The following is a 57,671-nucleotide window of genomic DNA, read 5'->3' as shown; positions in this document are numbered from 1 at the left end:
GTCGGCATCACGGGTGGCGCATCTTCCAATGACTACATCATGAGCTATGCCGTAAGTTATGATATTTTGAATAGCAAAAACCAAGTTATCCTAAAAGATCAAAGTAACTCTGCACAGCAAACGTATACAACGAATGCAACACAACAGCTAAGCAACAACTCACAACAGCAACAAATTTACAATAGCCTACAATCGCAAGTGGCAAGTAATATTATTGTGCAGATGCAGAGTATTACTCTGGAAAAATATAACGCTTCTTCTAATGACAAACCTGACACACAATCATCATCTAATAATCAAACAGTCGAAGTTGCTAAAATGTAAGCGTCTTCAAACCAATAGTGATTGCGCATTGACAAAATATTTACCCAAAAGGGCTCACCGTACCCTGAGCGTAAGTCGAAGGGTAATCACACTTCAATAAAGGCTTCGACTTACGCTCAGCCAGCGTTTACATAATCGAAGTGGGCGGGCACATGGTTTATAGCCAATGATTTGTGCAGTGGGCATATAATTAAAACGAATACGCAATCGTTGTTGATGTCACGGTATTAACGCGTTTCTTATTGGAACTTGCCCAACTGCTACCATTGATTTGGAAGCCTAATTGCAAAATAAGATTCTTGTAAATTTCTGTCGATAAGGTACTGTTCGTCTGATAAGTCGTTGCATCATCCGCTGTCCAGTTGACTAAAATGCTTTGTTTAAAGCTTGAGGTATCTGTAAAGTTCCACACATAATCAAGTCCACCTTGCGCACCGGGTGCATTGGAAAACTCGCCAGTATCCTTAACTTTCTGTTGCGTTAAACTCGGACCGATCGATGATGTAAGGCTCATCGTATCATTACTATACAACTGGCGCTGATAACCGATAGATTCTGACAAAATATAACTGTATGTATCAAGCTGATCATTTAAGTAGTTAATCCTGCCATAAATACCATTGTTCTTATCAAAATTCCATGAAGTCGTTCCTGTTGCTTGGAACTTATTGGTTTTAACGCCTTTGCCATCGGGCATATCATCGCGATTATACAAGTAACTCATCACCAATGTGTTTTTCCATGGGATAATCGGGTTATAACTAATATTGGCATTACCATTATAGTTAGTTGCTGCAGAGTTCCCTGTGACAATGCTACCACCCAACCCAAAGCTCGTACCTTTCCAAGGGTCTGCAATGGCTATGTTTGGCTTTTTCTGTGATACTGCATCATCATTAGCAATGCCTTCTGGCAGATTTAAACTACTAAGTGACGACGTAGATTGCGCCTGTGATGTTGCCGCAGTATCTGCACTTGATTTAGATGCTTGCACTGACTGAGCTACTGGTTTTTTCTGCTCTTGCAGTGAATCACTCCAAGGACTAAGAACTGCGGCACTGGCAACGGGTACTTTAGCATTTGCTGCTGCGCTATCTGTCGCTTGTGTAGCCGTAGTAGCTGTTTTTGTGTTTTGTGCTGTATCATTTTGCTTAATTTTAACGCTACCAGCATCGGCAATTGCCTGATAGTGTTTGGCTAAATCTTCATAGCTTTGCGCTAAGGCACGATATTTTTGTGCCATGGTTTGTGCGTCATCAGGACTCATTGCATAAACTGCTGTTACATTAAGTGTTCCTATCAATACAGCTAAAGCAGTTAGCCTCTTTGTCATTACTCACTCCAATTGTTTTGTTTTTATTTTTTTAGTTGTTTTTTTATCTTTTATTCACTTTGATTTTGCAGACTATTTGAACCCTGCGGATCTTGCTGATTTTCGGTGTTTTGTATATCCTGCTTAGCTTCTGCATCATCATGAGTCGTCTGCTCATTAGACGATGGTAATGTTGTATTGCTTTGGACACTTTGCTTATCTTTATCATCATTGTTTGTTGCATCAACTGATTTATTCGATGGCTTATCATTATTGCTAGTATCTGCCGACTGCGCTGCTGTAGCGCTTGTCTTTGTTGCATTAGAGGTTTCGGTGGACTTTGCGACAGTCGCAGTATCATCCTTTGGCAAATATAAAGGGCCCATTTGTCCACAACCAACTAATAAGGTTATAGGAATAAGTAATGTAAATAATTTTATAGATCTTTTTGTCATAATCCGCTTGGCGCTATGTAAATATTCGTTAAAATAATTCCCAACATAATAAAAAACATTATGCGCGAAGCCAAATAGAATTATGGTCTTTCTGCAATGAATTTGACATCTTTTACTTTTACGAAGGAATATGTGTGTGATTAAAAAACTTTTACTTAGTATTCTCGGCATTATTGCACTGTTGATTATTTTAATGTTTATCTGGTTGATATTTATTTTCAACCCTAATGATTATAAAGCTTGGATCAATAGCAAAATAAACAATGACAGCAACATCCACATTATGCTTAATGGAGTGTTGGATTTCTCGCTAAAATCAATGCAGCTTAATGCTAAAGAAGTCACTATTAACGCACAAAATGGCACCTTCACAAGCCATTGGCAAAATGCCACGATTAAAATCAATCCACTTGATTTTTTTATCCACCCGAGCAATCCTTTTGAGTCGTTAACGCTACAAAACGGTGACATTAGTGCCGCACATCAACAGTTTAAAGCGCCTCTTTTGAATATCGTCGAAAAACATCAACGCTATAGCGTGAGCACTGAGTTAACCAACGATGTCAAGCAGTTAAATATTCAATTAACGTTAACGCCACACCCTAACAGCACTGAAATTACGGATTTAAGCATACAAACAACGCTTAATAACTTGCCCGTTTGCCTTAAAGTGCCCAGTATTTACCTAAGCAATAACAGTGTGCTCAACAATATTGATAATATTCGCCTAAAAATCAATGATCAGCTACTTATAGGTAATATGAGTCAAATCATACTTAAACCTAAGCTTTCGTTTAAGGGACAATTCACAGCACCTCATCTTGCATTAGCACAAATAATTAATCTTAACGGCTTCAAAGTCGACTTAGATTCGTTTGCACTTGATTTTGCATTCTCACACAATGACTCAGCAGCTAAAGCTGACATTAGCATCAACGCTCAAAGTGCCAACCTTATCGGTATTGATCTTAATGCGATTGCTTCTTCAACACACAATCTATTAAGCGCGATTGATCAAGGCAATGGTATTGGTAGCGCCTTTCAAACATTGAAATCTCAGCTACTACCGCTTCTTACCAAAGACAAACTCATTGCTGATCCAAACAAAAGCACGCAATTAAAAAAACTTAGCATTCAAAGCAATGTTGATAATAATCAACTTAAGACAACTTCGATCAATTGGCAAGCCCCAGAATTTACGGTCACAGGCTATGGACAAGCGAACTTAAGCACGCACGAATTAAACTATCCACTTTCGATTCATATCAAAGGCACCCCAAGCTTAATTATTCCATATAACCTCAGCTATCAAAATAAGCAATTTACTGCTGAGATTAATCAAGCTCAACTGCAAAAAAACTTACAGCCCATTATTGAAAAGGCGCTTACAAATGCCTTAAATAATAAACTTGGTTCGTTCTTTAGGTAAATGCATGTCCGAAGATCTCTCAAGCTTAAAAGGCATTGGTAAATCGACATTAGCAAAGCTTAATAAAGCCAACATTCACACGCTATGGGATTTGTTACTTCATTTACCCAAAGACTATCAAGATCGACGCACCATTACACCGATTGGACACACTATCTCAGGGCAAAAGCAGCAAATATCTGGCGTTATTCGCCAAGTGAATATCAACAACTTTGGCAAAAAGCATCTTAATTGCTATTTCTCTGATGACAGTGGCATGTGTAAAATGCATTTATTTAAGTTTTATCCCAATCAAACTAAGCTACTGCAAAAGGGTAAAATCATTCGCTGCTTTGGGGAAATTAATCACACCCATCACGGTATTGAGGTCATTCACCCTGAGTGGCAAATCATCAATGATCAAAATGAAGCCTTAAGCGGTGAAATTACTGCGATTTACCCAACGATTGAAGGTATAAGCTCGACAGTTATCCATAAACTAATAAAGCAGATTAAATCATCAGTTTCTTTTAAAGAACTACTGCCTACTGAGATCTTGCAAGCTCATGGCTTTATGGATATTAATAGTGCTTTCATGGAGATTCATTTTCCACAAGACAGTGACTTTGAGCAGTCCATTAAGCGCGTCACGCACGCTCGTTATCGCTTAGCGATTGAAGAAATGCTGGCACATAACCTTAATGCGAAAAAAGTGCGCCTAACCAATCAATCAACACCGTTTGCAAAGATAAAAATCAAGCCTAAATTACTTGATAAGTTTATCAGTCAGTTGCCTTTTGCTCCAACCAAAGCCCAAGAGCGTGTTATTGCTGAGATTTTTGCTGATTTGACCAAACCCAAACCATGCTCACGCCTTGTGCAAGGTGATGTCGGTTCAGGTAAAACCGTTGTTGCCAGCGCTTGTTTGATTCAAGCTGCTGCTAATCACCTACAATCAGTGATGATGGCACCCACAGAGATTTTGGCAGAGCAACATTATCATAATCTAAGTAACTGGCTTAGTCCTTTTGATATTCCTGTTGTCTTTATCGCTCAAAAACTGACTGCAAAAGAGCGTAAAAGCGCACTTGAGATAATACAGACACAGCATAATTGCGTTATTGTTGGCACCCATGCGGTGTTTCAGCAAAGTATTGATTATCCTAAGCTTGGACTAGTGATTATTGATGAGCAACATCGTTTTGGCGTTGAACAACGTCTGGCATTAATCGATAAATCAAGAAGTAACAATTGGCAGCCCCATCAAATTGTGATGACAGCAACCCCTATTCCACGCACATTGGCAATGACCGTATATGGTGATCTTGATCTATCAATCATTGATGAGCTGCCACCTAATCGCAAACCAATCACCACCAGTGTGTTAAATCAAAATAAAAAGCAAACACTAATCAATAAACTTGAATCACACATCAATGCCAATGGTCAAGCCTATTGGGTGTGTCCACTCATTGAGTCATCCGAAGTATTAGTGACACTGCAAGATGCTGAATCACTCTTTGAAACCATCAAGGAAATGTTGCCAAGCGCACGCATTGGTCTTATTCACGGCAAAATGAAGACTCAAGAAAAAATACTCATCATGCAGCAGTTTAAAGCGCATGAGCTAGATATCTTAGTTGCGACCACTGTGATTGAAGTCGGTGTTGATGTGCCTAATGCCAATATTATGATTATCGATAATGCTGAGCGGCTTGGTTTGTCACAACTGCATCAATTGCGTGGTCGTGTTGGACGTGGACACAAGGAAAGTAACTGCATTTTGCTTTATCAGTCGCCCTTATCACTCACTGCCAGAAAGCGCTTAGAGCTTATGCGCCAAACCCAAGATGGTTTTATCATTGCTGAGGAAGATCTTAAACTGAGAGGTCCCGGAGATATTTTTGGTAAAAACCAAACCGGTGATATCCAGTTTAAAGTCGCAGATTTAAGTCAACATCAAAATCTATTTGATGAAGTTGCTACTATCGCGGATGCCCTCCTACAGAACCACCCTCAAACCATTGAGCCAATTATAGGACGCTGGCTAACGAAGGCCGATGAGTATATCAAAGCGTAATTAACGAAACGCATGCCATATATGATCAGCAAGCTTAGGGCTAATGCCTTTGACCTTTGCAATCTCATCAATTGAAGCGCGTGATAACTCTTGCCAACCACCAAAGTGCCTCAAAAGCGCTTGTCGGCGTTTACTACCGACCCCTTCAATTGACTCAAGTACGGATTCAGTTTGGCGTTTTGCCAGTTTTTTACGCTGCGCTTTGATGGCAAAGTCATGTGCTGCATCACGAATTTGTCTTAATAACAAAAAGGCTAAATCATGCTCTGGCAAATGATACACTTCATCATTAAAACCTTGAAAAATATCCTCTTTACCACTGATTCGCTCAATCCCCTTGCCAAGACTCAATAGTTTAATATTATGCTGCTGATTATATTGCATCAGTACATCTTCAGCTTTTTTGATCTGTCCCTTACCACCATCGATAATCATAACATCTGGCAGGTTATTTGCCTCTATTCCTGACTCAACGCGTCTTGTGACTGCTTGCGCAATGGCTGCATAATCATCCCCTGGCGTAACACCCTCAATATTATAACGTCGATATGCAGATTTTAATGCGCCACCTTGGTCAAAGACAACACATGAAGCCACTGTTGCTTCACCTTGGTGATGACTAATATCAAAGCATTCAATACGTTTAATCTCAGGGATATCAAGCCACTTTGCTAAAGCCTCAAACCGTTTGACAAAATGCTGCTTAGATTGCAAATTCATCTGTAATTTTTGGCGCGCATTGATTAAGGCGAGCTTCTGCCATTTGGCATTATCAGCAATTGCCTCTTTAATCCATTTAATCTGTCGCTCAGCCTTTTGTGCAATACTTATAAGCAGCGATTCTGACACCTTAACTTCCTTCGGCAAAATAACTTCTTCAGGCCAAATTGTTCGCAGTTCTGCCAAATAGTAATGTGATAAAAAAGCCTCTAAAATGTCGGTTAACGTACTGCCATTTTGACTAATAAACCAATGTTTATCATCGGCTACTTTACCTTGTTCGATACTGACCAATGTTATACAAACCTTATCGGCTTCCTGTAAAACACCCAACACATGCAAACGTTTATTATTCAATTTATCCAAAAATTGCTGTTGTTGTAGCTTGGTGAGTAGCGCCAATTGATCACGTAACTGTGCGGCAAGCTCAAATTTTTCCTCATTGGCAGCATCTTGCATTTTCTGTGAAATTTCTTCCAATACTGAAGTGAGCTTACCATTCATAAATTTTGCCAGAAGGTCAACTTGCATTTTATAGTCTTCAATACTGATTTTATTCACACAAGGACCACTGCAACGCTTAATCTGGTATTGCAAACAAGGGCGTGAGCGATGATTAAAATAACTATCCTCACATTGCCTAATGGGAAAAAGTTTTTGCAGTAAAATCAATGTTTCTTTCATTGATGATAATGAGACAAAGGGACCAAAAAACTGTCCTGCCTTGCGCGGCTTACCACGAAAACCAGACAACCTTGGAAACACATGATCGCTTAAATGCAAATAAGGATAACTTTTATCATCTTTGAATAGAATATTATATTTAGGTTTATGTTTCTTAATTAGCGCACTCTCTAACAAGAAGGCATCATAATCACTGGGTGTCACCGTGACATCAATAAACACGACTTGTTCAACTAACGTCTGTGTTTTGATGTCTTTAGCATCCTTTTTAAAGTAACTATTAACACGTTTATAGAGATTTTTGGCCTTACCAATATATAAAATCGTATGCGCTTTATCATACATACGATAAACACCTGGATGCGTTGTTAAATGCTTTAAAAAAGAATCTAGATCAAATGCCTGCTTGGCATTTTCAGAGCTGTCTGAGTGAAACATAGTTTTTTATAGAGAGAAGTAAATTAAAAAATATTATTCTTTGTTGCTCTCAAGATCAATTAGTTTATGTCTAATCGCCATATGCGTTAACTCAACATCACTATCAATACCTAATTTTTCAAATAAACGGTAGCGATAACTATTAACCGTCTTTGGACTTAAACATAGCTGATCTGCCACTTCATTGACCTTTTGACCGCTTGTGATCATGATTAACACCTGCATTTCCCGCTCTGATAATACATCAAATGGTGACTCATCATCATGCGTTAAGTGTTTTAAAGCAAGTTGCTGCGCAACCTCAGGTGACAAATAACGTCTTCCGGCATACACTGTTTTGATCGCTTGAATCATCTCATCAATGCTAACCCCTTTGGTCATATAACCAGAAGCACCTGCTTGTAATACGCGTGTTGGATAAGGTTCCTCACCATAAACAGTCACAACCAAAATTTTAATCTGCGGATAAGTCTTGGCAATGCGTTTTGTCGCTTCCAAACCACCCATACCAGGCATTTTAACATCCATTAAAATGACATCAGGTAACAGTTTAGAGGTTAGCGTAATCGCCTCCTCGCCACTGGCTGCTTCACCGACGATCTCAATATTATTGACATCACTTAACAGCTTCTTAATCCCTAGTCTTACCAAATCATGATCATCAACCAAAAGCACTCTTATCATTACCTTGCTCCCATGTTTTAGGTCACCTCTTAAGGAAATATGCCTATCTACTTTGTGCTTTAGCCTAAACCTTTTACGTCAAAAGCTCAAAGACCACACTGATCAATACGCATACTCACTTGTGAGATTTTGACCATAGTATAGCGTAAAACTTCCAATGTTGCTGTAGCAATTTGAGCTTATTTTACTTGTATTTCTAACTTTTGTTTGTAAGATAAAGCATTTGTAAGATGACAGTCACCCTCAATGATTACAAATAGCAATGATTTACAACGCATTATGCCGCTATTGATGGCAGAATCAATGATCGCACTAGATACTGAATTTTATTGGCGTAATACCTATTATCCTGAGTTATGCCTTATCCAAATCGCAACAACCGATCATATCTATCTGATTGATGCTTTATCAGCTGAAATTAACTTACAACTACTTAACCCACTCTTTACAAGTAAGCACACACTTAAAATCATGCATGCAGCCGAGAATGATATCAAAATCTTGAGACATTATTTAGATTGTGAGTTTAATAGTATATTCGATACGCAAATTGCTATGGCATTTCTAGGACATGATCATCAATTGTCACTTAGTAACACGCTAAATCATTTAGGGTTTGATGATTTAAATAAAGATGAGAAGATGTCTGACTGGCGTAAGCGTCCTTTATCTAGCTCGCAAATAGCCTATGCCACATCTGATGTTATCTCTTTAATTCAATGTCAAAAATTACTAACAGATAAGCTTAAACAAACACCATGGGCGAAGGCTTTTGAAGAAGAAATGCAATTTATCCAAAAGATGCATTTTAATAACACACAAGATGCTCCCTTAAAATTCAAGCATCATCTTGCACGCCTAAGTGTATCTGCTCGCACGCATTTAATCCAATTATCAATTTGGCGCGAAGCGTATGCACAAAGTAGGAATTGGGTAACGCGTTATGTACTTTCAGATCAAGAGCTCGTCAACCTAGCTAAGTTAAATCCTATAGATCTGCAAACTATTGCCGAAAAACATATTCTATCACATAAGAAAGTACAGCGTTTTGGCGCTGAGCTTATCCAGTTATTACATGTGGCAAATACTCAATATGATATGAGTTTGATTGAGCGCACACGAATTAAAATCAACAAAGAGCTCTTACGGTTGTGCTTTGAATACCTAGCTGAAATCGCTGAGAAACAGCAATTGCCAATGGCATTAGTTTCATCAAAGCAGGAGCTAAAGCACTTTCTCTATCAAAAGCTTATTAACCCTAAACACATGGGTAGCAATAAACTAAATAGTGGTTGGCGTTTGCAATTTTTTGGTCAGCTGATTACTGATTATGCATATCAGCAATGTTCAATATTGGGACTTCCTTACAATAAAATCTTGACGAATTAAAATGATATTCTACGCTTAAGAGTGCCTCGCATAATTTATCAACTAAGGAGAATACTTATGAAGAAATCGTCTTTTTTGTTACTTATTCCAACGAGCTTGCTCTTTATTGGCACTGACGCCTATGCTGCAACTGCGAGCAAAGCATCCACACCCACTCCAACCATTCAACTAAACTGTAATGGGAGCGTATTGAACTTAGGACAAACTCAAGCTGAAGTCACTAAAGCCTGTGGTGAGGCTAGTTATACCAGAAGCTCTAAGAAACATAACAGTACATCGCTATATTATAAAACACCTGAAGCAACTGCTTCCATCGAGAATAAAACCAAACTTAAATTTGTTAATGACAAGTTAGTTGAAATTTCTTATGAGCGTGAAAATAAAAAATTTGATGATTAATAGGCTTATAAAACCAAGCCAATACGTTTAGCAACCGTTTTATAGTGACCAATCACATCACCGAGATCTTGGCGAAAACGATCTTTATCAAACACTTCTTTTGTTTCTTTATCCCACAATCTACAGCCATCTGGACTAAACTCATCCCCTAATAGGATCTCATTTTTAAAACGTCCAAACTCTAGCTTATAGTCAACCAATAACAATCCAGCTTCATCAAAAACGCTCGATAAAATATCATTGACTTTGAAAGTGGCTTCGCGCATAAACTTAATTTCTGATGCGGTTGCCCAGTTAAAGCTTAAAATATGAGATGTATTAATCATTGGATCACCCAACGCATCATCCTTTAAAAAGAATTCAAACACCGGTTTATCAAATTTCATGCCTTTTTCAAGACCTAAGCGTTTACAAATCCCACCTGCTGCATAATTGCGTACCACACACTCAACAGGAATCATTTCAAGGCGTTTCATCAAACTTTCATTATCATTTAGCGTTTTGATAAAATGTGTTTTCACACCCTCTTGTTCAAGCTTTTGCATAATATAAGCATTAAAAAGATTATTAACACGTCCTTTATCTCTCAACGCCTCTTTTTTAACGCCATTAAACGCTGTGGCATCATCACGGTATTCAATAATAACATGATCGGCATCATCACTCTGATAAACGGACTTAGCTTTTCCTTGGTATATTAATTCTTTAACCATCTTCATTATCCTTTTATTACTTTCTAGTTATTTAAGTGGGATATGTGATGCAATCGCAGATAAAATCGGCTTTGCCTTATCCACTGGAATTAATACTTGTTTGGTATCAAACAATGAAACTCTTAATTGTTTTTGCTCTTCTCTAAAGAAGTTACGCCAATTACTCATATCACTAAATATCGAACCATTTTGTGTATATGGATACAAATACAATAAGTAACTTTGATCTTTGTTATCTTCAAATAGAATCGTCTGCTCCTTAGCATCATAGGCAACGTATTTATAGCCTGCTGCTTTTAATGCACTTTCCAAGGTCTTTCTTGCTAGCGCTTCATCACCAACAAAGACAATAGAGACAACTTTATCCTTGGTATAAAGCTGGAACTTTAAGCCATTCTCACTATTGATAAAACCAAACTGTGCATTGACTAAAGTTTCTTCAGTGACTCTTTGACCTTCTATTGATTTTTGGATTTGCTCAACGATGCTACTTGCTTCCTTAGTGACCGCAGGTTTTTCATCCATATTAAACAAGGATAACTCAGCGCGTCTAAATTCATTTTTAACCTGCGCGATAAATACATAGTAAGACTCGCCAGAAGCTTTGTCTTTAACCACAAAGCGATTATTATCTTTGTCTGCTTTTTCAAGTGCCACATTAGGCAGTTTATCTTTTAACGCCGACTCCACAATCATCCATGTCACCGCGTGTGGTTCATAAATAACTAATTTAGCTTGGTTATCTTTATCATAGTTTAATTTCGTCGTAACAACATAAAGCTGCTTTTGCTCAACCGCACTCACATCATAATTCGATGCGAAATTAGGTGGTAACATCGCATTTTGCGCCTGAGATAATTGATTCTTAGTAAAGCTTGTTTGCCCTTCAGGAATCACAAGTGCTGGGTGAATATTAGGATCCGTTGAAACTGATTTTGGTACTTCCAATGGCTTGTTTTGTTCAACGGGTTGACGTGCATAATCAAAATCACGGTTACGAAAGAAATTACTGGTTGATGCGCACCCTGCCAAGGTACTGATACTTAAAATTGCAAGTGTACATGCAGTGATTTTATTAAATTTCATGACTACTTTACTTGGAAAAAGGTAAATGCATTATACACAAGCAAAGCCTAAATACGCACAGGATTTTAGCGCAAAAGTCCTAGTTATTTAAAAAACTAATATCCCTATTAGGAATACTAATTTCCATAGCTGATCAAAAAACGGTAAATTTCTCCCCGCAACACAAACACACGGAGAAGAAAATGAAAAAATTAAGCTTAATAATTGCTAGCGGCTTTATGTTATCAACAACAGCTTTTGCAACAAAAAATGTCATATCTAATGATGTTGCGAAAGCAGTTACACACGTCAATGATGTCAGCTTTTCAGATCAAGAGGGCACTGAAAACATCCAACAACTTAAAAAATTAGTGCAAAATGCCAAAGCAAACAACTATATTGCTGCTGTTGTCAATACTGCCAATTTAGTTTCAATAACAGCACCACAATACAATGCTTTTAACACATCTCAAGATCTACTTAACATGTCAGATAATCTTGCTGGCTTTACCAACGCGTTAAAAGCAGTTGTTAATAATTATCCGATGCTTGACAAGATGGATCAGGCGCTAACACAAGCATACACTGAGCTACAGGCAGCTTGGGACCATCGTGTTACCTTCCTAAATGGTGAATCAGGAGAGCACAAAGCCTATGAGTTTAATTACTTATTAAATTACCTGACTGTTAACGGCGTTAATGTTTTGCAAAAAGGCAAAAGCATTGATGAAACCAAAGACTTTTATGTCAAGCTAAACACTCTAGCTTATAGCATTCCAACAGATGCTTTTAATAGCTATTATCAAGCTCGTGATATGGCAGTTGAAGCAGTTTATTCTATCAATAAAAACATGGTTGTTTCTGCTTTGCAGAACGTACAAAGTAACGCAAAAGTTCAAAAGCTATCTGAAGCAACTAACGATATTGATATTGCTATTAATGATTTCCTAAATTTAAGCTACAGCTTTAAGTTTTTGGGCAAGACCATTGAGATTAAATTAATTCCTGATCAAGTAAAAGATATGGTACACAATGCCCTGCAAAAATCTGGCTTTAATGACACTAAAAATGCGCTGAACTTTCTTTTAATCTCAACAGCCGAAGGTCAAAAAAATATTCCATTAGCATCAGATTACAATAACATTAAAGACACTCAGGACAATAACGTGTTTGCACGCTTAATGGTTACCTTATCAACGATGCTTGCACAAAACATTAATAACAATATGCAAGATCCCCAGTTCCATATCACCGACGAGCAAGCTTACTATGTAATCACCTATCAACTTGCCGAACTAGTTAATAAGAATCTCGTGTAAGCAACAACATTTAATGAAAACTTAAAACACTCTTCGACATTTGATCTGTTTTTCAGTATAAAAGGCACATTAAAAAAATGAAAAAAATGCGCTAGCGATAAACTTATGATCAGACAACGAAATATACTTGCCGCTTGGATTTGCTTTCTTGGCGGCTTTTTTGTGCTCTATCAATTCCTGCTGCAAGGCTCAACCAGTTTAATGGTGCCAACATTAATGCGTGATTTATGCATTAACCTCACTGAAATCGGCTTTTTATCTTCTGCTTTTTTTTACCCTTATATTCTTTTGCAAATTCCCTCTGGCTTTATCATTGATAAAATTGGACCTAAGAAAACCTTATTTATTGGCGCACTTATCTTAGGTCTAAGCACATTAGGTTTTGCTTTTTCTGAAGGCTTTGCCACTGCGAATATCTCGCGGATTATCATGGGTATTGCAAGCGCACCAGGCGTTGCATGTGCGATGTATCTTGCTGCACGCTGGTTTCCCAAGAGATTCACTATTGTCGCAGGTCTGATTGAAATGATGGGCATGCTAGGCGGTGCTGCTGGCGATTACTTTCTAGAACATGCGATAAATGGTTATGGTTGGCGAACCGCGATGATTATCTGCGCTGTTATTGGTTTAGTGCTTGCTGCCTTGATTTTAATTTTCGTCAAGGGAAATGCGCATGAATACTGTAAATCACAAAAACAAGACAACTGTCAAACACATACCTTAAAGCATTTTGTGGCATTATTGAAGAATAGTGACGTATGGCGTTATAGCTTATTTGGTGGTTTAATTTTTACCATTATCAGCGCCTTCGCCTCTCTTTGGAGTATTGGCTTTATCCAAGTGCTTTATCCTGAACAAAGCAGTCATGCATCACATGCTACGGCATTGATTTTTATTGGGGCAGCATTAGGAGCTGCATCCAGTGGTTGGCTTGCTAATAAAATTCGCTGTATTCATGTTATGCAACTATTTAGCGTGCTCGCACTGATTAGCTTTATCATCCTTTTATATATCGCAATTCCTTTTTATCTTGGCAATATTTTGCTTTTTCTACTTGGCTTTGGTTCTGGCGCCTATATTCTGCCCTTTGCCTCGATTGAGAAACTATCTCATCCTAATGCTCAAGGTATGGCAATGGGCTTTACCAACATGGTTATTATTGGACTAGGTGGTCCGATACTGCAACCTTTAATCGGTTGGATTTTAAGCTGGTATCAATCAGCTTATCAGTGTAACGCTAACACCTTAGGTGGATTTCAAACGGCACTATTGCCTATCTTAATTGGGCTAATTATTGCCGTTATCTTAAGCTTTATTCCTGCAAAGTCGGCAAACGTTTGCAATACGTCTCTTTAATTGTTAATAATCCAATAACAAACGCAATCGCAAAAAATAAAGTGCAACCAATGGTAAGTGCTACTTGGTAACCATGAACACTGATATTCTCGCCACCCTTAGAAAATTGATTTAACACAATACCGGTGACGTTCTGCGCAGCCCAAGCCCCTAATAGCACAAACATATTATTAAACCCCACAGCAGTTGCCGTTAATGAGGCGGGAACATTCTCGATCATAATGGCAAAAGATAAGGTTTGCGCACCTGCTGCGACACCAAGCAAAAACATTAAAATTGAAAATATCACATAGCTATCAATCGCTAGCCAATTAAGTAGTAAACTAATGATCACACCAAATACAGCACATGCTAATAACACTTGTTTACGCCTACCTAATCTATCTGATAGTAAGCCAACGAGTGGGCTACCTAGACCTAGCCCAAGCCAGACGAATGATACTGCACTTGCAGATATCGTTTGGCTAAAATAATGCTCCAAATAACCAACACCACTCATTGAACCAATTACTTCAACCGCCGGATAAACAAAAAAAGCAAAAATCGCGATTAACCACACCTGTTTAATTTTAATCAACATCACAAGTTTTTGTTTAACCGTTAATGCGCTCTTGTTATTTACTTCTGTCTTATCTACTTGACGTTTAGACTTATCTCTAACAAATAAAAAGAAAAAGAACGCCAAAACACATCCGGCAATAAATACGCCATGAAAGATTAGTCGCCAATCATTATCCGTTATAACAAGCATTAGCACAAAAGGGGCACCTGCTAAAATAGGTCCAATCATTCCAAGTATTTGCGTCATACCACCCATAACACCTAAGTGCTGATGCGGAAACCAATCAAGAATGATCTTAAACATCATCGCAAAAGCAAATGCAGATCCCAAGCCAATGGCAAAACGCCCAACCCAAGCTACAGCTACCGTTGTTGCAAAGCTAAATAATAAAGCGCCAAGTGCGGTAACAATAATGGCAAAAGTACCTACCTTGCGCACACCAAAGTGATCAATGAGTATTCCCACAGGCAATTGCATTAAAGAATATGCCAAAAAATACGCCGATGAAATACTGCTGACGGTTAATGCATCTAAATGAAGGTCGTGGGCAAAAACAGTATTCATCGAGCCAAATGAAGCACGACAAAAAAACTCATACAAAAAGAAAATGCCCGCTAACGAGAAAAAGAACCAGCCCTTAAAAAGCTTACGTGAGAAAAGATTGGGTTGAACTAATGACGACATGTGGTGATTTTTTAGATTTAAGGTGTCTTTAAATTACCACAGCTAACGATATAAAAAAATAAAATTAAATGAATTTAGGCTTCGACCAATGCTCAGCCAACGTCTATCGCACCCTGAGCCAAGTCGAAGGGAAGATATTAGACAAAAGGAATATATGTCTTCGACTAACGCTCAGCCAATGTTTGTTTTAGATCAACTCTTTTGGCCAATCATCAACGATAGTACCTAATGAGTAACCATAAGAAGAAAGCTTTTCTTTGATTTCATTTAACGATTTACGTCCAAAGTTAGGTGTTTTCATCAGTTCAGACTCAGTGCGCTGCACTAATTCACCAATATAACGAATGTTCTCTGATTTTAAGCAATTTGCTGAACGCACTGTTAAATCCAACTCTTCGACTGTTTTCAATAAGAATGGATCGATTTGTGGTTCTTCCTCAACATATAGACGCTCTGCCAACTCTGCTTCATCAACGATATTTGACATTTGTGTTTGAATTTTTTGTGCTGCCAGACTCAATGCTTCAGACGGTGTTAAACTACCATCTGTTTTGATCTCAAGGATTAATTTATCTAAGTCAGTTTTTTGGGCAACACGCGCATTTTCAACATTATATGTGCAACTTACAATCGGTGAATAAGACGCATCTAACATAAACCAGCCATCAGCAAACGCTTGCTCTGCAGCAACATAACCGACACCTAAATTAATTTGCCCGTCGATTGATAGTTTTTCTTTACCTTCATATTGGCAAATATAAACATCAGGATTTAAGATCTCTAAGCCTTCAGAAACCGTTAAATCTGCTGCATAAATATCTTTTGCCTTACCTGAAAGTTTAATCGCAATCTCAGCTGATTTATGCTCAGGTGAAAGCTTAAACTCAATTGCTTGCAAATTAAGTAAAATCTCTTCAATTGTTTCAGCCGTTGGCAGTTTAACAGATAGATCATCACCATCATTGAACTTAACACGTGTTAATGCAGCTCCTGCCAATGCATTAGCTAAAATCTGCTTTAATGAGAATCCAAGCGTGTAGCCAAAACCACGCTCTAAAGGCTCCAAAATAATCTTTGCTTCTTTATCATTTTTCTCGAGATTATTCACTGTTGTCGGATGCAGCAAATGTTCTAATGCCATCGTTTTATATACCCTTTTGTTTATATATCTTACATCTCAATACCTTTTGATTACCTGATCAGTTCAGGCATCAATCAGCACGATTTGATAAATACAGATGTCGAAATTTTGCAGCATTCTATCAAATTTTTTCTAAAAAACCTAAAAGAAATTGACATTTGATCAAAACTTATTGACATCTGCCAAGTATAACGGCTTCTCTCCTTGACAGACTTCGCATTGCAATCTAGCATGCCAACGTCATATTAAATCAATAAAGCAGGTATTTTTAATGGAAATTTTAAGTGTTGATTACTACGCAGATAATGCACCAAAGCGCTTTACCGACTCGTTGAAACAAACAGGTTTTGGGGTATTGGAAATACACCCTATCGACTGGCAGCTTATCGAAGATGTTTATAGTGAGTGGCGTGAGTTTATTAACTCAAAAGCCGCGCATAATTACTATTACGATAAGAGAACCCAAGATGGCTACTTCCCGATGGATATCTCAGAAACAGCCAAGGGTGAGACCGCACGTGATATCAAACACTATTTCCATTTATATTTTCCAAATGGTCGCTATCCTAAAGAAGTCTCTAACAAAGCACGTGAGCTTTTTGACAAACTTTTTGAACTAGGTAAAACATTACTGCAATGGATCGATGATCATATGGATCCAGAGACTTCTAAGAAACTGCATATGCCATTAGTCGAAGCTTTGTCATTTGATCGCACGTTATTTCGCGTATTGCATTACCCTGCGATCAAAGGTGATGAGGAACCAGGCGCCATCCGTGCTGCAGCGCATGAGGATATCAATTTAATCACCCTTTTACCCGTTGCCTCTTCACCTGGATTGGAAGTGTACTCACATAAAGAAGATAAATGGTATGAAGTGCCCTGCAAGCCGCAATCTATCATCATTAATATTGGTGATATGCTGCAAGAGATGACCAACTTTGAATATATTGCTACCAAGCATCGCGTGGTCAAACCTGAAGGTGAGGCACAAGGCGTAGATCGCATGTCAACACCTTGCTTTATGCATGCCAAAGCTGATGTTTATTTATCTGAGAAATATAAAACAGCTGATGTCTTCTTGGATGAGCGCTTGATTGAACTTGGGGTTAAATAGCTTCATAAGGAATTAACTCAACATGACCAATAACTTCAAAAAACTTATAAAAATCACCCTAATCTATGGCGTTATCACGTTTGTCATATGCGCAATAAGTTATATCTATTTTGATCGTTTACTCGTGATATCAATTAGTGAACAGCTGCAGCATAATATCTTAATTAAACTCTCGAATATTCTCTCTTTTATTTTTGACCCTAATAACTGGTTTGTTCTTTTCATCATTCTTGTGATTATCTGTATATGGCAAAAAATACGCGGCAAACTCAATCCACGTTTATTGGTATGGACCATGAGTTTGTTTATCTCGATTGCTGTTGCAACTGTGCTAAAACTAACGCTGGCACGCTATCGTCCCGAGCTATTCTTACAAGATGGTTTATATGGCTTTCACTGGTTGTCACACAAGCGCTTATTCAATAGCTTCCCATCAGGGCATGCCACGCTTGGATTTGCAGGATTACTAGGCTTGGCTTATTTAGTACAAAATAAGAAATTTACGGTGCTATGCATCATCATCGCACTTATTATCACCATTAGCCGAATTTTAAGCTCAGAGCATTATCTAAGTGATGTGTTGGCTGGCGTTTATATCGGGGTCTTTAGCTATCTTTGGGCAAAAGCACTTTGCTATAGGAAATCATCATCATAGCCACAAAAATACAAAATATATGGATAAACGAATAATCAGGGAATGGTTTAGAAATGGTGTCAATATTGCTGATCGAAATATGAAAACAGTTGAGGAGAGGAAAAACATCTTCGACCAGCTGTTTTGTAGTATAGGCGTTTAAACTTAACTCAAACTTAATGGTTTTATTTTTTTCCTTTTTTATGATGGGCGTACACAATACGCCCCTACATTACCTAAATGATTATGGATTTATAAAATGGACGTATGCAATACGCCATTACGAATTGCTTTCTCTTGCTTTTAAAACAGTGATCACATCCTGCAAAGACAGCTCTTTTTCTCTTAGTAATACCAGCAAATGAAAGATCAAATCAGCACTTTCATTTTTAAGCTCATCTAGATCATTCTTCATTGCGGCAATCACAGTTTCAACACCTTCTTCACCAACCTTTTGCGCAATGCGCGCAATACCACTAGCAAAAAGGCTCGTGACATAACTATTTTGCGGTTTATCTTTTTTGCGTTGTTTGATGGTGTTTTCCAATCGAGTCAATACGCCATATGGATGATCATAGGTTTTATCAAAGCAGCTCTCGGTACCCTTATGGCACGTTGGTCCCACAGCATCAACTAGCGCAACAAGGCTATCTCCATCACAATCTACAGCGATATCAATGAGCTTCAAAACATTGCCACTTGTTTCACCTTTTTGCCACAGCCTTTGTTTACTGCGACTGTAAAAAGTTACAAAGCCAGTAATCATCGTCTGTGATAAGGCCTCTTCATTCATGAATCCTAACATCAGCACCTTGCCAGAGGTGCGACATTGCACAACAACAGGCACCAAGTGATTCATTTTCTGCCAGTCAATTTTGTTTAAAATAAGATTATCCACATTTATCCTTAATTCGACATTCTAATGGTTTGACCATTTGTTTTGAGATAGGCTTTAAGCTCACAAATATCAATGCTGCCACTGTGAAAAACACTCGCAGCAAGTGCACCTGATACCCGTGTTTTTTGAAATACTTCATTAAAATGCATCATTTCTCCAGCACCCCCTGATGCGATCACAGGGATATTAACCATTTGTGAAATTGCTGCTAAATGAGTAATATCATAGCCATTTTTGACCCCATCTTGTTGCATGCAGTTCACAACAATCTCACCGGCACCTCGCTTGGCGACTTCCGTTACCCAATCTTTTGTTCTACGTGTGGTTTTTAGCGTTTTTTCAACATCACCGGTATATTGACAGACAACATATTCACCATCCATATCATTGCTATCAACACCAACAACAACACATTGCTGACCAAAGGCATCGACTAATTCATCAATGAGCTCTGGACGCTCTAACGCAGGCGAGTTAATCGATATCTTATCCGCCCCAGCATTTAAGATAGTACGCGCTTGATCAACACTACGAATACCTCCTGCGACACAAAATGGAATATTGATCGCTTTGGCAATATCTGTTACCCATTTAGGTGACACACCTTGCTTACGCGTACTTGCGGCAATATCATAAAACACTAACTCATCGGCACCTTGCTCACTATAGTGCGTGGCTAGCGTAACAATGTCACCGACAACCCGATGATTCTGAAATTTCACACCCTTTACCACTTGATCATTTAATACATCCAAGCATGGAATAATGCGTTTTGTTAGCATGCTAGCGCCTCATTTAAGCTAAATTTATTTTCATAAAGCGCGCGTCCGACGATCACATTCTGCACCTTGGTCTTTTTGAGATTGTGCAAATCAGCCAAGGCACCAACACCACCAGATGCTTGAAAGGAAATATTTGGATATTTAGCAACTAAGTCTTGATAAAGTTGTGTGTTAGCCCCTTGTAACATGCCATCTTTGCTAATATCGGTACATAACACATGCGCTAAACCATATGCTAGATAATAGTCAATAACATTATATAGACTTTGATCACTGGTATTAAGCCAGCCATGTGTTGCCACCATCGGTGTGTCATTAACGATATTAACATCAAGTGCTAATACAATTTTATCTGCACCAAAGCGCTCAATAAAGCGCACCGTTTGGTCATAATCTTTTACAGCAATACTGCCTAATACCACACGATCAACACCAATTGACAATAGGTTATCGATCGTTTCCTCATCCTTAATGCCGCCGCCAACCTGCATGATTGATGTCGTACTATTGCGAATACGGTTGATCACATCAAGCTGCTTGAGTTTACCTTGTTTCGCACCATCCAAATCAACAACATGCAAATAGCTAGCACCACTTTGTTGATAATTCATTGCCATATCTTCAGGTGTAACCGTATATTGGGTAATGGCATTAAAATCACCTTTTTGTAAACGCACACACTGTCCATTGATTAAGTCTATTGCGGGGATAATATTCATTTATTTCCTCTTTTAATAACCTGCTTCTTTCTGATGTTTAAATGACAAAATATGACAAATATCAGTCATCGCTTCATATCTGTATAAAACCGCATAGCCAGAATCACCAAATGGAATAATCAACTCTCGAAGATGGTCAGATAATGGTCTACCCATTTCTGGCGTCTCTTTAAGTAATTGAATATACTTGGCGATTTCATGTGCTGCGCGTTGACTTGCCAGAGTATTTCTGGACTCAAGAAAAGATTGGCAACGCTGAATCCCTTGTAAAGCACCTTCTGTAATTTTTATTTGTGACATTTAGGTGCAGGCTCCTCACTATCAGTTCCCCAAGTTTGCAACCAGCGAATGGCCTCATCTCCAGTAATATGTAAGCCTGTTTCTTGAAAAGACTGCCATGAAGCCAATGCTTCCTGCTTAAATTGTTCTTTCTTTTCTTCTTTTAAAACATACTCATTAATTGCCCGCATCATAATCCAATGTGGCGTTCTGTCTTGTAATCGTGCAAGCTGCTGAATCCGTCCTTTTAAATCATCTGAAATTTTTAGTGATGTTGACATAATATGCTCCTTATAACACTAGGTAATACCTAGTATCATTCTAGACTACTAATAACTAATATCCAAAACTTTTTAGTTTTTCAACTTTTTAACCTTTAGATTTTCGGGCTATGACCATATTCCTACCCACTTTAATTGTGTAAGCTTTGGCTGAGCGTAAGTCGAAGCCTCTATGAAGTGTTATACCCACTTCGACTAATGCTCAATGCACCGCTTCGACTTACGCTCAGGGTACAGTGATCACTTGTGGGTAAATATTTAGTCTTAACCAATTTTCGTAATAAAATTTTTCAACAGTTGCTCACCCACTTTACCTGATTTCTCTGGATGAAACTGCATACCATAGAAATTATCTTTATTAACCATCGCACTAAAGTAATTAATATAGTCATTATATGCCACGGTAAACGCTGTAGACTCAGCATAGAAGCTATGCACATAATAGACATAATCATCAGGGTTAGTCCCCAAAAGCAAGGGATGCGTGCTACGCAATGCATCATCAATCAATAACCGATTCCAGCCCATATGTGGAATCAAGGCATCACTTGATTGAAACCTTTTAACGCTACCGGGGATGATTTTCAAACACTCAACCATGCCCTCTTCTGAGAACTCATGCATCAACTGCATTCCTAAACAAATACCTAATACGGGTTGTGTAAGTCTTGGAATCAGCTGATCTAATTGATGTGACTTTAATGCCGCCATCGCTGTTTTGGCATGACCCACACCTGGCAAGATCACATAATCCGCTGTTTGAATAACCTCATGATCATGTGTTAATACGATCCTTTGCCCCAAGCGCTCTAACGCATATTGGATTGAGGCAAAGTTACTGCCACAACAATCAATAATTGCAATCATAGTACCCCCTTGGTACTTGGCATATCTAATGAGGTCTTTGCCACTGCTTGCTTTAAGACTTTACCTAAGGCTTTAAAGGCTGCCTCAATCATATGATGTGTGTTGTGCCCTTTAAGTTTAATATGCAAGGTTGCCTTAAGACTCTCTGCCAGTGAGTAAAAGAAATGACTAACGAGCTCAACCGATAGGTCACCGACTTTATCACGCTTAAAATCCGCTTCAAATAAACAATAAAATCGCCCACTTAAATCTAAAGCAATCTCAGCACTTGCCTCATCCATCGGCAGCAAAAACCCGTAACGCTGTATACCTAATTTATCAGCCAAAGCTTGAGATAATGCTTGTCCCAAAGTAATGGCAATATCCTCAACCGTATGATGATCATCAATATGCAAATCCCCTTGCGCTTGAATATCCATGCTAATACCTGAATGTTTTGCCACTTGCTCAAGCATATGATCTAGAAAATCAATACCACTATGGATATTTATTTTGCCTGCTTGATCCAAGTTGACTGACACAGAGATGTCGGTTTCTTGTGTTTTACGCGTAATCGTTGCCACTCTTGGCGTGTGAAGAATATGATTTTTAATCGTTAACCAATCAGGATATTGCTCATTTGCAATTTGAATGCCTTTAATCCCTAAATTATCTGCTAACTGAAGATCAGTTAACCTGTCCCCTATGACATAACTGTGATCGCGATTGATACGCTGATCACGCAAATAGGACATGAGTAACCCCACTTTTGGCTTGCGACAATCGCAATGATCATTATCAAAATGCGGACAGATTAGAATGTCTTCAAAGATAATCCCTTGTGATTTAAGGACTCTCAACATCAACTCATGTGGTGCATTAAAATCATTCTCTGGAAAAGAAGACGTACCTAAACCATCTTGATTACTGACCATAACGAGCTTAAACCCCGCCTGTTGTAAAGTAATGAGCGCATCAAATACACCCGGTAAAAAATCAAGCTTATCAATATGATCAATTTGTTTATCTTCTGGCTCGATAATAATTGTGCCATCGCGATCTATAAATAAATATTTATGCTGTTTCATTGTTAGCACCGATAGTTCCTGTGTTTATATTTTCTAATGCCTTAATAAGCTTATTTACTTCTTCAACAGTCCCTATGCTAATACGCAACATCGTTTCATCATTAAATACCTTTGCCATTGATCTGACGATAATGCCTGCCTGACATAGTTGGTTAAATATATCCACTTTAAACTGTACTAATAAAAAGTTGGCTTGTGAGGGATACACTTTATTAACCAAGCTTGATGCTTGCAGATATTGAAATAAACGTGTCCGTTCTCTAACTGCTTCAAACATTTTACTTTTAACTAATGCTAAACGCTCAGGTTGCAATGCAGCGACTGCATTTTGTGCCACCGACATTGCGATTGGATAAGGCGCAATCACCTTTTTGATCAAGCTCACCAAACGGGCATTAGTAACAACAGATCCAACGCGCTCTGCCGCCAAACCATACGCTTTGGATAAGGTTCTAAGAATGACTAAATTGTCATATTGCTTAATTAAGCTTGCTGCACTTTGCTCGCCACTAAATTCAATATAGGCCTCATCAACAACAATCATTGTTTTATCGGCTAATGTAAGACATAAGCTTTCGATATCTTCTAGCGAGATTAAATTTCCGGTAGGATTATTCGGTGAACAGATAAACACAAGCTTAATATTTGGCTTTTTATTTATCTCTTTTAATAAATCATCAATACCTAGTGCAAATTCATTTGTAGCATCAAGTGCATATTCAAAATACTCCACCCCTTGTAACCTTGCACTGACCTGATACATACCAAAGGTTGGTTTAAACGCCATAATGTCATCTTGTTGATAGGTGCAAAATAATCGCACTAACAAATCAATGCCCTCATCACTGCCGCGTGTTACCAATATTTCATCTTGATTAACATGGTAAAGTGCTGCCAAAGCACGCACCAATTCTTGTGGTTGCGGTTCAGGGTAGCGATTAAAACCTTGTTCAGATAAATCATAAGCTAGTTCATTGGCATTAAGCCAAATATCACCTTTAAGGTTTAAAGACCGTGCGGAAGAATAGGCACTAAACTCAACTAAATCTTGACGAATCAACTTCTCAAACATGTCGCCTCCGCTTTATTTTCAAGCGCTTTAAGACGCAGATCAACTGCTAGTTTATGTGCTGTTAAGCCCTCAATATCAGCTAATTGTGCTGCTAAGTCACCAATAGCTAATAATCCTTTCTCATCGACATATTGCACACTCATTGCTTTCATAAAATCAATCGTTGATAAACCACTAAATGACTTAGCATAACCATACGTTGGCAATACATGATTTGATCCGGTGACATAATCACCTAATGCTTCAGCCGCCCATTGCCCTACAAATACCGCACCGGTATTATGGATTTGATCAATATACTTTTCAGGATCTCCCACCTGCAAAATCAAATGCTCAGGCGCGTAGTTATTAGCAAGTACAAAAGCATCTTCTAAGGTCTTAACCACCAAAATACGACTATGCACTAATGCTTCTTTGATGATGTCGTGACGTGTTAATGTATATAATTGTTGGTTAATAACGGCTATTACCTCATTGGCTAATACATTACTGGTTGTTATAAGTATTGCTTGAGAATCAGCACCATGCTCAGCTTGTGCCAGTAAATCTGCCGCAACAAATTGAGCGTTTGCCTCATCATCAGCAATGACCAAGACTTCAGAGGGACCCGCTGGCATATCAATTGCAGCTCCATCAATATCATCAGCAACAAGCATCTTAGCTTTGGTCACCCAACTATTACCTGGACCATAGATCTTATTGACTTTAGTGACTGATTCCGTGCCATACGCCATCGCTGCAATCGCTTGAGCACCACCTATTTTATAAATTACATCAACACCACATAAATCAGCGGCGACTAATAATAGTGGATGAATTTTGCCTGCCACATTGACTGGTGTGCAAACATTAACCTTCTTGCATCCAGCTACTTTTGCTGGAATTGCTAGCATAATAAGGGTTGAGATCAATGGTGCACTTCCCCCTGGCACATATAAACCAACGCTCTCAATCGCGCTAAAAACTTTATGACAACAAACACCATCCTTACTATCAACTATGGTATTTTTAGGTTTATTGATTTCATGGTAATTTTGCACTCTAGCAATAATACTTTTAATTAAATCAATATCTTTATTGCTAACTAGCTTATACGCTTCTTTTATTTCAGCTTCTGTTACAGATAAATCATCAAGCACACAGCGATCAAAGCGCGCAGTGTAGTCAAATAGTGCTTGGTCTTTGTTACATTTTACTTCATTAATAATCGCTTCAACTTGTTGATTTAAGTCATTACTATTAACTTGTGGCGCACGCTTAAGAAGAGATTGCCAAGCAGGTTTATCATCGATATTGACTTGATAGGTTCTAATCATCTTTCATTCTCACATTCTCACGCTAACATTTTTTCAATTGGCAACACTAAAATCGCACTGGCACCTGCCTGCTTTAAACGTTCCAACGTATTCCAAAATACACCTTCCGTCGTTACAATATGCACAGCAACCTTATCATGAACTCCTGCGATAGGGATAATCGTCTGCCCTTCATGGCCTGGCAGAATATCATTGATGGCATTAAGTGATGACTTAGGCGCATGAAACATCACATATTTACTTTCTTTGGCTTGCATCACCCCATTCATTCGATCAATCAAACGCTGATAGAATACTTCAAGCTCTGGTGCAAGTGTATGGCTATTACGAATCAATAATGCCTGTGACTGCATTATTTCAACGACTTCTTTGAGATTATTCTCCTCCAATGTGCGCCCCGTTGACACCAAATCACATATCGCATCAGCCATACCAAGGTTTGGTGCGATCTCCACTGAACCTGAAATATTTAAAATCGATAAATCCAAATTATTTTGACGTGAAAATTCCATTAATAGCTCAGGATATGAGGTCGCAACTTTCATTGCTTTTAAGCTATTGATATCGTTATATGCTTTGCTATTGGCAATAGCAATTGATAAGCGACAAGCCCCAAAGCCAAGCGCTTTATCTATGGTAATATTATTGCTTTGCTTTTTCTCATTTAATGTCAAACAAAACTCATCCAACACATTCTGCCCAATAATACCAACATCGCAAAAGCCATCATTAACTAAAGTAGGGATATCGTCATCACGCACAAATAAAAAATCAACCGGCACATCAATTGCATGACAATAAAGTCCACTTTTTGACAATTGCACTTTAATGCCGATTTTATCAAACAGCGCCATTGACTCTGTGTTTAGTCGCCCTTTTTTCTGTACTGCAATGCGTAATCGCTTATTTTGTCTATCTCTCATTCAACTGACCTTTTTACTTTGTCATACATCAAATTATACCCACCAGCGCCATGCGTGATACAACGCGCAATTCTTGCCACTGTGGTCACACTTACACCGGTTTCAGCATAAATCTGTCGATAAGATTTATCATTTTTGATCTCCTGAACCGCGCGCCAACGATCTGCCATCGCTGAAATCTCCGCAGGCGTGCATAAATCCTCGAAAAGTTTCGCAACCTCCTCGCTACTTTCTAGCAATGATAACGCATGAAAAAGCGCATCAATATCAGATTGCTGTGCTTGTTTAATATTCACCATAAAAATACCATTTACACCTCACAATGTATTAATACGTTATAACATAATCATTAACAGTAAAATGCTCAAGAAGTTTTTGCAGAAAAAATAAAAATGGTGCCGACAAGCAGAATCGAACTGCTGACCTATTGGTTACGAATCAATTGCTCTACCAACTGAGCTATGTCGGCATAATAAATAATGGCTCTAACCATATTCCATCCCACTTTGATTGTCCAAACGTTGGCTGAGCGTGAGTCGAAGCCTTTATGAAATGTGATTTCCCAAGCTTACCCTTCGACTTACGCTCAGGGTACGGTGAGTACTTGTAAGTGAACACCCAGCCTTAGCTTGAATAATAAACAATGAATAAAAATTACTGGTTATTTTTCTCAACTTTATTAAGCACAATCCCGACAATAATAAAGATCGCACCGATAATTAAACTGGCACAACCCAACATCCCTGTTATGACAGACTCACTTAAATCGTAAAGACTATGCGCCGGTGGAAACCAACTGAAAGCCCCAATTATCAACACGATACTTAAGACAACCAATATTATCCCTATGATTAAACAGCCAATAATCGAACCTGATTGCTTACAACATTTCATCACTATTCTCCTTGTTTTCATATATGCGAACCTGCACAAGTAAGAATAGTTGGTTTTTTAAAAAATGCGAGAAAGAAAATTATGTGTAAATAACTGAAATTAGGCACTTGCCAAAGCAATTTCAATCATTTTAGTAAATGAATTTTGACGCTCTTCACTCGTCGTAACCTCTTTTGTAACCAATGAATCTGATACGGTCAAAAGACAAGCTGCTTTTTTACCATAGGCTTTGGCATTAGCAAAAATCGCGACAGTTTCCATTTCCACGGCTTTACAACCATGTTGACTATGAATCTTGATATAATCATCAAAATTTTTGCGATAAAACACATCGGTACAGTGCACTTTTGCCTGTGTCACAGACAAGCTTAAACTCTCTGCTGTTTTTGCAATATGTGCTGTTAAATTAGCATCTGGCTTTGCCACTCTTGTTTTTTCATCGGTCACGATTTCGATATAATCCGACTCACAATAGCTTTCGGTAACTAATAGCACATCATATACCTTAATCTCAGGCACATAAGAGCCACACGAACCAATGCGAATAATCTGATCAACATCATAATTATTAAATAATTCTGCCGTATAAATTCCCGCACTTGGAATGCCCATGCCATGCGCCATAATCGTTAATTTTTTGCCCTTATAAGTTCCAGTAAAGCCCAACATATTACGCACACTATTGACTTGTTTAATATCCTTAAGATACGTTTCAGCAATCAGCTTAGCGCGTAATGGGTCTCCTGGCATAATGACCGTTTTAGCAAAGTCATCTTTGTTTTTTGCTTCAATATGAGGTGTTGGAATCATTTTTTACCCTTTTTTATCCTTTTTTATTCTTGTTTTTAATTGATCAAATTTTTCAAGTCTCCAGTGTACTGTTTTTATTACAAATGAACAAATGATAAGAGCATACACGTTAAGTCATAAATCAAATGAAAAGTCACTCAAGTAACGCTACCTCAGATACAAAGCGGTGCAATAAATACTGTCAAATGCATTGCTGTGCGTATATACTTTAGCGCAGTCGCAATAAATCTAGCATTAATTACCAATGAATAGTTTCCAGCAGCAACTTAAGCATTTACGTGAACAACAACAATTAACCGTCGATGGTGTCGCGAGCAGAATGAGTTTCACCGCACAAACCATTCAAATGCTAGAAGATACAGATGATCTATTCTCACTAGAGTTACCCACGCAATCGCTTAAAAACTATTATCGTAAATATGGCGAGTGTCTTGGTATGCCTGAGCGAAAAATTGTGAGCATGTTAAATAGAATTGATTATTTGGATTATAAACGCTCACGCAAAGGCAAAATGAAACCCTTTGATTATCTTAATCGCTTAGTTATTTTGGTTTTGATTGCTCTCTTGGGTCATACGGTTTACACACTTTATCAGCAGCAAAAAGCCAATGCGCTAAAGCAAAGTGTCGTTACTTTAAGTGCGCCAGTTGTTTCTCAATCAACTGAACAAGAGAACCCAACAACTTCACCTTCAGCTAATGACCAAACAAGTAATGCTACTGCAACACCAAACGCAGCAACATCTAACACAACTACTAATAGTGTAACGACATCTAATACTACAGGCGCGTCAGCAGCAGTAAATACTGTAGCACCGACAACATTGCAACAAAATGACGTTACACAACAGCAATCTGCTGAGCAACAAAATGCATAGTAACTCAATCACGGCTCGTTTTATTATTGGTGTTGAGTCGACTGAATTAAGCACTTACGACATCAACCGCTTACAAAATAAACATGTGATTGGCGTGATTTTATTTAGTCGTAATTTCATAAATTCTAAGCAGCTAAAGCAATTAACCGCAGCCATTAAATCATGCCGCCATGATCTTATTATTTGTGTCGACCAAGAAGGTGGATGCGTTCAGCGCTTTAAAAGCTATCAATTCACACCACTGCCATCACTCTATGAAATTGCACAAACAAATGATAAAACACAACTTAAACAACATGTTGCCACACTTGCCAATGAGCTAAAACATCATGGTGTTGACTTTAGCTTCACCCCCGTGGTTGACTTATATTCAAAAGACAGTCGCGTGATTAACACACGCGCTTTTGCTGATAGTGCAGATGCAGTCATACATTATGCCAGACAGTATATTGACACTATGCATCAATACAACTTACCGAGCGTTTTAAAGCACTTCCCAGGGCATGGCAGCTTAGCTGCTGACTCTCATACTGAAAGCGTTATTGATAATCGCAGTCTGAAAGAAATTGAACAAACTGATTTACTGCCATTTTTCACGCTCATTAATGAAAATAAAGCCGATAGCATTATGGTTGCTCATCTATCTTATCCGCAAATAGATACTGAGATTGCCTCACAATCGAAGTTTTGGCTTACAACTTACTTACGCCAAAAGACTGGTTTCAATGGTATTATTTTTAGTGATGACTTTGGCATGGCTGCGGCAACTCAAACTGCTAAACATCCACTAGAGAATTGTCAGAGGTTCTTTGATGCAGGAGGAGACATCGCTTTATTGTGCAATGAGTTTACTGTTATGGATGAAATATTCGATATTTTTAATAATGATAATTATGGTGATAACAACACCTTCAATAACCGCTGGCAGCACTTTCAGCAGACTTTTTAACATTTGCACTCGCTGCCTTGAACTTCTGAAGAATTCCCCTAGAATAATCCCTATTACAAAATATTATCAGTTATTTTATGGATCCTATTACACAATATTTAGATCTTAGTAAAAATTATGCTGAATATGTTCATGCTGCAATTGTGATTGTCGCTATTTTGCTAATCAATGTAGTTATTCGCATTGTGCTTGCGGTCTTTGATAAGAGTCTTGCCAAAAAATCACCATATTTACGCATATTTTATCAAGCGGTTAATCGCCCAGTACGTTATATCACATGGATCATAGGATTATGGATTATTTTAACGCAACTGATTGACTGGCAAGGCAAACAAGTTCAAGCCATGCTAAATATTGCCAACATGGCAGTCAAGGTTTTAGTTGTCCTTTGCGTTGCCTGGATTTTAATGCGCTTTGCCCGCGGCATGCGTAAATTGTTTATTGAAAAAAACACACGTACTGATGGTGGCTACAATGACTTTAGCATGATTGAAACGGTTTATAAGGCTTCTCAAGCAATCATTATCATTTTACTGTTTTTTAGCATTCTCGGTGCGCTTGATATCCCGATTGTCGCCTTAGCCGGCATGGCTACTGTGGTCACAGGTTTTTTTGCAATTACGCAACAAGAACTTATTAAGAATCTCTTTGGTGGCACCGTTCTTTATCTTGATCGACCTTTTGCCGTAGGTGATTGGATTTACACTGTTGGCGGCGGGATAGAAGGAACTGTTGAGAAGATAAGCTTTCGCCTTACGATTATTCGTGGCTTTGATAAGCGCCCTATTTACGTACCCAATGCAACTTTTCTAACCACGGCTGTTGTCAATGCGTCACGCATGACAAATCGCCGGATTTTGCAATATATTGGTGTGCGTTATCAGGACTTCACCAAGGTACATCAGATCTTACAAGATGCTCGTGATATGCTAAAAAAGCACCCCGCAATCGACCAAAAGTGCATAACATTAGTGTGTATTGTCAATGGCAATACTAATATGGGCTCAAATACTGAAGGCGTCTTTGGTTCATATTCAATTAATTTTATGGTTTACACCTTTACCAAAACCACTAATTGGGTCAAGTTTCAAGCTGCACAAGATGACGTTATGCTAAAAATCGGAGAAATTATTGAACAAAATGGCGCGCAAATTGCTTTCCCAACAACCACTTTGGATATTCCTGAAGGTGCATTACATCAAGTGACTGCTGCTAGCAGTAAAGCATAGCCATTAATTGCTTGAAACTACTTAATGAATTTTGAAAACACTCCGGTTAACTGTGCTTGAACTTGTTCAATGGTATTATTAGCATTAATCAAAACACTTGTTTGCGGATTTTCTTTAACAAGCTTTAAAAATATCTCACGCGCACGATTGAAAAACTCTATCTTTTCCTGTTCAATACGATCGAGTGCATTTCTTGATTTAGCACGCTGAAGTCCAAGTTCAGGTTCAATATCCAAGTAAATCGTTAAATCTGGGCGAAAAAATGATAGCAATAAATCATTTAGCTGTTTTACTTTATCAAACCCAAGCTCTCTACCTCCTCCTTGGTAAGCTAAACTTGACCAGTTAAAGCGATCACTCACCACCCATTTACCACTATTAAGTGTCGGTTTTATCAACCTTTCAACATGCTGCATACGTGTTGCGTACATAAGGAGTAATTCAGCGTCAGGACACAGTGCTTCTTCCTCATATGGCGTAATCAGAAGCTTACGTATCTTTTCAGCTAGAAAAGTACCACCTGGCTCACGCGTAAAAACGGACTCAATTTTTTTTTGTGCTAATATTTCACGAATAAACTCAATAGCAGTACTTTTACCAGCTCCTTCTAAGCCTTCAATGACAATAAACTGTGCTCTTTCATTACTTTGTTTTTTTTGATTATTCTGTCTATTTTCTTTCATCTCTAATAACTGCTTGTGCTTGGCTCAAGGTTTAATAATTTATCTAATAAACCGCTAACGCCAAAGCGAAAATGCTGTTTATTAATATAATGATCACCACATAGTGAACGCACTAATTGAATGTACTCAAGCGTTTCAGTATAACTTCTAATACCACCTGATGCTTTAAAGCCAACCGTACGATCTGATAAGGCAATTTCCTGCAGAATAATCTTAGCCGCTTCTAGCGTTGCACCAATGGCTGTCTTACCTGTTGAGGTTTTAATAAAGTCTGCTTGGGCATTAATCATATCGCGACTGATGATCTGGATAAGCTCAGGTGATAATTCACCAGACTCTATAATCACCTTTAACCTACGATCATGGCATAGCTCTTTTGCCGCTTTTACCATATTTATCGCATCTAGCGATGAACCATTTTCAAGATACTCCGTATAGGGAATGACTAGATCAATTTCATCAGCACCGAGCTTAATCGCATTTTTAACTTCCATGACAACAGAATCAACAGAAGCCTTACCTTCAGGGAAATTAACCACCGTTGCAATCGCAATATCTGAGTGCACTTTAGATTTAATATATGAAATAAATTCAGGATAAACGCAAACTGCAGCGACTGTACCTAGATGATTAACGCTCTTTTGTAACAATTGATCCATACTCTCCTGAGTATCTGACTTATTCAGTGATGTCAGATCGATAAGAGAAACAATGTCTGCTAACTGATCGTGATCAATCGACATGTGCCATATCCGCTGATTTGAAAATCGATTGCCCAAAGCTTAAGGGTGCTAATCCCATATAATCAGCGATACTCTGACCAATATCGGCAAAGCTCATACGCTCGCCAATGCATTCAGTCGTGATATTATTGCTCCACACCAAAAAAGGAATATGCTCACGCGTGTGATCTGTTCCCTGCCAGCTTGGATCACAACCATGATCCGCTGCAATAATAACTATCGTGTCATCATCTAGTAGTTGATCAAGCTCGGGTAGGCGTGAGTCAAAATACTCCAATGCTTTGGCATAGCCCTCAATATCACGGCGATGACCAAAACTTGAATCAAAATCGACAAAATTAGTAAAAATAAGCGAATTAGGTTTAGCACTTTGATAAGTTGACAGTGTCACATCGAACAACTCTGTCAGCCCCGTGCCTTTAATGCTTTGTGTTATTCCTTGATTAGCATAAATATCGGCAATTTTACCAATTGAAATCACTTCACCACCGGCTTCTTTTAATTTATCCAACAAGGTAGCCTCAGGCGGCAACACCGAATAGTCTTTGCGATTTCCAGTGCGCGCATACTCATTTGCTGATTCGCCAATAAAGGGACGTGCGATCACGCGTCCTACTACCAATCCCATTTCATCCAGAAGCTCACGTGCAATCTTGCATATCTTAAGCAAACGCTCTAAACCAAAATACTCCTCATGCGCTGCAACCTGAAACACACTATCCGCTGAGGTGTAAATAATTGGCTTTTCCGTCAAACAATGCTCAACGCCATGTGTTTTAAGCACTTCAGTACCTGATGCATGACCTGCATCAATCACACCTTGCGTTAACTCACTGCGCTTTAACCATTCATCAATAAATGCTTTAGGAAATACTGATTCATCTTCACCATCGGCATGGTGACTTTGTGTGAAATAATGCCAATCAAACATCACCGGCACACCTGCAATCTCCCAGTGACCACTTGGCGTATCTTTGCCTTTGCTATTTTCAACACAATAACCATATTTGGCTTCAACAACAGGCTCTTCTTCAGATAAGTCAATCGTAAGCTTACGTGCACGACTTAACTCTGCGGCTTTTTGCAAACCACGTTTGGCAAGATTTGGTAAATCTAACGATCTTTTATACTGCGCACGATAATCAACAATATGACCCAAGGTATCGGCACCTTGATCACCAAATAGTTTGGCATCTTTAGCTTCACCAATACCAAAAGAATCCATTAATAATATAATTACTTTCTTATTATTTAACACGAATGTTTTCCTCAAGATATATTTATGAATACAAGCGTTTAAGCCCAAACTCGCTATGGATCAGAAGTACCGCAACCTTCGTATATTCAACTAACTCCATATAGGCTCTTTCTTCATCCTCTTGCCCTGTGACTTCATCATCATATTGCAAGCGCGACATATCGATTAAATCAGTAATCGCCTCTTGAACCTCAACAGAGCCTTTGGTGTAATCGATCTCCATCAAGCCCAATCCTGATAAAAAACCTTGGCACCACATTGCTAACGCATCAATGCGCATATAGAATTTCTCGTCATCATCAGGTAACAATAAATCAAAATGCATATCCTGCGCCAAAAACTGGGCTTTTGTTACCTGATACATTTCGGCTAATACTTTTAATGCACCTTGTGCGACAACATCACCTGCCTCAATTGGCTCAGCCATCAGCGAGTCCATCCACGCTTCAATACGCACCTCAGCACCCCCTGTAAAAAGCGCACACAATAAAGCATGCGCTTCAGAAGCTTCAGATAAAGCATTGATTTTACGAAGTGCAGCAGTAACCTCCTGATAATCAGGTAAAACTTGTTTTTCCGTTATTTGCATAAGTGTTTTTATCATTATAATCAAGATGCCTCTATCGTATCATTTTTTTTACAACAAATCACTTGCACTTAGTAACATATGCTTCTATGATTTCAAGTGTAAGTTTAGTGTTGCCTGTGCTGTTAGCCAGTCCTTACATTCTTGAGCCGATGTATTTATATCGGGAGCGTAGATACTTGTTTTAGCGTGCATGCTCAGCCTGACTGAGAAGCCCAACGAACAGCAAACGCACCCACTTGGTTCTTGAGGGTTCAAGAGCCATGTAAGCAGCGGCAGATATGGGCGGCACTATAAAATTTTCCTTCTCTTTTTTTTCATTTTTTCCAATGCTGTACTTTTAGCCAATAGCATCTAACTCAGCTTTTGACTTATGGAATTCCTGCTCTTGATAACCATTTGAGTTATTTTGAGCATCATTATTATCAGTTGCTGGCTTGCCTTCATCACTGTTTTTGTCATTTGGATTATATTTGTAGATACTGTTGTTATGTATTTTCTGATGGACATCCTCTGGTAATTTATGATCAACCCAAACCGCGCCTTTAACCAGCCATGGCACCAGTAATGAGTCCTGCCAAGCTTTCTGCTCAGTGAGCGCCTTATTATAACTAAGCACACCAACAATTAAGCTAACCACAAGCGTTGATTTAACAATGCCAAATAAAAAGCCCAATAAGCGATCCGTAACCGTCTGATTATCTTTGCGAAAAACACCAAAAATAATATGCACAATACCACCTAAGATCCAAACGATCACGACAATGGCAAAAAACGACATCCAAAATGCCACTTCAGGTGAGTTAAACCATTTTGCAGCAAAATTCATATCAAGAGAGTCTGCAAAGAAATACGCCGACACCGCAGCAATCAACCAAGTAAGCAATGAGATTAACCCACGCACAAAACCTTGCGAAAAACCAATAATCGCAAAGCCAAACACGATAATAATAAAAATCCAATCAAGCCAATTTAGCAGTGACATTATTTTTCCTTATAAGCCTAAAACAGCTTTTATTGTAGCGTGCTTTTGATACTTGGCAATCATTGCGCTGAAACAATGCTTAAAAAGTTCCACACGGCGATATTCCATATGCTACAATTTGCAGCAAATTTCCAGAAAGGCGTAAACACCATGCAATTCGATTCTTTTGACTCTTTCGATTCTTTTCACTACGACGTCATTGTCATTGGCAGTGGACCTGGTGGTGAAGGTGCAGCAATTAAAGCCGCAAAATCAGGTCTTAAAGTAGCAATTGTTGAATCCGAACTTATCGGCGGCAACTGTACACATCAAGGCACAATCCCAAGCAAAGCACTGCGACATGCGGTATCTCAATTTTCTTTTCATGCAAAATACCATGACTATAGCTACCCTCAGATGCTGGAAAATGCATCACATGTCATCAATGCCCAAACTGAACTAAAAACTGGGTTTTACAAACGCAACAATGTTGACATGTTGCATGGCTTTGCACGATTTATAGACCCTCATACTATTTGTATTTGCTCAGCACACGAAGAAGAGCAAACCAAAGAGCAGTTCAAAGCAAAATATTTTGTCATTGCCACCGGCTCAAGACCTTATCACCCCAAAGATATTGATTTTAATCATCCGCGTATTTTGGACAGCGATAGCATTTTACACCTTAATGACAACCCCAAAACCATCTCTATTTATGGTGCAGGTGTTATTGGCTGCGAATATGCCTCTATTTTCCGCACATTAAAAATCCGTGTCAATTTGATTAATAATCGAGAGCGCTTATTATCCTTTCTTGATAATGAAATTATTGATGCCTTAAGTTACCACTTTCGCGAGCAAGGTATTCGCACCCATCACAACGAGCATTATGACAGCATTGATGCCAATGATAATGAGGTAATCTTAAAGTTAAAATCAAATAAAATTATCAAATCAGACTACCTATTATTTGCCCAAGGACGCACAGGAAATACCGATCAACTGGGGCTAGATGCGATTGATATTGAGGCGAATATCCGTGGATCAATCGAGGTTAATCAAAACTATCAAACCATTAAGCATCCTCATATTTATGCCGTAGGCGATGTCGTTGGTTACCCATCACTTGCTTCTGCCGCCTTTGACCAAGGGCGCTTTGCTGCAACGCATATTGCCGAAGGCAAGTGTACCAATCATTTAATCAAGGATATTCCAACGGGAATTTATACCTTGCCTGAGATCAGCTCGGTTGGCAAAACTGAGCAAGAACTCACCGAAGAAAAAATTCCTTACGAGGTGGGACATGCATTTTTTAAGGATCTTGCGCGCGCGCAAATCTCAGGTAAAACCGCGGGCATGCTTAAGCTTATTTTTCATCGTGAAACACTACAGTTATTAGGGATTCACTGCTTTGGTAGTCAAGCTTCTGAGATTATTCACATCGGACAGGCGATCATGTCACAAAAAGGCAAAGCCAATACATTGATGTATTTTATCAATACAACATTTAACTACCCGACCATGGCGGAAGCTTATCGCGTCGCAGCTTTAAATGGATTAAACAGGCTGTAAACTTATTGCCAAACTTCCTTTAAGCGCGCATCACGCCCACATTGCCAACGGTAAAACGCATAACTAATAGGATTTTTTAAATAGTACTTTTGGTGATATTCTTCCGCAGGAGTAAAGGTAGTACTTGGACGCAACTCTGTATATATTGGTTTATTTAAATAATTTTTTATGTTATCAAGCACTGCTTGAGCCACTGCCTTTTGTCCATCATTTTCGTATAAAATAGCGCTTTGATATTGTTCTCCCAAATCACAAAATTGTCCATTTTTAACGGTGGGATCAATATGCTTAAAGAAATAATTTAAAAACTGCGCATACCCCAAAACTTCATCCTCATACCAGACTTTAACGACTTCCAAGTGGTCTGTTTTTCCTTGGGATACCTGCTTATAGTTTGGATACAAAGTCGTACCACCATCATAGCCCACTTCAGTTTTTACTACACCTTTAAGCTTATCAAAATCAGCCTGCATACACCAAAAACAACCTCCTGCGACAATCGCCGTACTCATCTTGGCATAACCCAATTGGACTAAAAACACGCACCCTAGCACGCTTAAAAATTTTATATTTTTCAACATTTTATCACTCCGAATTAATCCTTCAGATGCTTAAGGTATAGATCACAAAGAAGACAAACTCAATTAAGGGGAAATTACATAAAATACTAAAAGCATAAACGATCTGTTTTTTACTATTTTTTATCTGCTCGATACAATAATTATGAATATTACATCACTTTTTAAGCAGTTATGCTGTAAACAACATGGAAAGTCAGAAATATTTTAAATATAATTACGCACAATGTGACTATGTGTTATTTAGTTTAAGCTTTTATTCACAATAGTCTGGGAGATTTTTAACCAAATGATGATGAGAGACCCTATGAAAGACGACAGTAGCATATTATTGGTTAGTACCAATAAAGAAAATACCAAAGATTTACAAACATTACTTCAACGTTATTTACATCAGACGAACGTTGCCCACTCAGGACAGGAAGCCTTGGATCTACTGGCTGCCAATAAAAACACCAAAGTAGTACTCCTTGATTTATTACTGCCGGATATGTACGGCATTGAACTGTGCAAAAATATTCGTGAACGCCACCCAAGCATGGCAATTATTTTTGTCTCAAAAAGTACTGATGCAACCGAAATCGTCTTATGTTTTGAAGCAGGTGCTGATGACTATGTCGAAATTCCTTATAATCAGCACGTATTAATGGCTCGCATCAAAGCAAAATTACGTGATCGCAATACCTCGCAATCACCGTATGCCATTACTGGATCAGTCAATATTGAAGATATAAACATTAGTGACTACAGTCAGATTCAATTTGGCAAATGGGTATATCATCCGCGCAAATCATTAGTGACACACCCTGATCATTCCGACATTTACTTAACGGATAAAGAAGGCGCTTTACTAAAAATGCTACTATCAGATCCAAGCAAAACCTTTATGCGTGAAGAAATTGCCAAATATCTTAATTTAAATGTTAAAGAAAGCATGATACGTGATGTCAACATTCATGTGCATCGCTTACGTAATAAGCTTACCCAAGGGCATAACTCAAGCTCACCAATCAAAGCTGTACGCTCACAAGGTTATACCTTGGATTCCTATTTAAACTATGTTTATGATGGCAAAGAAGTATCTTTTTTATAATTTCTCTTAACTGAATCACTCTAAATCCGCTAAATTTCCTTTCTGCTCCAACCAATGTTTGCGATCCAGTGAGCGTTTCTTAGCAAGCATTTCATCCATTTCCTCTAGATCAAAACGCTCATCACTTGATAATGTTAATTGCACAAGACGTCTGGTATCCATTGCCATTGTAGACTCTCTTAATTGCATCGGGTTCATCTCACCCAACCCTTTAAAGCGCAACACATTAGCCTTAGCTGATTTTTTATTTTGGGCAATTTTATGCAAAATGACATTCTTCTCTGCCTCATCTAATGCGTAATACACTTCTTTGCCGACATCAATTCTAAATAATGGCGGCATTGCCACATAGATATGCCCCTTCTCAACCAATGGTTTAAAATGACGCAAGAATAAAGCGCATAGTAATGTCGCAATATGTAGCCCATCCGAATCAGCATCCGCGAGAATACAAATTTTGCCATAACGTAACCCTTCTAGATTATCACTGCCTGGATCCACACCAACTGCCACGGCAATATCGTGAATCTCTTGCGATGATAATACTTCTGACGAATCAACTTCCCATGAGTTTAATATCTTGCCTCTTAATGGCATGACTGCCTGGAACTCACGATCTCGCGCCTGCTTTGCCGAGCCACCTGCTGAATCCCCTTCAACTAAAAAGAGCTCACTATATTGGGTATCTTGTGTCACACAATCGGTCAATTTACCGGGCAATTGTGGACCTTGAGTTACCTTTTTGCGCACTACTTTTTTCTCAGCTTTAAGGCGTTTTTGCGCACGCGAAATAATCGCTTCAGCAATTTGATTTGCCGTCTCAATATTTTGATTCAACCACAAACTAAAGGCATCTTTAACATGTGTCGCAATAAAGTTCACACAGTCGCGTGATGATAGTCGCTCTTTGGTTTGCCCTGAGAATTGCGGCTCAGGCATTTTAAGTGACAACACATAACAAAGACCTGCGAAAATGTCATCTGGCATGATTTTGACACCACGCGGCAGAATATTATGAAGCTCACAATACTCACGTATCGCATCTAACAGCCCAGATCTTAAACCATTAACATGCGTGCCACCTAAAGGCGTTGGGATCAAGTTAACATAACTTTCTGTGATTAAATTATCGCTTTCTTGCGGCCAGCATAATGCCCAGTCAACAACATATTGTCCATCACTAAAAGAGCCTGAAAATGGAACTTCTGGCAATATTTCAAGACCGTCAATTTTCTCTTGTAAATAAGCCAATAACCCGCCATCGTATTGCCAAGTCATACGATCGTTTTGCTCATCATTTTGATATTCAACGATAAGACCTGGACACAATACCGCTTTAGCTTTTAATAAATTCTTTAATTTACGCGTTGCGTATTTTGGGGTATCGAAATATTTAGGATCCGGCCAAAAGCGTACCGTAGTCCCTGTATTTTTTTTGCCAACTTCGGATACTACCTTTAGCTCTTCAACCTTATCACCATGCTCAAAGGCAATAAAATAGCGCTTACCATCACGCTTGATAAACACCTCGACACGCAAACTTAATGCGTTAACCACGGAAACACCGACACCGTGAAGTCCGCCTGAATAAAGATAATTTTCTTTGGAGAATTTACCTCCGGCATGCAAGCGCGTCATAATGAGCTCAACACCAGATATCCCCTCCTCTGGATGGATATCAACCGGCATACCTCGACCATTATCCTCAACCTCAAAACTGCCATCATCATAGACTCTGATATTAAGTTTATTGGCATGTCCTGCTAATGCCTCATCCACTGCATTATCAATCACCTCTTGTGCGACATGATTAGGGGTTTGTGTATCGGTATACATCCCAGGACGTCGCTTAACAGGGTCAAGACCCGATAGAACTTCAATGGATTGAGCAGTGTATTGATTCATAACAAAAGGGTGCTTATTATTTTATGTCTAATTTTATCGTTTATTCTGGCACAAAATCGAGTAATCTTAAATCTAAATGCTGCCTTGAATGGAAAATTATGAATATCCGTGACTTAGAATATATTATTGCTGTTGCCAAACATAAGAACTTCAATAAAGCAGCACAAGATTGCTTTGTCAGTCAACCGGCACTTAGTATGCAAATCAAAAAGCTTGAGGATGAGTTAGGCGTTGCCATTTTTGAACGCTTCCAAAAAAGTGTGCTTGTTACAGCTATTGGGCAGCAGATTATTGACAAGGCACAATCTTTATTAACCATTGTTCAAGACATCAAAGATTTGGCAGCAACGCATAATAAAACAGAAGATTTGCTGTTTAGAATTGGCTTGTTTCCAACCCTTGCTCACTATCTGTTACCACAACTTATTCACACAACCTTAGCGGATAAGAGTCCTATTAAGATATACCCTATTGAGGAAAAAAGCCCCATTCTCATTCAAATGCTGCAATCAGGTAAAATTGATGCCGCTCTTTTAGCATATGACTCACTACCACAAGGGCTTGAGTTTTTGCCACTATTTAAAGACACCTTTAAACTCGCTGTGTATGATGGGCATCCATTAAGTCAACTGCCTGAGATTGATATATCGAAACTTGACGATGAAGCCATGCTTTTCTTAGAAAAAGGGCACTGCCTACGCGAACAGGTATTATCTTTAAACATCAATCCCGCGCAAAGTATTCAGTGCAATGCCACAGGTCTTGAGACTTTAAGGCAAATGGTTATTGCTAAACTTGGCATCACCATTATTCCTGAGATTGCCACACTTACCTCACACAATGGTATTCATTATATTGACTTTAAGGCACCTGCTCCTTTTCGTGAGATTGGTCTGGTTTATCGCCGTGGTTCAGCAATTACTAAATGGCTAAAAGCGATTGAATTACTTGTAAAAAAAAGCGTGCCAAGTTTGGCTTCTCATTAAATTTCAAACCCGCTATAATCCACTTTGTTAACTAATAAGCTTGCTCCTTAATAATCTTGGGACTCGCACTAAAAACAAATATAAAAATAGGAAAAACATGTCAAACCTGAGTCATTTCATCTCTCAAAACTTAATACTATGTATTATCTTTGTACTTGCCATTTTGATCTATCTTGGCTACGAAATTCGCCAAGCTAAATCAGGTCGTTTTCAATTATCTATACAAGATGCCATTAACCTCACAAACCGTGATAAGGGCATATTCTTAGATATTCGCGACAGCAAACTTTTTAATGAAAGCCATATTGTTGGTGCGATCAATAGTAGTGCTGCTGAGCTTAAAGAAAACACGAAAACACTTAACAAATACAAGAACAATCCAATTGTTGTTTATTGTGCAACAGGTGCGCAAAGTGCTAGTGTTTGTGATTTGTTAAAAAAGGCAGGTTTTGATAAGCTTTACACGCTAAAGGGTGGCTTCAAACAATGGTTACAAGATAAATTACCAACTGACAATAAAGCCGTAGCACATAATGAAATGAATACTGACAAGAAAGATCTAAAAAATAGAAAAGATAAAAACGATAAAGGCACAGCTAAATGATTGAAATCTACACTAAACCAACTTGCCCTTATTGTATCAATGCCAAAGCATTGCTTAGCAAAAAAGGCGTGACCTTTGCTGAATATAATATCAGTGATAAACCTCAGTTACGCGAAGAAATGATTAAGCGTGCCGCAGGACGCACAACGGTGCCACAAATATTCATCAATAATCAGCACATCGGTGGCTGTGATGACTTGTATGCTCTTGAAGATGCCAATAAACTTAACCCATTACTTGGAAAATAACACTTAACTTAACTATATAAGGAAAGATAATGACAACTGAAACAAATACCCCTGATATTCAATTCCAAATCCAAAAACTCTACACCAAAGATATTTCATTTGAAATTCCTAAGGGTGCTGATGCGTTTAAACAAGAGTGGAAGCCTGAATTAAACGTCGCTTTGAATACTAAAGTGACAGGCTTACCTGAAGAAAATATGTATGAAGTTGTGTTAACGGTTGAAGCTGATGTTAAATGCGGCACTAATGATGCTTTCAAAGCAGAAGTGCAACAAGCTGGTATTTTTCTTATTTCCAATATGGAAGAAGGTCAACTTGATCATGCGCAATATGCATTTTGCCCTAACATTTTATATCCATATGCACGCGAGGCAATCTCTGATTTGGTTGCTAAAGGCGGCTTTCCACAATTATGCTTAGCACCTGTAAACTTTGATATGATTTATCAACAAAAGCAGCAAGAGCAAAAAGCAAACTAACTGTCTCAGCAATATTTTTAATATCCATATTCGGGTCAAGCCCGAATATGGCGATCATTACTTCCTATCAGGATTGACTCAAGAATCCGAAAAACAACTCATACCTACTTAACTGAAGTTACACACTTTTGCTCAGTTACCTCTTCTTTTTGCAAAAACTCAGCAAACAAGGCTATCGTTTTATCAATATCTTGATCACTATGCGCAATTGACATAAAACCTGCTTCAAATGCGGATGGCGCGAAATAAACACCATGCTCAAGCATAAAATGGAAAAAACGATTAAAGCGCGCTAAATCGCAAGCCTTAACATCATCAAAACTTAGAATATCTTGTGCCTCAGTGAAAAACACCCCAAACATACTACCCAAAGATTTCGCTAAAAATGGAAAGCCTTGTGCTTGAGCAGCATGATTTAGCCCCTCAACAAGTTTTTGTGTTTTGGTTATTAATACCTCATAGAATCCCTGTTGTGAGATTTTATCTAACGTGACTAATCCCGCGATCATTGCCACTGGATTGCCTGATAATGTACCTGCTTGATAAACGCCACCTACAGGTGCGATAAGCTCCATAATTTCCTTCTTGCCACCAAAGGCACCCACGGGCATGCCGCCACCAATGACTTTACCAAATGTTGTTAAATCAGGGGTGATCTGATATAAGCCTTGCGCACCCGCTAGACCAACACGAAAACCTGTCATCACTTCATCAAAAATCAATAAAGCCCCATGCTCATCACATAGTTGACGCAAGCCTTGCAAAAATGCTTTGGTTGGTTCAATCAAGTTCATATTGCCAGCGATCGGTTCTAAAATAATACAAGCAATTTGCTCGGGATAGGTTTTAAATAAATTAGCAACACTCTCTAAATCATTAAATGACGCTGTCAGTGTATCTTTGACCGTATCTTTTGGCACACCTGGTGAGTTTGGCACGCCAAGCGTTAATGCGCCTGATCCTGCCGCTACTAAAAACTGATCAGCATGACCATGATAACATCCAGCAAATTTAATCACCTTATCGCGCTTAGTGTAGCCTCGTGCCAAACGCACAGCACTCATCGTTGCCTCAGTTCCTGAGCTAACAAACCGCACCATATCAATGCTATCAATCAAATCACAAATCTTCTTGGCAAGTTTTACCTCAAGCTCGCATGGCGCACCATAACTTAAACCAAGTATTGCTTGATCCTGCACCGCCTTGATCACATCATCATCAGCGTGTCCCAAGATCATTGGTCCCCAAGAGCCAACATAATCAACATATTTATTCGCATCGACATCATAAACATAAGCACCCTTTGCCTTGGCAATAAACTTAGGTGTGCCACCGACACCTTTGAACGCGCGCACTGGCGAGTTAACACCGCCTGGAATATATTGCTTTGCTCTATTAAACAGACTTTCTGATTTTGTCATCTTACTTATTCCTATCTATTTCTTCTTATTTACTTTCGATTCATTACTCGATCTTCAACGACATCCATTAGTATATCTGTTGCATTGACACCACTTTCATTAAAAATTTGTTGTGTCATCGTAGGACTGGTTATATTAATCTCAGTCAAACAATCACCAATAACATCAATGCCAGCAAATAACACGCCACTTTGTTTAAGATCCCTGCCAACAATACTGGCTATCTCATACTCTTCAGCCGTAAGCTTTCTTACCACCGTTGATGCGCCGCGCGCTAAATTGCCACGACTATCATCACCACTTGGAATACGTGCTACCAGATACTCCAATGGCTCACCATCTACGATTAAGATACGTTTGTCACCATCTTTAATCGCGGGTTGATATTGCTGTACCATAATAAATTGTGACTCATATTTTGTGATTGTCTCTAGAATGACATTTTTATTGGGATCATTTGGTTGAATACGAAAAATTGACTCACCGCCCATGCCATCAAGCGGCTTGACCACCACATCCTGATAATCATCAATAAAACGCTTAATATGTTTAAATGAACGACTCACCATTGTTTTTGGTGCTAAATCAGGATAACGCGTAATTGAAAACTTCTCATTGGCATCCCTTAAGGTTTGCGGCTTATTAATAATCAATGCACCCTGCTTTTCAGCCAACTCCAAAATATACGTTGCATAGACGAATTCCATATTAAACGGTGGGTCTTTACGCATAAAGATCACATCGAAATCACCTAGCTTCACTTTGTCCATTGGGTTTAGATGATACCATTTGTTATGCTCTTTACTCGGAGTAAGTGTTAGCTCATAACCCTCACCATAAGCAACACCCTCTTCAACAAAAATATCCTCAAGCTCAAAGACGTACTGCTGCCAGTCTTTCTTAGCAACTGATAGCATCATCATATAAGCGGTATCTTTTTTGATATTAAAAGTGTGTAATGGGTCAATAATAAAGGCGACTTTCATAGGTTTCCTTAAGTCAACACGATAAACTTATGCTAATTCTAACACCATTAAATATTGATCATAGAACTGATTGTGCACTTTTATTGATTTTAGTTCTGTACCATAAGTCTCAAAATCAAACTGCTGGTATAACGCCAATGCCACAGTATTTTCAGTCACGCAATGTAAATGTAGTTGCGTCACATAATCAGCGGCATGCTTGATCACTTGATGCATCAATTGCTTAGCAACACCCTTACCACGAGCAGCTAAGGATGTATACATACCCCAAATCATCCCTCGATGCGCGGTTTTGGCATTTTTCAAAGCTGAAAAACCAACGCAACCAATAATCTCATTACCATCAAAAGCTGCAAAAATATCATTTTCCTCAAGCATCTCTTTGAAATATTGATCATTACAAAGCAAGGCCTCCTCATAAGATGAACCAAAGCTATGAGGGGAATCTTTTAGCGCTTGTAAGCGTATTGTTTTCCATAATTGCCAATCAGCAGATGTAAGCAATCTAATACAAATATCAGCCACCTATTAAACTCCCTGATCAAATAAACCGTAGGGGCGTATTGTATACGCCCTACATTTAAAATAGCTAGTAAAATCACCCCTCACCCGTGCAGCCCAAGCTACACGACCTCTCCCGCAAGGGGAGAGGTGACAAATGGTGCAACTTGTTTATTGAAGAATATTAAGGCAAAGAAATTTAAACAGAAAAAGAAGAGCCACAACCACAGGTGGTTTTAGCATTTGGGTTACGAATAATAAAATGGGCACCTTCAACATCTTCTTTATAGTCGATATCAGCACCGACAAGATACTGGAAACTCATCGCATCTACCAATAAATAAACACCATGATTTTCAAAGATCATATCATCTTCTTTTTGTTCTTCATCAAAGGTAAAGCCATATTGAAAACCCGAACAACCACCACCGGTGATATATACGCGTAGTTTCAAATCATTGTTGTCTTCTTCTGAGATCAGCTCTTTTACTTTCAAAGCAGCTGCATCAGTAAAATTAAGCGGTTGTGCCTGTTGGACGCTCATTTTTCTTTCTTTTGCTCCCTTATTTTACCTGTTACTAATAAAAATTAAGTTGCGTTTAAATTACCCCCTCACCCGTGCAGCCTAAGCTGCACGACCTCTCCCGCAAGGGGAGAGGTAATAGGGGGAATGCAAGTTAAATTTCAATCATCCCTCACCATTCAGCTGACACTACGCAAGCTACCCCACAGTAGGAGATAATGGGAAATGCAACTCATTTTCTATTATTACTAGCTATTGAACTGGTACAAGTTTGATTTTGCCCATGCGATCAATATTTTGCACCATAACATTCATGCTTTTGCCTTCTGCCATCGTATTGGGATTAACGCCAATACTTTCAAGCTCAGCAAATGGCAATAAGCCATCTTTACCCGGCAGAATATTAATAAACGCGCCAAAATCCAAGACTTTAACGACTTTACCGCTATAAGTTTGACCCACTTCAGCACTGGCTGTTATTGCTAACACCTCTTCAATCGCAGCATTTAATGCATCACGGCTCTTGGCAAAAATCTTGACATCACCATTATCTGATGTGTCAATGGACGCACCGGTTTTCTCAGTAATACCTTTAACCGTCGCACCACCCTTACCAATCACATCACGGATTTTGCTTGGATCGATTGTAATAACTTCAACTTGGGGCGCATTATCAGAAGTTTCTGTTTTATACTCAGAAATCACTTCATTCATAATGCCCAAAATATGCAAACGACCTTCGCGGGCTTGCTCAAGCGCTGCATGCATGATCTCACGTGTGATACCTTTGATCTTGATATCCATCTGCAAAGCTGTCACACCATAGCGCGTACCTGCGACTTTAAAGTCCATATCACCCAAGTGATCCTCATCACCTAAGATATCTGACAACACCGCATATTTATCACCATCTTTAATCAGCCCCATTGCAATACCTGCAACAGGAGCGGCTAATGGCACTCCGGCATCCATCATTGATAGTGATGAACCACAAACGGTTGCCATTGAACTTGAGCCGTTTGATTCCGTAATCTCAGATACCACACGAATAACATAAGGATAAGCATCTTCATTAGGGAATACTGCTTGTGTTGCACGCTTAGCAAGATTAGCATGACCAATCTCACGACGCTTAGGTGTGCCAATCATTCCCGTTTCACCAACTGAGTATGGCGGGAAATTATAATGTAACATGTAGCGGTTCTTCTTATCGCCACCTAAAGTTTCAACCAACTGTGCATCGCGATCATTACCTAAAGTTGTCACCACTAAAGCTTGTGTTTCACCACGCGTGAACAACGCTGAGCCATGTGCTTTAGGTAGTACACCTGTGCGCACATTAATTGGGCGTACTGTACGTGTATCGCGACCATCAATACGTGGCAAGCCACTTAAAATATTTTTACGAACGACTTCTTTTTCAATGTCGTGGAAAATTGTTTTAATCTCTTCTACAGAAACTTCTTCTAACTCAGTTTCATCAGCAACAATAGCTTCAACCACTGTTTTACGTAATTGGTTGATTGCCTCAACACGCTTTTGTTTCTCAGTTTCTTGATAAACTGCTTTAATCTCACTATAAAAACGTGACTTAATTTGCTCTTTTAATGCTTTGTTTTCCGCTTTTGGTACAAAATCCCAACGCGGTTTAGCAGCATATTTTGCTAAGTGATTAATCGCTTCAATGATCACTTGCATTTCTTTGTGACCATATAAAACAGCGCCAAGCATCACCTCTTCTGGCAAGCTTTTTGCTTCTGATTCAACCATCAACACAGCATCTTTCGTACCGGCAACGACTAAATCCAACTCTGAAATATCTAGTTTGGCAAATGATGGGTTTAAAACATATTGCCCATCAATAAAGCCGACACGCACACCAGCAACAGGACCCTCAAATGGCACCCCAGATAATACCAACGAAGCCGAAGCACCGATCAGCGCTGGAATATCCGGTGGCACCTCAGGATCATATGATAACACGGTTGCCACAACTTGAACTTCATTATAAAAGCCTTCAGGAAACAATGGACGCAGTGGACGGTCAATCAAACGAGCTGTTAAGGTCTCGTTTTCACTTGGTCGCCCTTCACGACGCGGGAATCCGCCTGGAATCTTACCTGCTGCGTATGCTTTTTCTTGGTAGTTGACTGTCAATGGGAAGAAATCTATACCTTCTTTAGCCTCTTTTTGCGCTGCGGTTGTTACCAATACAACGGTATCGCCCATAGTAACTAAAACCGAACCTGCCGCTTGACGCGCCATTGATCCTGTTTCCAATGTTACTTGATGTTGTCCTAACTTAAAGACTTCTTTAAATATTTTCACGTGTGTACCTTATTATCATTGTTTTGCGGTGTGTCGTATCTTTGATCTTATCTACGTAAACCTAAACGCTCGATCAATGCGCGGTAGCGCTCGATATCTTTGCTTTTCAAATAGTCAAGAAGCTTACGACGTTGACTTACTAAACGCAACAAACCACGTCTTGAGTGGAAGTCTTGTTTGTGTGATTCAAAATGCCCTTGCAACCCGGTAATGCGAGCTGTCAATAGTGCAACTTGTACTTCTGGTGAGCCTGTGTCGCCTTCTGAACGTTGATATTCAGAAACGATCGATTGTTTTTGCTCGGTGCTTAACATAGTGTTTTCTCCTAAGATTTATTTCTTTTGTTAAACTTCCCATGTGATATTTCAGACATTTAACCGTAAAAAATATCGTGACAGTTTAGCAACGCCGTATGATACATGCTTTTTAGATAAACAACAAGCAAAGGCAAAGCTTATGTAGAGAATAAATAAACTATCCTAAGCAAGAATAGATAAACGAACGAAAATTCAAACCTAACCAATTTTTTAAAAGACTTTTAAACCATTTCTTTTTATCATAGAGCCACATTTTATTTTTACTTTTAGCGGAAACCATATGAACATTATTCTTCTAGGTCCTCCAGGGGCTGGCAAAGGCACACAAGCAAAGCGCATTGAAACACAATTTAACATTCCACAGATCTCCACAGGTGATATGCTGCGAGCGGCGATCAAATCAGGCTCAGAAACCGGCATGAAGCTAAAGAAAATATTAGATGCTGGCGAGCTTGTTTCTGATGATTTTATTATGCAAATCGTTAAAGAACGTCTATCACAAGCAGATTGTAACAATGGTTTTATGCTTGATGGCGTGCCACGCACATTAGGGCAAGCCGACGCCTTTAAAAAACTTGGCATTAATATCGATTTTATTATTGAGATCACACTAGATGACAATATCATTATCAAACGCATGTCAGGTCGCAGAATTCACGAGGCTTCAGGTCGCACCTATCACGTTGATAATAACCCACCAAAAGTTACTGGCAAAGACGATCAAACGGGTGAAGACTTAATTCAACGCGAAGATGACAAAGAAGAAACCGTTAAAAATCGCTTAAACGTCTATCATGCGCAAACGGCACCATTGATTGAATACTACCAGCATTTTGATACCGCGGGCACTGAGCTTAAAAAGCCTACTTATGTTAAAGTTGATGGCAATCAAAGTGTTGATACGGTGACCAAAGAAATTTTCCATGTGCTTAGCCAACACGCAACTGCCTAACGTCACAATTCATCCAATTACGCACTTTTTTCTATTTCAACACCCCGCCTCGTAAACTTGGCACCCCTCTTGCAAAGAGGGGAATATAAAATGACCATTGCCTAATTCCCCTCTTTGCAAGAGGGGTGGCAGCCATAGGCTGACGGGGTGTTTTAAAATCATCGTTTTAGCAAATCAAATGCTTTGCCAATGGCGCAGGCAATGCATATTTCTTTATATTATCCTTATTAACCCAATAAGCATCATTAATCATTGCTTTCTGAGTTAATTGATACACTTTAATATCATAATAAAGCTCAAAGTGGGTGAATATATGCTTTTGTTCTTCACATAGCATATGACTATATTCACCAATATGTAATGCAACTTCAGGTAGAACATACAATCCACCCCAAATACCTTTATTCGGTTTTTTGATAAGTAGCAGCTCATCTTGATATTGATAAAGATGAAACACTGCTGATTGAACTGGCTTCACCCTTTTTCCTTTTTTCCGTGGATATTGTTTCACCTGATTATTGGCAAAACTCAAACAAACACCCTGTAACGGACAAAGATCACACTTTGGCTTGGTTCGTGTACAGATTGTCGCCCCCAAATCCATTTGTGCTTGTGTATAATTTTGCGTCTTGTCTTTTGGCATAAGCTTATGCGCTAATTGCCATAGTTTTTTCTCAGCAGCAGCACCTGATAACACTTCATCAATCGCAAAAACACGTGCAAATACACGCTTAACATTACCATCCATAATCGGTGTTTCTTGCTTAAACGCAATTGATAAGATCGCATGTGCGGTTGATCGACCAATGCCGGGTAATGCTAATAAATCATCAACATTATTAGGCATTACACCATTATATTTCTGATAAATGACTTGCGCTGCTTTGTGCAAGTTTCTAGCACGTGCGTAATACCCCAACCCTGCCCAATACTGCATTACTTCATCTTGATTTGCTTGCGCTAGATCACTGATATGCGGAAATCGATCGATAAACTTGAGAAAGTATGGAGTAACCGTTTTAACTTGTGTCTGCTGCAACATAATCTCAGACAACCACACATAATAAGGGTTAAAATCACCCTGCCATGGTAAGTCATGACGCCCATGTTGATTAAACCATGTCAGTAACAATTGATGATACTGTGAAACATCAAAATGAAGTTTAATCTCAGTCATATTGAACTAATGAGTCAATAAAGATGTCTTTTGGCATTTTATCGCGTCCATTGAGCCCATTAAGCTCAATCACAAATAACGAACCTAGCACGGTAGCTCCAGCTTTTCTAACCAATTCAACACAAGCACTTGCTGTACCGCCTGTTGCTAATAAATCATCCACTAACAACACTTGATCATTGTTAGAAAAAGCATCCTGATGCACTTCTAATCTATCAGTACCATACTCTAACTCGTATTCACAGGCATGTACCGCGCGTGGCAACTTACCAGGCTTACGAATTGGCACAAAACCAATTGATAAGTGCTTTGCTACCGCCACACCAAAGATAAACCCACGACTCTCAGGTCCTGCGATAATTGTGGGTTTTAAGCCCTTTTCTTTGATCCGTTCTGCCATAAGACTTGCTGTTTGCGTTAAGCCATCAGCGTCTGCCAATAATGGCGTGATATCACGAAATAAAATACCCGGCTTTGGAAAATCAGGAACAGCGGTAATTAAAGATTTAATCGTTATAATACTCATTATTTAAAAAGAATTTTCTCTGACATAGATTGTGCACATGGTAGCACGTTGATACGAATGTTGTCATTTAAAATCCAGCTTGTTATATTCGCGAATTGAATTTAGGCAAACCTGAACCGCTAAAGCATAATCTACAAGGTTGGTACTCTCGAAGAATTGATTTGACGCATAGACTTGTCTATAAAGTTGAAGGTAACAATTTACTCATCGCCCAATGCCGTTTTCACTACTAAATCAGCGCCACTCTAATTGCCAATCAGCGTACTAAGCTCATCAATATTTTTTGCACAAAGCTTAGCAACAGATAAGACTTTATCTCGCTGAACATGTTCAATATAGGCAATAAACTCATTCGCAATCCCAGCACTATAAAGCTCATAGTCGGTAAAACCATCGCCAACAATTACGGTTTCACCAACTAGCTGATCTTGGATTTTTGTAGCACCAGTGACTTTTGAATCACAAAAACCATTGTTATTATTTAAGCCATCAAAGTATCCGTTTTCATCCCAGTGTAAATTCACCGCAAAAACGCGTGATGCTGGAATATCCAGATACTCAGCAAAAGGCAGAATAAGTTCACTAAAACCACCACTAATAATCCACACTTTGACATTACGTTGATGCAATTGCTCAATTAATTCCTTGATACCAACCGTTAATGCGTCAGGGCAATACTGCGCAACAAATGCATCTAATGCTGCCTTTGTTGGTTTTGCTACTTGTAAACGCGCCTCCAAACTAGCACGAAAACTTATCTCACCATTCATGCCGGCATTCGTTAAGGTTTCAATTTGCTGTATTTTAGACTGATCCCCTTGAAGCAACTCAGCCATGATCACCTCTAGTGATTCAAAACGGATCAGCGTTGAATCAAAGTCAAAAATCACATTATTGTACTTACACATGATATTTGCCTTACTTACTTGCTTGTCTATTCACTCATTATTTCAATTAATTTGCTATCCAAGCACGATAGCATAAACTCAGTCATCGCTGTTTTATCACTTGTTTGATAAAAATCAAGCATCAGTGTATTAAACTCAAGTTGACGCTTGACGGGTAGATTAATCGCCGGATAGCCACGATCAAGCAAAATGCCATTCATCATAAAGCGCCCCATGCGTTTATTAACATCATAAAAAAACTGAATACGCGCCATATCTAGAAATAAACCAACCGCTTGTTGATATAACATCAACCCTTCAGAATCGTGATAATCAAAAATAATTTGCTGCCATAAATCTGCTAAAGCATCCGCTTTAGGCGGCATATAGTCAGTCCCTGAAATAGTGACTTGCCCTGTCCTAAAAGCCCCCCAAGCAAGTGCTTCTTCTTTTGCAGCTTCAAAATGCAGCTGACATACAAATGATTGATCGAGCGAAAAGCTGTTATTCTGTATCTTTTCAAATAAAAAATGCCATGCATCTGCTTGGTTTAAAGCAATGCGTTGATCTGATAACTTGTGCCCACCAACAGTAACACCATCGAGCAAGGTTTGAACCTCTGGCAAAGTATAATGAATACCCTCTAAGTTTACCGCATCATACACAAACTCGGCTAACTGACGTTTTGCTAAAAATAGCGCTTTCTGACGATTGGGTTTTATTGCTCTTAATAGATCAAATTCCATGTATACCTTCCGTTTTATTAATTTTTAGCTGGATGCAAAATAGTAGGTTTCAAAAACCGTGGATCTTTTTGTTTATAATCCAACGTAAAATGAAGCCCGCGACTTTCCTTCCTGCGCATTGCAGACTCAACCATCAATTCAGCAACTAACACCAAATTTCTAAGCTCCAACAAATCAGCAGTTACCGTAAAATCAGAATAATAATCAAATACCTCCTGGCGCAACAGCTTAATGCGATGCATTGCGCGCTCTAAGCGTTTATTGCTTCTAACAATTCCCATAAAGTCCCACATGCAACGTCTAATCTCACGCCAATTATGGCGAATAAAAACCTCTTCATCTGAGTCAGTGACTAAAGCGTCATCCCAGCGAGGAATATCTGACATTGGCATTAACCTTAAGAGGTTTTGTTTAATATCATTAGCAGCAGCAAAAGCATATACAAGACACTCTAATAACGAGTTACTTGCCATGCGATTAGCGCCATGAAGCCCTGTATAAGTCACTTCTCCTGCAGCATACAATCCGACAACATCGGTGCGTGCCTTATCATCAACCACAACACCACCACAAGTGTAATGCGCCGCTGGCACGACGGGAATCTGGTCTTTAGTCAAATCAAGTCCATATTTTAATAAACTTTCATAAATCATCGGAAAGTGTTCTTTAATAAACGCCTCTGGCTTATGTGTAATATCCAAATAAACACATTCTAAGCCATATTTTTTCATCTGCAGGTCAATAGCACGTGCAACCACATCACGTGGTGCAAGCTCAGCACGTTCATCAATCTCAGGCATAAAGCGCTTACCATTAGGTAGACGCAAATATGCACCTTCACCACGCAATGCTTCACTTAATAAAAATGATCCAGCTTTTGGGTGATAAAGGCAAGTCGGATGAAATTGATTAAACTCCAAATTTGCCACACGACACCCAGCACGATAAGCAATGGCAATACCATCGCCACTAGAAACCACGGGATTAGTCGAATATTGATAGACGCGTGAGGCACCTCCTGATGCCAAGACAACAGCACGCGCACCAAAAGTTTCAATTTTGTTTGATTTAAGATTTAACGCATAAGCACCAACACAACGCTGTTGCTGTAAAATCAAGTCAACCACATTGTAATATTCATAGACCTTTATATTCGGATGATTTTTAACTAAAGCCGTTAACGTCGTTTGTACTTCTTTGCCAGTAGCATCCGCAGCATGCAAAATACGTCGATAAGAGTGTCCTCCCTCCATCGTCAGGTGGTAATAATTTTCATGCTCACTATCTAGCGTAAAGTGCACACCTTGATCAATCAGCCATTCAACACATGATTTAGCATTCTCAACAGTAAAACGCACCGCTTTTTTATCACATAAACCATCACCAGCAATAAGCGTATCTTCAATATGCGCCTCTAATGAGTCACCTTTGTCCATCACTGCGGCAATCCCACCTTGTGCGTAAAGGCTAGAGCCTTCACCCAAGGCGGATTTACACAATATTGCTACGTTACAGTCATCCGCTAAATTAAGAGCAGCTGTCAGTCCTGCGGTACCTGCACCGACAATTAATACATCTGTTTGTTCAAGCATGTTAAATCATTCGCTATTACATCAAAACTTAAGCGATTATACGTGATTCTAAGCCCATGTGTTAATATATACCGCTCACAAACCATTTTGCAGCATGCCTGCCATTGAATTTCACACCCCTTTGGGTGATTGATTGCGTTAGCGGTTTAAGAATTATCCAAAACACACTTGTAGTTATGTAGTTACAAAACTATACTTAGTGACACCTAAAGGTATCGGAGTTTACGACAATGAATATTAACACCTTTACAAGTAGAGAGTTTAATCAAAATCCAAATAAAGCAAAGAAAGCATCTAAAGACAGTATCGTTTTCATCACTGAGCGCGGAACGATTTCACATGTTTTGCTGAGTGTTGATGCATATCATAAATTGCAGAAGGTCAATATACCGCAAACCAATATTGTTGATATGTTATCAATGCAAAATGATCAAGACATCGAGTTTGAACCAACTAAGCTTGGGCAAGATCTATTTAAAAAGGACATTTTCTAGATGTATTTACTGGATACCAATGTTATTTCAGAATTAAGAAAAGCAAGCTCAAACAAAGCAGACCCCAATGTGGTGAACTGGGCTTCATCCATTAGTCCTGTTGAGCTTTTTATTTCAGTCATCACCATACTTGAGCTGGAGATGGGTATTTTATCCGTGCATCGAAGAGATTTTAAACAAGGTAATATATTACGCAACTGGATGGATAACCACGTTATGGCTGCTTTTGCCAATCGAATTATCGCTTTTGATCTCTTTGCTGCCAAACGCTGTGCTCAACTTCATATCCCTAACCCAAAATCAGATCGCGATGCCATGATCGCAGCAAGTGCAATTACTCATGGAATGACTCTGGTAACGCGTAATATCATTGATTTTAAAGACATGGGCATAACACTACTCAACCCTTGGGATGAGTAACAAGTATAAATAATAGTTTCATTAGTAAGTATAGATATCCCATTCAAGCTCAAATACGATCGCTCAATGTTTTGCTATCATTCTTGGATTTGATCCGAAAACCCAAAACACCTGATGTAATAAATCAAGAATAAGTTGCGTTTTACCCCTCACCCGCGCAGCTTAAGCTGCACGACCTCTCCCACAAGGGGAGAGGTGCTAGCTGGTGCAACTTATTTTGATGAATTCTCACCTAACTCAAAATACCTACTAGTACGTGTTTCTGGCATTTTATAAATCACTGCCAAAGTAATGATTGAGGTAATAATTAAGTAATAACAAGGCGCATAATGTGAGCCTGAAGCATCTACCAACATTAATGAGATCATCGGTGTAGTACCCGCAAATAAGGCATTTCCTACATTATAGGCTGCCGACATCCCGCTATAGCGGCATTCCGTTGGGAAAAGCTCACTAATTGCCACTTGAAAAGATGCTGTCATCGCTGCTACTAATAATGCAAAAATCGACTCAGCAATCAAAATCTGAACAATGCCACCATAATTAAGCCAGATAAACATGGGATAAGCGAGAATGAGCAATAAGAATATCGGGACATTCAGAATTACTTTGCGCCCCCACAAATCGGCAAACCAGCCAAACAATGGCGAGAACACAGCATAGACAACAGATATAACGACAGTAATCCACATCACAATACTGACATCTAAATGGCGCGTTGCGATAAAGTTATTCGGCAAAAAAGTTGCCATCATATAATAAGCAATACCAATATAACCGGTTAACACAAACACCCATACAAGCGGCATCTTAGGTCCTTTAAGCGCCGTCATTAATGGGTTTTTTAAGGCTTTTTTAGACTTCTTAACCTCTTCAAAAAATGGTGACTCACGCACTGAGTGCTGTAAAAACATTGAGGTTAATGCAAAAACAAATCCAATAAGAAATGCCACACGCCATCCATATTCAAGCATTTGTGCTTTGCTAAAAACTGTGGCTAATACACCAACCACTACCGCGCTTAGGATCGTACCAACTTGTGATGACATTGCCGCTAAAGCTGTTGCAAATCCACGATATTGCTTTGGCGCACTTTCAGCGAGCATAATTAAAACCCCTGTATACTCACCACCAACCGAAAAACCCTGAATCATGCGCGCTAAAATCAAAATAACTACCGCCCAAATACCAAAACTATTATACGTTGGCATAATGGTCATGATAAACATTGGAATACACATAAGACCGATACTAAGTGTAATCGCATAGCGTCGCCCAAGTCGATCACCAATAGAACCCAAAACAAAGCCACCTAATGGACGCATAAAATAACTCGCCGCAAAGATACCAAAAACAGTAATCAAACCGACAGTTCTATTTTCATCGGGAAAAAATAAAATACTTAAGTAAGTCGCCAAATAACCATATAAACTAAACTCAAACCACTCTAAGGCAGCACCCAAAGTCGTAATTGCAACCGTTTTCTTGGTGCTCGCCTTCGTTATCTTTTTTGTCATCCGATTAATTACCTTTTATCTTATCCCGCGCTGAGTCTAACAAACTTCTAAAAATTAATTAACGGATTTCCTATTATTTATTTTGGCTTAAATACTGCACTCGGCGTTTAAGCACAACAAATTCCTTTTCCGGCGTTA

63 protein-coding genes, 1 tRNA gene and 1 other RNA gene (2 of these 65 cut by a window edge) are annotated in these 57,671 nt (G+C 38.9%); 23 read left to right on the top strand and 42 right to left on the bottom strand.

What is annotated here, in order from left to right; all coding sequences use genetic code 11:
- Positions 1-324, top strand: partial view of an LPS assembly lipoprotein LptE gene (gene lptE / locus F3D68_RS04345; protein ID WP_151193240.1) — the 3' portion only. It extends 276 nt beyond the left edge of the window; 324 of the gene's 600 nt are visible here — the last part of the coding sequence; the start codon falls outside the window, past its left edge; it ends in the stop codon at positions 322-324.
- Positions 325-514: 190 nt separating this feature from the next.
- Here the strand turns inward: lptE and F3D68_RS04340 are convergent, their stop codons facing one another.
- Together F3D68_RS04340 and lptM are read right to left on the bottom strand one after the other, a co-directional pair.
- Positions 515-1,657, bottom strand: coding sequence for a YdiY family protein (locus tag F3D68_RS04340; protein ID WP_151193239.1), 1,143 nt, complete (start codon positions 1,655-1,657; stop codon positions 515-517).
- A gap of 50 nt (positions 1,658-1,707) precedes the next feature.
- Positions 1,708-2,091 carry an LPS translocon maturation chaperone LptM gene (gene lptM, locus F3D68_RS04335; RefSeq protein WP_151193238.1) on the bottom strand — a complete coding sequence of 128 codons (384 nt, stop codon included), beginning with the start codon at positions 2,089-2,091 and terminating at the stop codon, positions 1,708-1,710.
- 136 nt (positions 2,092-2,227) lie between these two features.
- Between lptM and F3D68_RS04330 the strand changes: the two genes are divergently transcribed.
- Entirely contained in the window at positions 2,228-3,520 is a 1,293-nt protein-coding gene (locus F3D68_RS04330) for a hypothetical protein (protein WP_151193237.1), read from the top strand.
- A 4-nt stretch (positions 3,521-3,524) separates the two neighbouring features.
- Positions 3,525-5,579 (top strand): ATP-dependent DNA helicase RecG, encoded by a 2,055-nt coding sequence (recG, locus tag F3D68_RS04325; RefSeq protein WP_151193236.1) that lies wholly within the window; start codon positions 3,525-3,527, stop codon positions 5,577-5,579.
- Here the strand turns inward: recG and uvrC are convergent, their stop codons facing one another.
- Together uvrC and uvrY are read right to left on the bottom strand one after the other, a co-directional pair.
- Complete coding sequence (gene uvrC / locus F3D68_RS04320; protein ID WP_151193235.1) at positions 5,580-7,421, bottom strand: excinuclease ABC subunit UvrC; 1,842 nt, start codon at positions 7,419-7,421, stop codon at positions 5,580-5,582. It lies immediately after the preceding gene.
- A gap of 33 nt (positions 7,422-7,454) precedes the next feature.
- A complete protein-coding gene (gene uvrY, locus F3D68_RS04315; protein WP_117002000.1) occupies positions 7,455-8,105 on the bottom strand; it encodes a UvrY/SirA/GacA family response regulator transcription factor in 651 nt (216 codons plus the stop codon).
- Positions 8,106-8,351: 246 nt separating this feature from the next.
- Here uvrY and F3D68_RS04310 point away from each other — a divergent pair, with 246 nt between their 5' ends.
- Positions 8,352-9,494, top strand: coding sequence for a ribonuclease D (locus tag F3D68_RS04310; protein ID WP_151193234.1), 1,143 nt, complete (start codon positions 8,352-8,354; stop codon positions 9,492-9,494).
- A 57-nt stretch (positions 9,495-9,551) separates the two neighbouring features.
- Positions 9,552-9,893: a DUF2845 domain-containing protein gene (locus F3D68_RS04305; protein ID WP_151193233.1), complete on the top strand. Its 342-nt coding sequence runs from the start codon at positions 9,552-9,554 to the stop codon at positions 9,891-9,893.
- Between the two features lie 5 nt (positions 9,894-9,898).
- Here the strand turns inward: F3D68_RS04305 and purC are convergent, their stop codons facing one another.
- Positions 9,899-10,606, bottom strand: a complete 708-nt coding sequence (gene purC / locus F3D68_RS04300) for a phosphoribosylaminoimidazolesuccinocarboxamide synthase (RefSeq protein WP_151193232.1) — start codon at positions 10,604-10,606, stop codon at positions 9,899-9,901.
- 27 nt (positions 10,607-10,633) lie between these two features.
- On the bottom strand, positions 10,634-11,692 hold the full coding sequence (locus F3D68_RS04295) for a hypothetical protein (RefSeq protein WP_151193231.1): 1,059 nt from the start codon (positions 11,690-11,692) through the stop codon (positions 10,634-10,636).
- A gap of 182 nt (positions 11,693-11,874) precedes the next feature.
- On the opposite strand from F3D68_RS04295, the gene F3D68_RS04290 reads away from it, so the two are divergent.
- Both F3D68_RS04290 and F3D68_RS04285 read left to right on the top strand, forming a co-directional pair.
- Positions 11,875-12,990 (top strand): hypothetical protein, encoded by a 1,116-nt coding sequence (locus tag F3D68_RS04290; protein ID WP_151193230.1) that lies wholly within the window; start codon positions 11,875-11,877, stop codon positions 12,988-12,990.
- Positions 12,991-13,095: 105 nt separating this feature from the next.
- The gene (locus tag F3D68_RS04285; protein ID WP_151193229.1) at positions 13,096-14,346 is read left to right on the top strand and encodes an MFS transporter; all 1,251 of its coding nucleotides are present in this window, start codon (positions 13,096-13,098) and stop codon (positions 14,344-14,346) included.
- Here the strand turns inward: F3D68_RS04285 and F3D68_RS04280 are convergent.
- The gene (locus tag F3D68_RS04280; protein WP_151193228.1) at positions 14,303-15,592 is read right to left on the bottom strand and encodes an MFS transporter; all 1,290 of its coding nucleotides are present in this window, start codon (positions 15,590-15,592) and stop codon (positions 14,303-14,305) included. The genes F3D68_RS04285 and F3D68_RS04280 overlap by 44 nt on opposite strands.
- A 187-nt stretch (positions 15,593-15,779) precedes the next feature.
- Entirely contained in the window at positions 15,780-16,733 is a 954-nt protein-coding gene (locus F3D68_RS04275) for a DNA-directed RNA polymerase subunit alpha (protein WP_151193227.1), read from the bottom strand.
- A 271-nt stretch (positions 16,734-17,004) separates the two neighbouring features.
- Here F3D68_RS04275 and F3D68_RS04270 point away from each other — a divergent pair, with 271 nt between their 5' ends.
- Both F3D68_RS04270 and F3D68_RS04265 read left to right on the top strand, forming a co-directional pair.
- Positions 17,005-17,850: a 2OG-Fe(II) oxygenase family protein gene (locus tag F3D68_RS04270; protein ID WP_151193226.1), complete on the top strand. Its 846-nt coding sequence runs from the start codon at positions 17,005-17,007 to the stop codon at positions 17,848-17,850.
- 22 nt (positions 17,851-17,872) lie between these two features.
- On the top strand, positions 17,873-18,505 hold the full coding sequence (locus F3D68_RS04265) for a phosphatase PAP2 family protein (protein WP_151193225.1): 633 nt from the start codon (positions 17,873-17,875) through the stop codon (positions 18,503-18,505).
- Between the two features lie 259 nt (positions 18,506-18,764).
- Here F3D68_RS04265 and hisIE read toward each other — a convergent pair whose 3' ends face one another.
- From hisIE to deoD, 14 genes are all read right to left on the bottom strand, one after another.
- Positions 18,765-19,382 carry a bifunctional phosphoribosyl-AMP cyclohydrolase/phosphoribosyl-ATP diphosphatase HisIE gene (hisIE, locus tag F3D68_RS04260; RefSeq protein WP_151193224.1) on the bottom strand — a complete coding sequence of 206 codons (618 nt, stop codon included), beginning with the start codon at positions 19,380-19,382 and terminating at the stop codon, positions 18,765-18,767.
- An 8-nt stretch (positions 19,383-19,390) separates the two neighbouring features.
- Entirely contained in the window at positions 19,391-20,164 is a 774-nt protein-coding gene (gene hisF, locus F3D68_RS04255) for an imidazole glycerol phosphate synthase subunit HisF (RefSeq protein ID WP_151193223.1), read from the bottom strand.
- Positions 20,158-20,883: a 1-(5-phosphoribosyl)-5-[(5-phosphoribosylamino)methylideneamino]imidazole-4-carboxamide isomerase gene (gene hisA / locus F3D68_RS04250; protein ID WP_151193222.1), complete on the bottom strand. Its 726-nt coding sequence runs from the start codon at positions 20,881-20,883 to the stop codon at positions 20,158-20,160. Before hisA ends, hisF begins: the two co-directional genes overlap by 7 nt.
- 12 nt (positions 20,884-20,895) lie before the next feature.
- Positions 20,896-21,183 carry a type II toxin-antitoxin system RelE/ParE family toxin gene (locus tag F3D68_RS04245; protein ID WP_151193221.1) on the bottom strand — a complete coding sequence of 96 codons (288 nt, stop codon included), beginning with the start codon at positions 21,181-21,183 and terminating at the stop codon, positions 20,896-20,898.
- Positions 21,171-21,443 (bottom strand): CopG family ribbon-helix-helix protein, encoded by a 273-nt coding sequence (locus F3D68_RS04240; RefSeq protein WP_151193220.1) that lies wholly within the window; start codon positions 21,441-21,443, stop codon positions 21,171-21,173. The genes F3D68_RS04245 and F3D68_RS04240 overlap by 13 nt, the downstream gene beginning before the upstream one ends.
- A gap of 264 nt (positions 21,444-21,707) precedes the next feature.
- Positions 21,708-22,310 carry an imidazole glycerol phosphate synthase subunit HisH gene (gene hisH, locus F3D68_RS04235; RefSeq protein WP_151193219.1) on the bottom strand — a complete coding sequence of 201 codons (603 nt, stop codon included), beginning with the start codon at positions 22,308-22,310 and terminating at the stop codon, positions 21,708-21,710.
- The gene (hisB, locus tag F3D68_RS04230) at positions 22,307-23,377 is read right to left on the bottom strand and encodes a bifunctional histidinol-phosphatase/imidazoleglycerol-phosphate dehydratase HisB (protein WP_151193218.1); all 1,071 of its coding nucleotides are present in this window, start codon (positions 23,375-23,377) and stop codon (positions 22,307-22,309) included. Before hisB ends, hisH begins: the two co-directional genes overlap by 4 nt.
- Positions 23,364-24,449: a histidinol-phosphate transaminase gene (gene hisC, locus F3D68_RS04225; RefSeq protein WP_151193217.1), complete on the bottom strand. Its 1,086-nt coding sequence runs from the start codon at positions 24,447-24,449 to the stop codon at positions 23,364-23,366. The genes hisB and hisC overlap by 14 nt, the downstream gene beginning before the upstream one ends.
- Complete coding sequence (hisD, locus tag F3D68_RS04220) at positions 24,434-25,765, bottom strand: histidinol dehydrogenase (protein ID WP_151193216.1); 1,332 nt, start codon at positions 25,763-25,765, stop codon at positions 24,434-24,436. Before hisD ends, hisC begins: the two co-directional genes overlap by 16 nt.
- A gap of 17 nt (positions 25,766-25,782) precedes the next feature.
- Positions 25,783-26,688: an ATP phosphoribosyltransferase gene (hisG, locus tag F3D68_RS04215; RefSeq protein ID WP_151193215.1), complete on the bottom strand. Its 906-nt coding sequence runs from the start codon at positions 26,686-26,688 to the stop codon at positions 25,783-25,785.
- Entirely contained in the window at positions 26,685-26,987 is a 303-nt protein-coding gene (locus tag F3D68_RS04210; RefSeq protein ID WP_151193214.1) for a YerC/YecD family TrpR-related protein, read from the bottom strand. The genes hisG and F3D68_RS04210 overlap by 4 nt, the downstream gene beginning before the upstream one ends.
- 94 nt (positions 26,988-27,081) lie before the next feature.
- Positions 27,082-27,157 (bottom strand) — tRNA-Thr (locus F3D68_RS04205).
- A 185-nt stretch (positions 27,158-27,342) separates the two neighbouring features.
- Positions 27,343-27,582, bottom strand: coding sequence for a hypothetical protein (locus F3D68_RS04200; protein ID WP_151193213.1), 240 nt, complete (start codon positions 27,580-27,582; stop codon positions 27,343-27,345).
- Between the two features lie 99 nt (positions 27,583-27,681).
- The gene (gene deoD, locus F3D68_RS04195; protein WP_151193212.1) at positions 27,682-28,392 is read right to left on the bottom strand and encodes a purine-nucleoside phosphorylase; all 711 of its coding nucleotides are present in this window, start codon (positions 28,390-28,392) and stop codon (positions 27,682-27,684) included.
- 244 nt (positions 28,393-28,636) lie between these two features.
- Between deoD and F3D68_RS04190 the strand changes: the two genes are divergently transcribed.
- The 3 genes from F3D68_RS04190 (at position 28,637) to F3D68_RS04180 (ending at position 31,447) form a co-directional block, all read left to right on the top strand.
- A complete protein-coding gene (locus F3D68_RS04190) occupies positions 28,637-29,269 on the top strand; it encodes a helix-turn-helix domain-containing protein (protein WP_151193211.1) in 633 nt (210 codons plus the stop codon).
- Complete coding sequence (gene nagZ, locus F3D68_RS04185; protein ID WP_191092695.1) at positions 29,262-30,218, top strand: beta-N-acetylhexosaminidase; 957 nt, start codon at positions 29,262-29,264, stop codon at positions 30,216-30,218. The genes F3D68_RS04190 and nagZ overlap by 8 nt, the downstream gene beginning before the upstream one ends.
- A 77-nt stretch (positions 30,219-30,295) precedes the next feature.
- Entirely contained in the window at positions 30,296-31,447 is a 1,152-nt protein-coding gene (locus tag F3D68_RS04180) for a mechanosensitive ion channel family protein (RefSeq protein WP_151193209.1), read from the top strand.
- Between the two features lie 17 nt (positions 31,448-31,464).
- On the opposite strand, the gene tmk is transcribed toward F3D68_RS04180, so the two are convergent.
- The 4 genes from tmk to F3D68_RS04160 are packed head-to-tail and all read right to left on the bottom strand — an operon-like array spanning position 31,465 to position 34,720.
- Positions 31,465-32,130 (bottom strand): dTMP kinase, encoded by a 666-nt coding sequence (gene tmk / locus F3D68_RS04175; protein ID WP_151193208.1) that lies wholly within the window; start codon positions 32,128-32,130, stop codon positions 31,465-31,467.
- A gap of 2 nt (positions 32,131-32,132) precedes the next feature.
- Positions 32,133-32,873 carry a deoxyribose-phosphate aldolase gene (deoC, locus tag F3D68_RS04170; protein WP_151193207.1) on the bottom strand — a complete coding sequence of 247 codons (741 nt, stop codon included), beginning with the start codon at positions 32,871-32,873 and terminating at the stop codon, positions 32,133-32,135.
- Entirely contained in the window at positions 32,863-34,131 is a 1,269-nt protein-coding gene (locus F3D68_RS04165) for a phosphopentomutase (RefSeq protein WP_151193206.1), read from the bottom strand. The genes deoC and F3D68_RS04165 overlap by 11 nt, the downstream gene beginning before the upstream one ends.
- Before the next feature lie 22 nt (positions 34,132-34,153).
- On the bottom strand, positions 34,154-34,720 hold the full coding sequence (locus F3D68_RS04160; protein ID WP_151193205.1) for a UPF0149 family protein: 567 nt from the start codon (positions 34,718-34,720) through the stop codon (positions 34,154-34,156).
- A gap of 108 nt (positions 34,721-34,828) precedes the next feature.
- Here F3D68_RS04160 and ssrS point away from each other — a divergent pair.
- Positions 34,829-35,009: non-coding RNA, 6S RNA (gene ssrS / locus F3D68_RS04155), on the top strand.
- A gap of 48 nt (positions 35,010-35,057) precedes the next feature.
- Here the strand turns inward: ssrS and F3D68_RS04150 are convergent.
- Complete coding sequence (locus F3D68_RS04150; protein ID WP_151193204.1) at positions 35,058-35,702, bottom strand: CvpA family protein; 645 nt, start codon at positions 35,700-35,702, stop codon at positions 35,058-35,060.
- A gap of 150 nt (positions 35,703-35,852) precedes the next feature.
- On the opposite strand from F3D68_RS04150, the gene sthA reads away from it, so the two are divergent.
- Positions 35,853-37,253, top strand: coding sequence for a Si-specific NAD(P)(+) transhydrogenase (gene sthA, locus F3D68_RS04145; protein WP_151193203.1), 1,401 nt, complete (start codon positions 35,853-35,855; stop codon positions 37,251-37,253).
- A gap of 2 nt (positions 37,254-37,255) precedes the next feature.
- Here sthA and msrA read toward each other — a convergent pair whose 3' ends face one another.
- The gene (gene msrA, locus F3D68_RS04140; RefSeq protein WP_151193202.1) at positions 37,256-37,834 is read right to left on the bottom strand and encodes a peptide-methionine (S)-S-oxide reductase MsrA; all 579 of its coding nucleotides are present in this window, start codon (positions 37,832-37,834) and stop codon (positions 37,256-37,258) included.
- Positions 37,835-38,138: 304 nt separating this feature from the next.
- On the opposite strand from msrA, the gene F3D68_RS04135 reads away from it, so the two are divergent.
- Positions 38,139-38,924, top strand: coding sequence for a response regulator transcription factor (locus F3D68_RS04135; RefSeq protein WP_191092694.1), 786 nt, complete (start codon positions 38,139-38,141; stop codon positions 38,922-38,924).
- Between the two features lie 15 nt (positions 38,925-38,939).
- On the opposite strand, the gene parE is transcribed toward F3D68_RS04135, so the two are convergent.
- Positions 38,940-40,829 (bottom strand): DNA topoisomerase IV subunit B, encoded by a 1,890-nt coding sequence (parE, locus tag F3D68_RS04130; RefSeq protein ID WP_151193200.1) that lies wholly within the window; start codon positions 40,827-40,829, stop codon positions 38,940-38,942.
- 23 nt (positions 40,830-40,852) lie between these two features.
- Here parE and F3D68_RS04125 point away from each other — a divergent pair, with 23 nt between their 5' ends.
- From F3D68_RS04125 to secB, 4 genes are all read left to right on the top strand, one after another.
- The gene (locus tag F3D68_RS04125; RefSeq protein WP_151193199.1) at positions 40,853-41,815 is read left to right on the top strand and encodes a LysR substrate-binding domain-containing protein; all 963 of its coding nucleotides are present in this window, start codon (positions 40,853-40,855) and stop codon (positions 41,813-41,815) included.
- A 97-nt stretch (positions 41,816-41,912) separates the two neighbouring features.
- On the top strand, positions 41,913-42,419 hold the full coding sequence (locus F3D68_RS04120; RefSeq protein WP_151193198.1) for a rhodanese-like domain-containing protein: 507 nt from the start codon (positions 41,913-41,915) through the stop codon (positions 42,417-42,419).
- A complete protein-coding gene (gene grxC / locus F3D68_RS04115) occupies positions 42,416-42,667 on the top strand; it encodes a glutaredoxin 3 (protein ID WP_151193197.1) in 252 nt (83 codons plus the stop codon). The genes F3D68_RS04120 and grxC overlap by 4 nt, the downstream gene beginning before the upstream one ends.
- Before the next feature lie 29 nt (positions 42,668-42,696).
- Entirely contained in the window at positions 42,697-43,146 is a 450-nt protein-coding gene (secB, locus tag F3D68_RS04110) for a protein-export chaperone SecB (RefSeq protein ID WP_151193196.1), read from the top strand.
- 104 nt (positions 43,147-43,250) lie between these two features.
- On the opposite strand, the gene hemL is transcribed toward secB, so the two are convergent.
- From hemL to rpsO, 6 genes are all read right to left on the bottom strand, one after another.
- The gene (hemL, locus tag F3D68_RS04105; RefSeq protein WP_411954818.1) at positions 43,251-44,576 is read right to left on the bottom strand and encodes a glutamate-1-semialdehyde 2,1-aminomutase; all 1,326 of its coding nucleotides are present in this window, start codon (positions 44,574-44,576) and stop codon (positions 43,251-43,253) included.
- Positions 44,577-44,596: 20 nt separating this feature from the next.
- Positions 44,597-45,553, bottom strand: a complete 957-nt coding sequence (gene gshB, locus F3D68_RS04100; protein WP_151193194.1) for a glutathione synthase — start codon at positions 45,551-45,553, stop codon at positions 44,597-44,599.
- Between the two features lie 27 nt (positions 45,554-45,580).
- Complete coding sequence (locus F3D68_RS04095; protein ID WP_151193193.1) at positions 45,581-46,078, bottom strand: GNAT family N-acetyltransferase; 498 nt, start codon at positions 46,076-46,078, stop codon at positions 45,581-45,583.
- A gap of 175 nt (positions 46,079-46,253) precedes the next feature.
- Entirely contained in the window at positions 46,254-46,598 is a 345-nt protein-coding gene (erpA, locus tag F3D68_RS04090; RefSeq protein ID WP_119328012.1) for an iron-sulfur cluster insertion protein ErpA, read from the bottom strand.
- Positions 46,599-46,829: 231 nt separating this feature from the next.
- Positions 46,830-48,905, bottom strand: a complete 2,076-nt coding sequence (gene pnp / locus F3D68_RS04085; protein WP_151193192.1) for a polyribonucleotide nucleotidyltransferase — start codon at positions 48,903-48,905, stop codon at positions 46,830-46,832.
- Positions 48,906-48,952: 47 nt separating this feature from the next.
- Entirely contained in the window at positions 48,953-49,219 is a 267-nt protein-coding gene (rpsO, locus tag F3D68_RS04080) for a 30S ribosomal protein S15 (protein WP_117002957.1), read from the bottom strand.
- 283 nt (positions 49,220-49,502) lie between these two features.
- On the opposite strand from rpsO, the gene adk reads away from it, so the two are divergent.
- Positions 49,503-50,174 (top strand): adenylate kinase, encoded by a 672-nt coding sequence (gene adk / locus F3D68_RS04075; RefSeq protein WP_151193191.1) that lies wholly within the window; start codon positions 49,503-49,505, stop codon positions 50,172-50,174.
- Positions 50,175-50,340: 166 nt separating this feature from the next.
- Here the strand turns inward: adk and mutY are convergent, their stop codons facing one another.
- Both mutY and F3D68_RS04065 read right to left on the bottom strand, forming a co-directional pair.
- Positions 50,341-51,351 (bottom strand): A/G-specific adenine glycosylase, encoded by a 1,011-nt coding sequence (gene mutY / locus F3D68_RS04070; RefSeq protein ID WP_151193190.1) that lies wholly within the window; start codon positions 51,349-51,351, stop codon positions 50,341-50,343.
- Positions 51,344-51,877: an adenine phosphoribosyltransferase gene (locus F3D68_RS04065; RefSeq protein ID WP_151193189.1), complete on the bottom strand. Its 534-nt coding sequence runs from the start codon at positions 51,875-51,877 to the stop codon at positions 51,344-51,346. The genes mutY and F3D68_RS04065 overlap by 8 nt, the downstream gene beginning before the upstream one ends.
- Before the next feature lie 95 nt (positions 51,878-51,972).
- Between F3D68_RS04065 and F3D68_RS04060 the strand changes: the two genes are divergently transcribed.
- Positions 51,973-52,110 carry a Txe/YoeB family addiction module toxin gene (locus tag F3D68_RS04060; RefSeq protein WP_411954791.1) on the top strand — a complete coding sequence of 46 codons (138 nt, stop codon included), beginning with the start codon at positions 51,973-51,975 and terminating at the stop codon, positions 52,108-52,110.
- A gap of 12 nt (positions 52,111-52,122) precedes the next feature.
- On the opposite strand, the gene F3D68_RS04055 is transcribed toward F3D68_RS04060, so the two are convergent.
- The 3 genes from F3D68_RS04055 to nadB are packed head-to-tail and all read right to left on the bottom strand — an operon-like array spanning position 52,123 to position 55,102.
- Positions 52,123-52,785: an HAD-IB family phosphatase gene (locus tag F3D68_RS04055; RefSeq protein WP_151193188.1), complete on the bottom strand. Its 663-nt coding sequence runs from the start codon at positions 52,783-52,785 to the stop codon at positions 52,123-52,125.
- A 26-nt stretch (positions 52,786-52,811) separates the two neighbouring features.
- Complete coding sequence (locus tag F3D68_RS04050; protein ID WP_151193187.1) at positions 52,812-53,510, bottom strand: Fic family protein; 699 nt, start codon at positions 53,508-53,510, stop codon at positions 52,812-52,814.
- Between the two features lie 17 nt (positions 53,511-53,527).
- Positions 53,528-55,102, bottom strand: a complete 1,575-nt coding sequence (nadB, locus tag F3D68_RS04045; protein ID WP_151193186.1) for an L-aspartate oxidase — start codon at positions 55,100-55,102, stop codon at positions 53,528-53,530.
- Between the two features lie 230 nt (positions 55,103-55,332).
- On the opposite strand from nadB, the gene F3D68_RS04040 reads away from it, so the two are divergent.
- The gene (locus F3D68_RS04040; RefSeq protein WP_151193185.1) at positions 55,333-55,596 is read left to right on the top strand and encodes a type II toxin-antitoxin system Phd/YefM family antitoxin; all 264 of its coding nucleotides are present in this window, start codon (positions 55,333-55,335) and stop codon (positions 55,594-55,596) included.
- Positions 55,597-56,016, top strand: coding sequence for a type II toxin-antitoxin system VapC family toxin (locus tag F3D68_RS04035; RefSeq protein ID WP_151193184.1), 420 nt, complete (start codon positions 55,597-55,599; stop codon positions 56,014-56,016). It abuts the gene before it with no gap.
- Positions 56,017-56,228: 212 nt separating this feature from the next.
- Here the strand turns inward: F3D68_RS04035 and F3D68_RS04030 are convergent, their stop codons facing one another.
- Positions 56,229-57,533: an MFS transporter gene (locus F3D68_RS04030; protein ID WP_151193183.1), complete on the bottom strand. Its 1,305-nt coding sequence runs from the start codon at positions 57,531-57,533 to the stop codon at positions 56,229-56,231.
- Positions 57,534-57,606: 73 nt separating this feature from the next.
- Positions 57,607-57,671, bottom strand: the end of a protein-coding gene (locus F3D68_RS04025; RefSeq protein WP_151193182.1) for a class II aldolase/adducin family protein. Its footprint extends 646 nt past the window's final position; the window shows 65 of its 711 coding nt (coding positions 647-711); the start codon falls outside the window, past its right edge — the gene reads right to left on this strand; its stop codon occupies positions 57,607-57,609.

This window comes from Cysteiniphilum sp. JM-1 (assembly GCF_008711525.1).
Taxonomy (GTDB): Bacteria; Pseudomonadota; Gammaproteobacteria; order Francisellales; family Francisellaceae; genus Caedibacter.
This window is presented reverse-complemented; position numbering and strand designations above follow the sequence as displayed.

Excerpts from the sequence above, each read along its gene's own strand:
- nadB (WP_151193186.1), bottom strand. The coding sequence starts at position 55,102 with ATGCTTGAACAAACAGATGTATTAATTGTCGGTGCAGGTACCGCAGGA.
- F3D68_RS04055 (WP_151193188.1), bottom strand. The coding sequence starts at position 52,785 with ATGTGTAAGTACAATAATGTGATTTTTGACTTTGATTCAACGCTGATC.
- F3D68_RS04210 (WP_151193214.1), bottom strand. The coding sequence starts at position 26,987 with ATGGTGAATATTAAACAAGCACAGCAATCTGATATTGATGCGCTTTTT.
- F3D68_RS04275 (WP_151193227.1), bottom strand. The coding sequence starts at position 16,733 with ATGGCATTAGAACATTTGCTGCATCCGACAACAGTGAATAATCTCGAG.
- F3D68_RS04030 (WP_151193183.1), bottom strand. The coding sequence starts at position 57,533 with ATGACAAAAAAGATAACGAAGGCGAGCACCAAGAAAACGGTTGCAATT.
- F3D68_RS04120 (WP_151193198.1), top strand. The coding sequence starts at position 41,913 with ATGTCAAACCTGAGTCATTTCATCTCTCAAAACTTAATACTATGTATT.
- F3D68_RS04310 (WP_151193234.1), top strand. The coding sequence starts at position 8,352 with ATGATTACAAATAGCAATGATTTACAACGCATTATGCCGCTATTGATG.
- hisB (WP_151193218.1), bottom strand. The coding sequence starts at position 23,377 with ATGAAACAGCATAAATATTTATTTATAGATCGCGATGGCACAATTATT.
- F3D68_RS04240 (WP_151193220.1), bottom strand. The coding sequence starts at position 21,443 with ATGTCAACATCACTAAAAATTTCAGATGATTTAAAAGGACGGATTCAG.
- F3D68_RS04040 (WP_151193185.1), top strand. The coding sequence starts at position 55,333 with ATGAATATTAACACCTTTACAAGTAGAGAGTTTAATCAAAATCCAAAT.
- F3D68_RS04290 (WP_151193230.1), top strand. The coding sequence starts at position 11,875 with ATGAAAAAATTAAGCTTAATAATTGCTAGCGGCTTTATGTTATCAACA.
- hisC (WP_151193217.1), bottom strand. The coding sequence starts at position 24,449 with ATGTTTGAGAAGTTGATTCGTCAAGATTTAGTTGAGTTTAGTGCCTAT.
- gshB (WP_151193194.1), bottom strand. The coding sequence starts at position 45,553 with ATGAAAGTCGCCTTTATTATTGACCCATTACACACTTTTAATATCAAA.
- F3D68_RS04280 (WP_151193228.1), bottom strand. The coding sequence starts at position 15,592 with ATGTCGTCATTAGTTCAACCCAATCTTTTCTCACGTAAGCTTTTTAAG.
- mutY (WP_151193190.1), bottom strand. The coding sequence starts at position 51,351 with ATGACTGAGATTAAACTTCATTTTGATGTTTCACAGTATCATCAATTG.
- sthA (WP_151193203.1), top strand. The coding sequence starts at position 35,853 with ATGCAATTCGATTCTTTTGACTCTTTCGATTCTTTTCACTACGACGTC.
- F3D68_RS04190 (WP_151193211.1), top strand. The coding sequence starts at position 28,637 with ATGAATAGTTTCCAGCAGCAACTTAAGCATTTACGTGAACAACAACAA.
- F3D68_RS04245 (WP_151193221.1), bottom strand. The coding sequence starts at position 21,183 with ATGTCACAAATAAAAATTACAGAAGGTGCTTTACAAGGGATTCAGCGT.
- F3D68_RS04065 (WP_151193189.1), bottom strand. The coding sequence starts at position 51,877 with ATGAGTATTATAACGATTAAATCTTTAATTACCGCTGTTCCTGATTTT.
- hisG (WP_151193215.1), bottom strand. The coding sequence starts at position 26,688 with ATGAGAGATAGACAAAATAAGCGATTACGCATTGCAGTACAGAAAAAA.
- hisF (WP_151193223.1), bottom strand. The coding sequence starts at position 20,164 with ATGCTAACAAAACGCATTATTCCATGCTTGGATGTATTAAATGATCAA.
- tmk (WP_151193208.1), bottom strand. The coding sequence starts at position 32,130 with ATGAAAGAAAATAGACAGAATAATCAAAAAAAACAAAGTAATGAAAGA.
- deoC (WP_151193207.1), bottom strand. The coding sequence starts at position 32,873 with ATGTCGATTGATCACGATCAGTTAGCAGACATTGTTTCTCTTATCGAT.
- deoD (WP_151193212.1), bottom strand. The coding sequence starts at position 28,392 with ATGATTCCAACACCTCATATTGAAGCAAAAAACAAAGATGACTTTGCT.
- grxC (WP_151193197.1), top strand. The coding sequence starts at position 42,416 with ATGATTGAAATCTACACTAAACCAACTTGCCCTTATTGTATCAATGCC.
- hisH (WP_151193219.1), bottom strand. The coding sequence starts at position 22,310 with ATGATTGCAATTATTGATTGTTGTGGCAGTAACTTTGCCTCAATCCAA.
- adk (WP_151193191.1), top strand. The coding sequence starts at position 49,503 with ATGAACATTATTCTTCTAGGTCCTCCAGGGGCTGGCAAAGGCACACAA.
- F3D68_RS04180 (WP_151193209.1), top strand. The coding sequence starts at position 30,296 with ATGGATCCTATTACACAATATTTAGATCTTAGTAAAAATTATGCTGAA.
- F3D68_RS04270 (WP_151193226.1), top strand. The coding sequence starts at position 17,005 with ATGGAAATTTTAAGTGTTGATTACTACGCAGATAATGCACCAAAGCGC.
- F3D68_RS04265 (WP_151193225.1), top strand. The coding sequence starts at position 17,873 with ATGACCAATAACTTCAAAAAACTTATAAAAATCACCCTAATCTATGGC.
- F3D68_RS04200 (WP_151193213.1), bottom strand. The coding sequence starts at position 27,582 with ATGAAATGTTGTAAGCAATCAGGTTCGATTATTGGCTGTTTAATCATA.
- nagZ (WP_191092695.1), top strand. The coding sequence starts at position 29,262 with ATGCATAGTAACTCAATCACGGCTCGTTTTATTATTGGTGTTGAGTCG.
- rpsO (WP_117002957.1), bottom strand. The coding sequence starts at position 49,219 with ATGTTAAGCACCGAGCAAAAACAATCGATCGTTTCTGAATATCAACGT.
- hisA (WP_151193222.1), bottom strand. The coding sequence starts at position 20,883 with ATGAATATTATCCCCGCAATAGACTTAATCAATGGACAGTGTGTGCGT.
- F3D68_RS04035 (WP_151193184.1), top strand. The coding sequence starts at position 55,597 with ATGTATTTACTGGATACCAATGTTATTTCAGAATTAAGAAAAGCAAGC.
- secB (WP_151193196.1), top strand. The coding sequence starts at position 42,697 with ATGACAACTGAAACAAATACCCCTGATATTCAATTCCAAATCCAAAAA.
- recG (WP_151193236.1), top strand. The coding sequence starts at position 3,525 with ATGTCCGAAGATCTCTCAAGCTTAAAAGGCATTGGTAAATCGACATTA.
- uvrC (WP_151193235.1), bottom strand. The coding sequence starts at position 7,421 with ATGTTTCACTCAGACAGCTCTGAAAATGCCAAGCAGGCATTTGATCTA.
- msrA (WP_151193202.1), bottom strand. The coding sequence starts at position 37,834 with ATGTTGAAAAATATAAAATTTTTAAGCGTGCTAGGGTGCGTGTTTTTA.
- F3D68_RS04135 (WP_191092694.1), top strand. The coding sequence starts at position 38,139 with ATGAAAGACGACAGTAGCATATTATTGGTTAGTACCAATAAAGAAAAT.
- F3D68_RS04340 (WP_151193239.1), bottom strand. The coding sequence starts at position 1,657 with ATGACAAAGAGGCTAACTGCTTTAGCTGTATTGATAGGAACACTTAAT.
- F3D68_RS04305 (WP_151193233.1), top strand. The coding sequence starts at position 9,552 with ATGAAGAAATCGTCTTTTTTGTTACTTATTCCAACGAGCTTGCTCTTT.
- F3D68_RS04150 (WP_151193204.1), bottom strand. The coding sequence starts at position 35,702 with ATGTCACTGCTAAATTGGCTTGATTGGATTTTTATTATTATCGTGTTT.
- purC (WP_151193232.1), bottom strand. The coding sequence starts at position 10,606 with ATGGTTAAAGAATTAATATACCAAGGAAAAGCTAAGTCCGTTTATCAG.
- erpA (WP_119328012.1), bottom strand. The coding sequence starts at position 46,598 with ATGAGCGTCCAACAGGCACAACCGCTTAATTTTACTGATGCAGCTGCT.
- lptM (WP_151193238.1), bottom strand. The coding sequence starts at position 2,091 with ATGACAAAAAGATCTATAAAATTATTTACATTACTTATTCCTATAACC.
- F3D68_RS04160 (WP_151193205.1), bottom strand. The coding sequence starts at position 34,720 with ATGCAAATAACGGAAAAACAAGTTTTACCTGATTATCAGGAGGTTACT.
- F3D68_RS04125 (WP_151193199.1), top strand. The coding sequence starts at position 40,853 with ATGTCTAATTTTATCGTTTATTCTGGCACAAAATCGAGTAATCTTAAA.
- F3D68_RS04295 (WP_151193231.1), bottom strand. The coding sequence starts at position 11,692 with ATGAAATTTAATAAAATCACTGCATGTACACTTGCAATTTTAAGTATC.
- parE (WP_151193200.1), bottom strand. The coding sequence starts at position 40,829 with ATGAATCAATACACTGCTCAATCCATTGAAGTTCTATCGGGTCTTGAC.
- F3D68_RS04285 (WP_151193229.1), top strand. The coding sequence starts at position 13,096 with ATGATCAGACAACGAAATATACTTGCCGCTTGGATTTGCTTTCTTGGC.
- F3D68_RS04050 (WP_151193187.1), bottom strand. The coding sequence starts at position 53,510 with ATGGAATTTGATCTATTAAGAGCAATAAAACCCAATCGTCAGAAAGCG.
- uvrY (WP_117002000.1), bottom strand. The coding sequence starts at position 8,105 with ATGATAAGAGTGCTTTTGGTTGATGATCATGATTTGGTAAGACTAGGG.
- hisD (WP_151193216.1), bottom strand. The coding sequence starts at position 25,765 with ATGATTAGAACCTATCAAGTCAATATCGATGATAAACCTGCTTGGCAA.